Raw genomic sequence first — 57671 nt, 5'->3', positions numbered from 1 at the left:
CCGTAGTGCAGGACGGTGACGCGGTCGGCGATGGAGGCGACCACGTCCATGTCGTGCTCGATGATCAGCATGGTCACGTCGCGCGGGAGCCCCTCGAGCATCCGCGTCATGCGGCCGGTCTCCTCGGGCGACATGCCGGCCGTCGGCTCGTCGAGCAGCATGAGCTTGGGTCCCGTCGCCAGCACCACGCCGACCTCGAGCTGGCGCTGCTCGCCGTAGGAGAGCCTTCCCGCTATCTCGTCGAGCCGCGCTGAGAGTCCGACCGCTTCGGCCGCTGCGCGCGCCCGCTCGAGCGGCGCCCGCAGCCGCTCGACGCCGCCGATGAGGTTATAGCTGCCGCGCCCGTCGGCCGCGGCGGCCAGGCGAAGGTTCTCCAGGACGCTCAGCTTAGAGAACAGGTTAGTCCTCTGAAACGAGCGCCCCATCCCGCGGCGCGCGAGCACGTGCGGCGGGAGCCCCTCGACCTGCTCGCCATCGAAGAGGATGCTGCCGGCGGAGGGCTCTAGCTGGCCCGTGATCACGTTGAAGAGCGTGGTCTTCCCCGCCCCGTTGGGCCCGATGATGGCGCGCCGCTCGCGCGTCGCGACGGTGAGCGACACGCCGGCGAGCGCGGACAGCGCGCCGAAGTTGCGGGTCAAGCCGCCGATGGCGAGCAGCGGGGCGGGAGCGCTCACGAGCGGATCCCCACGCGGCCGCGGAGCGCGCCCAGAATGCCCCCGGGCGCGAAGAGCACGAGGAGGACGAAGGTCAGCCCGAGGATGAGCATCCAGCGCTCGGTGTATGAGCTGACCATGCTCTGGAGAAGAATGAAGGCGGCGGCGCCAAGCATCGAGCCGCCGAGCGTCCCAGTACCGCCGATGATGACCATGAGGAGGGCCTCGCCCGACGTCGTCCACAGAAACGCGTCGGGCGAGATCGAGCCGACGAGCTGGGCGTAGAGCGAGCCGGCGAGGCCCGCCACCGTGCCGCCGATGACGAAGGCCAGGAGCTTGTAGCGGTTGACCGGATAGCCCACCGCCTCCATGCGCCCTTCGTTGTCGTGGATGCCGCGGAGCACGTGGCCGAACGGCGAGCGGACGATGCGCCACAGGAAGAGCGTCGAGAATCCCACGAGCACCAGGAGGTAGACGTGGAATGCCGCGGGGCTCGCCAGGCTCCAGCCGAGCACGGCCGGCCGCGGGACGCCCACGAGGCCGTCTTCGGCGCCCAGCCACGCGGCCTGAAATGCGACCGCGTAGAACATCTGCGAGAACGCGAGCGTCAGCATGATGAAGTAGACGCCGCTCACGCGGATCGAGAAGAAGCCGATCACGAGCGCGCCCACGGCGGCGGCGAGCGCCGGGAGCAGGAGAGCCGAGACCAAGCCGGGCGACGTGACCAGGGCCAGCGCCCCGACGTAGCCGCCGATGCCGAAGAACGCGGAATGCCCGAAGGACACCATGCCCGCGTATCCCATGAGGAGGTCGAGGCTCATGGCGAAGATGCCCCAGATCAGGATCTCCTGGAGGAGCTTGACCGGGTAGTTGCCGGCAAAGAGCGGGAAAGCGGCGACGATCGCCACGAGCGTAGCGAAGCCAACACCACGAGCCATCACTTGAGCGCCCGCCCAAACAGTCCCTGCGGGCGGAAGAGGAGGATGAGCGCCATCACGACGTAGATCATCAGCATCGACGCGCCCGGCAGCCACACCTTCCCGAAGGTCTCGGCCTGGCCGATGATGAGGCTGCCCGCCAGCGACCCCTTGAGGCTGCCGAGGCCGCCGACCACGACGACGATGAGCGCCGGCACCAGGATCGAGGCGCCCATCGGGGGATAGGCCGATTGGATCGGTCCCGCGATGACACCCGAGAGTCCCGCCAGCGCGGCGCCGAAGGCGAAGACGCCCGTGAACACGCGGTCGATGTTGATGCCCATGCCCGCCGTCATCTCGGAGTCGAACACGCCCGCGCGGATGATGGCGCCGAGCCGCGTCTTCTCGATGAGCGCCCACAGCGCCACGGCGATCGCCAGGCCGAAGACGATGACGAAGAGTCTGTAGGACGGGATGGTGGCGCCGAAGATCGTGACCGAGCCTGAGAAGAGCGCCGGCGTGGGGATCGAGCGAATGCGCCCGCTCCAGATCCACTTGACCAGGTCCTCGAAGACATAGATGAGCCCGAAGGTCAGGAGCACCTGGTCCAGCGGGCCACGGCGGTAGAGTGGGCGGAGGCAGGTCCGCTCGATGGCGGCGCCGATCAGCGCGACGGCGAGCGGCGCGACGAGGAGGGCGAGCCAGAAGTTGCCCGTCACCGCGATGAGTGTCAGCCCGGCGTAGGCGCCCAGCATGTAGTAGGAGCCGTGGGCGAGGTTGACGATGTCGAGCATGCCGAAGATGAGGGTGAGGCCGACCGATAGGAGGAAGAGCAGGACACCGTATGCCAGGCCGTTCAGCGCCTGGCCGAAGAAGTCAGGGACGAAGGCCACGAGCGGGGGTGATGCGGGAGGAGGGGCGCGCGGGCCCCTCCTCCCAGGGCTCCATCAGGCCGGCAGGGTGCAGCCGGTGCCGGGGTCGATCACGTTGGCGACCTTGTCGAACGGCACGTTGTTCAAGCCGAGCGCCGTCTCCTTCACCTCGCGGATGTAGATGAAGGGCTGGATCACGTTGTGCGTCTTGGGATCGAAGCGGAAGCGGCCGCGCGGGCTGTCGAACTCGACCTTCGCGATGGCGTCCACCCACTTGTCCTTGTCCTGCGTGTTGCCGTCGACCGCCTTGAGCGAGCGGATGATCACCTCGGCGGTGTCGTACCCCTGGCAGGCGAAGCCGTCCGGCACCTTGCCGCCGTACTGCGCCCTGAAGTCCTTGACGAACTTCTTGTTGACCGGGTTGTCGAGGAGCGGCGAGAAGAAGTGGCCCGTGATGATCCCGAGCGCCGACTGCCCCTGGGCCGGCAGGACATCCGGCTCGGTGAGAAAGCCCGCGCCGGTCAGCTTGGCCGTCTTCTTGAGACCGAACTGATCGTACTGCTTCACGAAGTTGACGGCGTCCGTGCCCGAGAAGAAGGCATACACGGCCTTGGTGCCCGACTGCTTGATCTTGGTCAGGTACGGCGCGTAGTCGGTCTCGCCGAGCTTGGGGTAGTCCTCCCCGATGATCTTGCCTCCGGCGGCGACGAAGGATTCCTTGAACGCGCCGAGCTGATCCTTGCCGGCCTGGTAGTTCGGCGCGGCGATGTAGGCCTCCTTGGCCACGTTCTTCGCCACCCACGTCCCCATCGGGAAATTCGGCTGCCAGTTCGAGAAGGACGCGCGGAAGATCCACCTGGAGCAGCGCTCCCGGCTGATCGCGTCCGCGCCCGCATTGGAGACGATGAGGATGGTCTTGGTGCTGTGGACTTTGTCACGCATGCCCATGAGGATTCCGCTGTGCACTGGCCCGGTCAGGATGTCGACCTTGTCCGACTCGATGAGCTTCTCCATCTTGCGGATCCCCACCGGCGGCTTCATCTCGTCGTCTTCCTGGATCATCAGGATCTTGCGCCCCGCGACCCTGTCGTTCTCGCGTGCGAAGACCAGCTTCATGCCCTGGGTGATGCTCACGCCGAGCTCGGCGTAGACACCCGTGTACGGCAGGACCACTCCGACCGTGATGGTGGTCCCCGCCTGGGCCTGGGCCCGCCGCACCCATGGCCCGGCCGCGGCTCCGGCTGCCGCCACCGTTGCTGTGGCGAGGAATTTCCGACGCGTGACTGCTTTCATGATGCCTCCTCCTTCATTGGAGCAATTTGGCACAAGACTACTAGGGCCGTCCGTCACGAGCAAGCAGCGAGATGACATAGTTGCCACTCCCAGAAGACGGGCCGTAGGCGTGGACCGTCGCCTCGAAGCCCTGCGCGGCCTCGAGGATAGCCCCCAACATCATGGCCAGGTGCCGGCCTCCCATCTCGGGCTCGGCGGCTTCGGCGAACTCGGGTAGCCACTCCCAGGCCTGGCGGTACTCGCCGGCGGCCAGCATCTTGGCCAGGCGGTGGTCGAGCTCCTCGTCGCCGGGCGTGGGCCCCTTTTCGGGTCCGCGGACGAGCTTGTGAGAGACGCTGCCGCTCGCGACGAAGCCGACGCGCTTCCCGCTCTCCCGCGCGGCTCGAGCGATGTGGCGTCCCCACTCGAAGGATTCCTTGAGATCGGCCGCCAGGCACACCGAGACCGGCACCATCGGCAGCGCCTGCGCGCGATCGAGGTAGCAGACCATGGGCATGACCGTGCCGTAGTCGAGCGGATAGTGGACGTCGTTGGCCAGCACGCACTGGAGCCCAGCCGCCTTGCCGCGGGCGACGATGGCCGCCGCCAGCTCGTAGTCGCCGGGGTAGTCGTAGGCGACGCCGTGGATGATCTCGGGCGCCTCCTGCGCCGTCAGCACGCCTCGATGGCGCGGCGTCCCGTCCACCACGGTCGGAAACGTAGTGATCAGGTGGCAGGAGTTGACGACCATGACGTCGAGGCGGGCTCTCGCGACCTCCTTGCCTTGCGCGACAAGTCCGTCGCGGACCGGCCTGAACACCTCCGAGGCGAGCTTCCCCTCGACGGCGGCCTCGAGCGTGCAGTAGCGCGGCGTGTGAGCTGACAGATAGACACCAGCCATGGTTCCAATCATGCGTAGAGGCCTCCCTGTCCCTTGAGCCTCGCCACGATCTCCTCCGGAAACGGCGTGGCCGCGAGTCGCCCGCCGGGCTCCTCGGGCCTGGCGACCCACGCGCGCACCTCGAAGCCGGTGGCGCAGTGGCGCTCGCCGACCGAGACCTCGTGCTCCACGCGGAACGTCTTGTCACGGACCTCGCTCACGGTGGAGCGGATCCGCACCAGCTCGCCGTAGCGCACGGGCGAGCCGAAGCGCGCGCCAGACTCGACGATAGGCACGCCCACCACGCGGTACTTGGGAAAGATCTCCGCCCATGGCAGCCCGTGCGATTCGAAGAGCGACTCCGTGGCCAGGTCGAACCATTCGAAGAAGCGCGGGTAGAACACGATCCCGGCCGGGTCCGCCTCGGACCAGCGCACCTTGATGTCTATCACGTGGTTAAGCATGGGGCACGTGGTTAAGCATGGGGCGCATGGCTACGCATCGGGATGAACGTACTCCTTGAGCTTGAAGCGCTGGAGCTTGCCCGTGGCGGTGCGGGGCAGCTCGGCGACGATGCGGATCTCGCGCGGCCGCTGGTGGCTCGGCAGGAGCTGTTCGGCGTGCCGCATGAGCTCGACCTGGAGCGCGGCCGCCTCGACGGTGGCGTCCCGCGGCACGATGAAGACGAAGGGCTTGATCAGCCCCGAAGCCTCCTCGGCGCCGACCACGCCCGCCTCGAGGACGCCGGGGTGCTTCATCAGTACCGCCTCGACTTCGCCGGGCACGACCCACTGCCCTGCCACCTTGAAGAAATCGTCCTCGCGCCCGCAGTGGCTGTAGAAGCCGTCCGCGTCCCGGACGTAGACGTCGCCCGTCCTGAACCACTCCCCGACGAAGGTGCGGCGCGAGTGATCGAGCCGCTTCCAGTACCCAGCCGCGGTCGAAGGCGTCTTGGCCCAGAGAACGCCCTGCTCGCCGTCGGCGACCGGCTGTCCCGCCGCGTCGAGGAGCTTGACCTCCGTTCCGTCCACCGGCGTGCCGGTCGAGCCCGCGCGGCTCCGCCCCGCGCGGTTCGAGACGAACATGAAGACCGTCTCCGTGGCGCCGATGCCGTCGAGGATCTCGACGCCGAAGCGTTCCTTCCATGCGTGGTAGACCTCGGCGGGAAGCCGCTCCCCCGCAGAGATGCAGAGGCGCACCGAGCGAAACGCGTCCGCGGGCAGGTCGGCCCGCAGGAGCCGCGCGTAGACCGTCGGGACCGAGAAGTAGAGCGTCGGCCGGTAGCTCCGCAGCACCTCGAGCACGACCGGAGCCTCCGCCCAGGCCGGGTGAAGGAAGCCGCTCGCGCGCGCGTAGAGCGGCAGGGCGAGCGCATTGCCGAGGGCGTAGGCGAAGAAGAGCTTGGAGGTCGCGAAAACCCGGTCGCCGGGACCGATAGCCAGCACGTCCGCGCCGTAGTGGTGGCCGGCCAGCAGCGTGCGGTGGCAGTGAACGGCCGCCTTGGGGGTGCCCGTCGTGCCGGAGGTGTAGAGCCAGACGGCCATGGCGTCCTGCCCCACGGGCTCGGGCGCGACCGGTCCGGCGGGCGCCCCGCCGGCAAGGCTCTCGAAATCGACGGCGCGCCCCTGCACGGCGGGGCCGAGCGCTTTGCTGAGATCACGGTCCGCGACCAGGACCTTGGCCCGGCAGTCGTCCAGGATGACGCCCAAGTCCCCGGCGGCCGCGCGCGTATTGAGCGGGACGGCGACGGCGCCCAGCTTGAGCGTGGCGAAAAACGCGGCGGCAAACTCGACGCCGTCGGGCATGAGGAGCGCCACCCGCTGCTCGGGCTCGACGCCCAGCCGGCGGAGCCCATGCGCTGCGCGGTCCGTCAGGGCCTGGAGCTCGCCGTACGTCCACGACTTCCCGGGCGTCACGATGGCCGCGCGCGAGCCCAGTCCCTCGGCGAGCGGGTGGTCGATCAAGGCGGACGCGGCGTTATCGACGGCGAGATCAGCCATGGGCCGTCAGAGTAAGCCTTTGGGGCATGCGCCTGTCAAGGCGCGGCGGGCGTCCGGCCGTCGGCGCCTCTCCGGATCTCCACGCCGGCTGCCTGGACGCGGTCGAGGATGCCGTGGAACTTGTGCCTGCCGTCGGCGTGGGCGGCCCATACGGACTCGAGACCGTCGAACTGGGCGAGGTAGCCCAAGCCGCAGTCGGCCGGCTCTGCCATGGCCCACTCCCCGCTCCGGTGGCGACGGAAGCCCTCGGCCGGGTCGATCCAGAAGCTCTCCGAGGCCTCCTCGCGAAAGAGGCGCGGGCTCTGGCCCACGGGAACGGGGGCGAGAAAAAAGCGCGCCGTGAAGCGGATGGGGCTCGAGGGCGGCGTGATGAAGTGCGAGAGGTAGCGGAAGGGTCCGAGATCGAGGTACCAGCCCTCCGCGGCGAGCAGCGCGGCAAGCGGCGCGCGCTTTGCCATGTGGGCGGCGCGGAACGCCTCGAGCCGCCCTGCGGCGGCCGGCTCGGCCCAGGCGACCGCGCGCCCCGTCCCGTCGAAGGCCGGCAGCACACCCGTCTCCTCGAGCAGCTCGCGCGCCGCCGCCACCCAGAAGGCCAGCGCCGGCAGGCCGTCCTCCGACGGCACGAGCCGCTCGGCCTGGGCCGCCGTGATGCCGCGGCAGCGGGCCAAGATTTGGGGCTCGCCATCTTCGGGATCCACCTTGCCACCAGGGAACGCGTAGAAGCCGCCGAGGAAGCGCATGCTCTTCTGCCGGCGGATCATGTAGACCTCGGCCGGCGACTGCGACCCCTGGCGGACGAGGAGGACGGACGACGCGGGCTTGGGCCGGACGGGGGTCACGGGGCCGGAGCGCGCGTGCGGTGCAGCTCGGCCAGCTGCTCCATCAGGGCTTCGGCGGAGACCGGCTTGGCGACCACGCGGTCCACGAACTGGCTGCCTTCGTGAGCGGCAACGCTCTCCCCCCAGCCCGTCAGGAGGAACACCGGCGTCTCGGGGGACTGGGCCTTGATGCGCTCGGCGACCTCCCAGCCGTTCATGCGCGGCATGCCGAGGTCCGTGATGACCACGTCGTACAGGGTCGGGTCGAACATCTGCACCGCCTCCTCGCCCTTGGCGGCCGTGGTGACGGCGTGCCCGTAGGACTGGAGCATGTCGGAGAGGACGGTGAGCAGACGCGGGTCGTCGTCCACGAGCAGGATCCGGGAGGCCTGCTCCGGGTGCACGGGCGCCACGACGCCCTCGGTGGGCGGGATGATCTGGAAGCGGCTCGCGTGCAGGCGCAGCCGGCCGACCGTGCCTCGACCCGGCTCGCTCTCGATGCTCATGCTGCCGCCGTGGCGCTCGATGATCTCGGCGACCTCGGCCAGCCCTCGGCCCCCGCGGTCCGTCGGGGCCTTTTCAAGGGCGCGGTTGGCCACGAGGCGCGAGTGTTCTTCGGTCATGCCGATACCCGTGTCGTGCACCTCGATGACGATCCAGCCCGACTCTTCGCTGGCGGCGCGGATGCCGAGCGTGCCGCCCTCGGGCATGGCCTGGACGGCGTTGAGGATAAGGCGCACGAGAGCATCGCGCAGCTCGAAGGCGATGCCCTCGACGGGCGGCAGCGCTTCCATGTCCTGCGTGACGGTGATGACGACGCCGCGGCGCTCGGCGTCGTCGCGCCAGCGTGGCGCCGTCAGGTCGAGGGCTTCCTGGATGACGGCCGGGAGACCGACGGGACCGAAGGCGACCTCCGGCTGGCGCGAGACGAAATCCTGGAGCCGCCGCACCGTCGCCGACGCCTCGAGCGCAACTTCGCGGACGACCACGAGCCGGCGGTGGCCGGTCGACTCCTTGGGCGCGTCGCGGAGGAGCAGCTCGGTGTAGGCCAGGATGGCCGCGAGCGAGTTGTTGAAGTTGTGCGCGAGACCGCCCACGGTTTCGCCCAGCGAGCGAAGGTCGTGGCCCTGGTCGAGCCGCCCCCCGCTCTCGGCCACGCGGCGGGAGAGGTCGCGGGCCCAGCTCCTGAGCGTCAGGATGGATCGATCGAGCTCGACCTTGGTGCGCGCCATCTGGCGCGCGATGTCCTGGATCTCTTCATGGCCGGCGAATAGCAGGGGATTCTTGGGAGGCGCCGGGTCGGCGCCCCGACGGATCCACTTGCCGAACCGCTCTCGGATCCGTCCCACTCAATTACCCGGCAGGCCGTCGAGAAGGGCCCAGATGCGAGGCGGCGCCCGATGGCTGCATGCGAGGCGTACTCCTGTACGTTGAGCATGCAGCCGAGGGCGCCAACGAAGCAGATGGGCCCTTATCGGCGGCCTGCATCCTAGAGGTTGACCAACTGGGCCACCCGTTCGCGATGCCACGTGGCGTCGCCGAAGGTGAATTCCGACCCCTTGGCCCGTTTGAAGTAGAGGTGCAGGTCGTGCTCCCAGGTGAACCCGATGCCGCCGTGGAGCTGGATGCCGGCGCCGGAGACCCGGCGGTAGGCGTCCGAGACATACGCCTTCGCCATGCTGACTGCGAGTTGGCCCTCAGGCACGCCCTCGTCCATGGCCCACGCGGCGTAGTACGTGATCGACTTGCTGTTCTCGACGTCCACCAGCATGTCCGCGGCCTTGTGCTTGACGCCCTGGTAGGAGCCGATGGGCCGGCCGAAGGCCTGCCGGATCTTCGCGTACTCGACCGTCATCTCCAGCACCTTCTGCGCGCCGCCGCACATCTCGGCGCAGAGGGCGACCGTGGCCCGGTCGATGACGCGGGCAAGCGGCGCCCAGCCCGAGCCGGCCTGCCCCATGAGCGCATCGGCCCCGAGCGCGACGTCCTTGAGCCCGACCTCGCAGAGCTTGCGCGTCTGGTCCATGGTCGGCAGGAGCGTGACGCTCAAGCCGGGCGTGCCCTTGGGAACGAGGAAGAGGGACACGCCGTCTTCGGGATTTTGCCCGCCCGCTGGGGGATTTTGCCCGCCCGCTGGGGGATTTTGCCCGGAGGACGTACGGGCCGCGACGACGATCACGTCGGCGGTGTGGGCGTCGTGGACGAAGAGCTTGGTGCCGTCCAACGTGAAGCCTGCGCCCTTGGCCGCCGCCTGGAGCGTGATGCCGCCGGCGCCTAGCTCGGCGGAGGGCTCCATCCAGGCGAGCGTCGCGCGCGCATCGCCCGAGGAGATCTTCGGCAGCCACGCCTTCTTCTGAGCGTCGGTGCCCGCTTCGCGGATGGCGAGGCCTCCCAGCAGCACGGTAGAGAAGAACGGTCCGGGCACGACCGAGCGGCCCATCTCCTCCATCAGCACCACGAGGTCCACGAAGCCCAGGCCCATGCCGCCGTGCTCGTCGGGGAAGATGAGCCCGGTCCACCCCTGCTCGGCGATCTTCTTCCAGAGGTCGGGCGTCATGCCTTCGGGGCCGTCCATGAGCTTGCGGACGGTTTCCGAGGCGCACTCGTTGTCGAAAAACTTCCGCGCGGTGCTCCGCAGCAGCTCCTGCTCTTCGTTGAACCCAAAGTTCATGATCTAGCCTTTCGGAAGGCCGAGCACACGCTCGCCGATGATGTTCTTCTGGATCTCGGTCGTCCCGCCCTCGATGGAGTTGGCGCGCGAGCGGAGGTAGCTGTACTGCCAGACGCCCCCGTCCACGGCCCACCGGCTGCCCCGGCCGAGCTGGGAATACGGGCCCTGGAGCTCCATGGCCAGCTCCTGGAGACGCTGGTGGCCCTCGACCCACATCATCTTGCCGGCCGAGGCCTCGGGTCCGGGCAGCTCGCCCTTGAGCAGCTTGGTGACGGCGCGGGCCCCGGTGTACTTGAACACTTCGGTGTCGATCCACATCTGCGCCAGCTTCTGGCGCACGTTGGGGTCCTGTGTGGCCGGCGCGCCGTTCTTCTTCGTGCGCTTGGCCAGGTCCACGAGTCCGTCGAGGGCGATCCGGAGCCGCACCTGGAGGCCGAAGCCCAGGGCCAGCCGCTCGTACATCAGCGTGGTCATGCCCACGGCCCAGCCGTTGTTGAGGCCGCCCAGGATATTGGCCTCGGGCACCTTGACGTTGTCGAAGTAGACCTCGTTGAACTCGTCGTCGCCGGTAATCTGCTTGAGCGGCTTCACGGTCACGCCCGGGCTGTGCATGTCCAGGAGGAAGTAGGTGATCCCCTTGTGCTTCTCGGCCTTCCCGTCGGTGCGCGCCAGCAGCATCATCCAATCGGCCTGGTGCGCGATGGACGTCCACACCTTTTGGCCGTTGACGACGTAGTGGTCGCCCACCTTCTCTGCGCGCGTCTGGAGCGAGGCCAGGTCCGAGCCCGAGTTGGGCTCCGAGTAGCCCTGGCACCAGATCTCCTCGCAGGACAGCATCTTCGCCGGATAGCGCCGCTTCTGCTCCTCGGTGCCGTAGGCGATGATGGTGGGACCGGCCATGCCGATGGCCAGGATGTTGAGCACGGGGGGCGCCTTGGCGAGCGCGATCTGCTCCTGGAAGATCATCTCCTCCATGAAGGTAAGCCCGCGGCCGCCGTAGTCCTTCGGCCAGGTCAGGCCCATGAAGCCCGCGTCGTACATCTTGCGCTGCCACGTGCGGAGGAAGTCGTAGACCTCCGGCCGGGGCACGTCGGACCCCACCCGCATCCGGTCACTCCAGTCCTTGGGCAGATTCTTCGCGAGCCAGGATCGGACTTCATCCCGGAAAGATGTCTGCTCCGGGGTCAGCGCAAAATCCATAAACCCTCCCTCGAGGTGAGGACTTCAAGACCCGATAGCGTGACTGAACGGCAATTCATTCCCATGATACGGGCCGCCCGCGAAGGGTGTCAAGACCGCATCCGCGGCGGGTTTTCCCTCAAGAAGCGCTCGCGGTATACTGCGGCCCGCCATGGCCGCCCCGCTCGCGATCTCCCTGCCGCGCCTCCGGACCCATCTCGAAGCCCTCTCGCGCTTCGGGCGCAACCCGGACGGCCGTGGCATCACCCGCTCCTGCTGGAGCCCGGCGCACGAGGAGGCCCGCGCCTGGCTGCTGGGGCGGATGAAGGAAGCCGGGCTCAGCACCTGGGTGGACGAGGCGGGCAACACCTTCGGCCGGCTCGGCAACGGCGGCCGGTCGGTCGTTACGGGCTCACACATCGACACGGTGCCCAACGGCGGCCCGCTCGACGGCGCGCTGGGCGTCCTGGCCGGGCTCGAGTGTCTCCAGGCCATCCACGAGTCGGGCGCGCGCACCCGGCTGCCGCTCATGGTCGCCGCGTGGAGCGACGAGGAGGGGCGCTACGCGGGGCTCTTCGGCTCGAGCGCCTTCGCCGGCAAACTCGACGCCAAGCAGATCCCGCGCCTCCGTGCCGCTGACGGCGAACGGCTCGTGGACGCCATGGCGCGGGCGGGCTTCAACGCCTACGACGCTCCCAAGGCGCGCTGCAACCCCAAGACGCTCTCGGCCTATGTCGAGCTGCACATCGAGCAGGGTCCGCACCTCGAGGCGGCGAAGATCCCCATCGGCGTCGTCGAGGGCATCGTGGGCAACCGCCGGAGCTGGGTGACCTTCAGGGGCCAGGCCGACCACGCCGGCACCACACCCATGGCCTGGCGCCGGGACGCTTTCATGGCGGCGGCCGAGTATGCCCTGCGCGCGCGGCGGCTGATCATCACGAAGGGCAGCGGCAAGAGCGTCACCAACTTCGGTCGGGTCGAGGTCGGCCCGGGCGTCTCCAACATCGTGCCGGACCGCTGCGTCCTGCTCCACGAGATGCGCGAGCTCGACCCGAGGGTATTGGCCCGGCTCGAGCGGCAGTGCCTGGCCCTGGCCAAGCAGGTCGCGAAGAAGTGGAAGCTCAAGGTGACGATCAACCCGATCTCCAGGAGCCAGCCCGCGCGCTGCGCTCCGCGCGTCATGCGGGCCGTGGAGGCCGCGGCGGCCGGGCTCAAGCTCAAGGTCAAGCGAATGCCCTCCGGCGCGGGCCACGACGCTCAGAATCTCGCCCTGGTGACGGACTCAGGCATGCTCTTCATCCCCTCGCAGGGCGGGCGCAGCCACCGACCAGACGAGACCTCCGACTGGCGGGCCATTGAGCGGGGCGCCAACGCGCTCCTGCACACTCTGCTCGGGCTGGCCGGCTAGCAGCCGCGGCCATGGCGGAGGAGATCGACCAGCTGCGCGTGAGGCTCTCTACCGAGTGGTCCTTCTAAATCCAGCGCGCGCGCGAGCAGGGCGCTCGGCGCATTGTGAAATTTCCCACTTGGCTTTCCCGTCTCCCTCAAGTAGACTGCCGGGCGGACGCTTCGATCACCGCACCGAGGGGGCTGTGCCGACCATAACGCACCTGCTGCTGGCCGTCGTGCTGACCGTGTTCTTGGCCGCTCAGGCCCGTTCCTTCGTCTACGTCATGCGCTACCGCCGGGCGCATACGCCCGGGCGTCGCCGGCGGCGCTCCGACGTCCTATGGACCTCGATCCCGGTCATCATCGTGCTCGTGCTGGCCGCCCGCAGCTGGGTGGCCGTCTTCGACGTGCAGCGTCCGGCGGCGGCCTCCGCCGTCACGGCCCCCGCCCCGGATCCGGGCGTACCACCCAGGTAAAGGACCCTATGCGAAAGAGCCTCCTCTCCCGCATCCCCACGGCGCTCCTGCTGCTGGCCGTCGCACTGCTGCTCTCCTCCTGCGGGTGGTCGCTGTGGGACTCGCCCATGACCACCGTCAGGCCGAAGTCCGGGTTCGGCCGGATGACCCACGAGATCTTCATGCTGATCTCATGGTGGACGCTCGGCATCGGCATCGTGGTCGAGGGCGCGCTCCTCTGGGTCTGCGTCCACTTCCGCGAGAAGCCCGGCCAGCCGATCCCGAAGCAGGTCCACGGCCACACGCTCCTCGAGGTCTCCTGGACCATCGCCTTCGCGGTCGTCCTGCTGATCTTCGCCATCCCGACAATCCCCGTCATCTTCGAGACGCAGGCGGCGCCCCCGGCGACGTCATTGCGGGTGGACGTGAGTGGGAGGCAGTGGTGGTGGGAGTTCAAGTACCCCGACCTCAAGATCGTCACGGCCAACGAGCTGCATCTTCCGGCTGGACAAACGGTTGCTTTCAACCTCCACGCCCCCGACGTCATCCACTCGTTCTGGATGCCCCAGCTGGGCGGCAAGCGGGACGTGGTGCCCGGCCGGGTCAACCGCATCACGCTGGCGCCCGACGAGCCGGGCGAGTACCCCGGCCAGTGCGCCGAGTACTGCGGCATGTCGCACGCCAACATGCGCTTCCGCGTCATCGTCCACAGCAAGACCGACTTCGAGAAATGGGTGGCCGGCCAGCAGGAGCCGCCAGTCCAGCCCACAGATCCTCTCGCGCAGAAGGGCCAGGAGCTCTTCTCCCAGTCGGCCTGCGTGGGCTGCCACACGATCGCGGGCGTCTCGGGCGGGGTGCTGGGACCCAACCTGACGCACTTCGGCAGCCGGAAGAGCATGGGCGCCAACCTGATGGCGAACACGCCGGGGAACCTGGCCAGGTGGATTGAGAACCCGGGCCACATGAAGCCGGGCGTCCTGATGCCGGACCTGGGCATGCGGGGCGAGCAGCCCAAGGCGCTCGCCGCCTATCTCCTGAGCCTGAAATAAGAGGATCCTCATGGCGACACACGCGGCGTACATGACCGGGACGAAGAAGCTGACCGCCGGGAGTGTGCTCTGGTCCTGGATCACGACCGTGGACCACAAGCGCATCGGGCAGCTCTACGGCGTCTCGGCCTTCTTCTTCTTCCTGGTGGGAGGGATCGAGGCCGTGATCATGCGCCTGCAGCTGGCGCATCCCGACGGCACGCTCGTCGGCGCCCAGCGTTTCAACGAGCTGTTCACCATGCACGGGACCACCATGGTGTTCCTGGCGATCATGCCGTTGGGCGCCGCCTTCTTCAACTACATGATCCCGCTTCTGATCGGCGCCCGGGACGTGGCCTTCCCGCGGCTGAACGCGCTGTCCTACTGGGTCTTCTTCTCGGGCGCCCTGCTGCTGCACCTGAGCTTCCTCGTGGGCGCGGTGCCCGACGGCGGCTGGTTCGGGTACGCGAACCTGACCTCGGCCCAGTTCTCGCCCAGCCACGGCATCGACTTCTGGATGCTGGGCCTGCAGGTGCTCGGCATCTCCTCGCTGATGGCCGGCTTCAACTTCATCGTGACCATCATCAACATGCGCGCCCCCGGCATGACGCTCATGCGCATGCCGCTGTTCGTCTGGATGAGCTTCGTGGTGCAGTTCCTGGTCGTCCTGGCCTTTCCGGCCATCACGGTGGCGCTGATCCTGCTGATGTTCGACCGCCTCTTCGGCACGCTCTTCTTCGCCCCGGCCGGCGGCGCCGACCCGCTGCTCTGGCAGCACCTCTTCTGGATCTTCGGCCACCCCGAAGTCTACATCCTGATCCTGCCCGCCATGGGTATCGTGTCCGAGGTGCTGCCGACGTTCTCGCGCAAGCCACTCTTCGGCGCGCCCGTGGTCATCTACTCCGGCATCATGATCGGCTTCCTCGGCTTCGGCGTGTGGAGCCACCACATGTTCTCGGTGGGCATGGGCCCCGTCGCCGACGCGGCCTTCTCCATCTCCACCATGCTGATCGCCGTGCCGACGGGGGTGAAGATCCTGAACTGGATCGGCACGCTCTGGGGCGGCAGGATCTACTTCGCGAGCGCGCTCTACTTCTCGCTCGGCTTCATCGCCATGTTTACCCTGGGGGGCCTCTCGGGCGTCATGCACGCCTCCCCGCCGGTGGACCTGCAGCAGACCGACTCTTACTTCATCGTCGCCCACTTCCACTACGTGCTGTTCGGGGGCTCGATCTTCGGGCTCTTCTCGGGCGTCTACTACTGGTGGCCGAAGATCTTCGGCAAGCTGCTCGACGAGCGGCTGGGCAAGCTGCACTTCTGGCTGATGATGATCGGCTTCAACGTCACGTTCTTCCCGATGCACTTCCTGGGGCTCGTCGGGATGCCGCGGCGGATCTACACGTACGCGCCCGACCTCGGCTGGAACTTCTGGAACCTGATCGCCACGATCGGCGCGCTCGTCATCGTGCTCTCCTTCCTGGTCTTCATCTGGAACGTGATCACGACCACGCGCTCGGGCGCCCCCGCGCCGGCCGATCCGTGGGACGGGCGCACGCTGGAATGGACCATCCCCTCGCCGCCGCCCGTGTACAACTTCGCCACCGTGCCGGTGGTCCACGATCGCGACGACTTCTGGGCGCAGAAGTACGGCGACGGCCACGGCACGCCGCCGAGGAAGCCCGTCATCACACCGGCAGCGGATCCCGCGTCCATCCACATGCCGCCGCCGTCCTACTGGCCCATCCTCTTGGCGGGCGCCTTCTTCGTGATGATGTCGGGCGTCCTCGTCAGTATCTACCAGGTCATCGTGGGCGGCTTCCTGACCCTGTACTGCATGGTCCGGTTCATGCTCGAGTACCATCATCAAACGGACGTGGGGCCGCCCGCGGGAGGGCATCATTGATGGCCGCCGAGCACGCCGCCGCCGCGCACGACCCGAACATCGGCTGCACGGGGCTCGACCATCGCAAGATGGGGATGTGGGCCTTCCTCGGCTCCGAGTGCATGTTCTTCGGCTCCTTGATCGGCACCTACCTGGCCTACAAGGGCAAGAGCATCAACGGACCGGGCCCCCACGAGATCCTGAACATCCCGCTGACCTCGGTCAGCGCCTTCGATCTCCTCATGTCGTCCCTGACGATGGTGCTGGCGCTGGCCGCAGTCCAGCGCAACGACATGAAGTGGGGCAAGATCTGGCTCTTCGTGACGGCGGTGTTAGGCGCGGGCTTCGTCGGCTTCCAGATCTTCGAGTTCACGCACTTCGTCCACCTGGGCCTGACGCTCCAGACGAACCTCTTCGGCTCGACCTTCTTCGTGCTGACGGGCTTCCACGGCGCCCACGTCACGGGCGGCGTCATCTGGCTGCTGTCACTCTGGGTGCTGGCGCGGCGCGGGAAGCTCGGTCCGCAGGACTCGCTCAAGGTCGAAATCTGCGGGCTGTACTGGCACTTCGTGGACATCGTCTGGATCGCCATCTTCACCCTCATCTACTTGATCCCGTAGGAGGTCGAGGGTTATGGATTCGAGCCACGCCGCTCCCGCAGAAGCCCACGCCCCGGGCGGGGGCCATGCCACAGTCCAGACCTATATCCGGGTGGCCGTGGTGTTGGGCATTCTCACGGCCATCGAGATCGGCGCGCTGTACGTGCCAGGCCTCCCGAGCCACGCCCTGGTCGCGCTGCTCCTCGTCTTCTCGGTCTTCAAGTTCGGGCTGGTGGTCGCCTTCTTCATGCACCTGCGCTACGACAACAAGCTCCTGACCGTGCTCTTCGTCGGCCCGCTGCTCATCGCCATGTGTATCATCCTCGCCATCATGGCGCTCTTCAGCGCCTACGTCCTGCTCGCGCGCGGGTAGAAGCATGGCGCACCTAGTGCCCGGGCCCGCGGGGCCGCCGCCCCTCGGCCCCGACGGCTTTGACTGGACCGCGTGGCACCCCGATCCCACCGTCGTCGCGGGCGTCGCGGCGCTGGGCGGCCTGTACGTGGCCGCGCTCCGCCGCGGGCGCGCCCAGGGTCGGCCCGTGAAAGGCGTCCAGGTCGTCTCCTTCTTCGCGGGGCTCGCGGTGCTGTTGGGCTCGCTGACCGGACCGCTCCACGACCTCTCGGACTACTACCTCTTCAGCGCGCACATGGTGCAGCACCTCCTGCTGGTCTTCGCCATGCCGCCGCTCCTGCTCTACGGCACGCCGGGCTGGATGCTCTCGCCGCTCCTGCAGCACCCGCGGGTGCTGCGCCTCGGACGGCGCCTGACGCGGCCCTCGGGCGCGTTCGCGAGCTTCAATCTCGTGCTCGTGGCCTGGCACCTGCCGCCGCTCTACAACTTGGCGATGGACCACCACGGCGTGCACATCGTCCAGCACCTGATGATCATGGTCGTGTCGGTCCTCCTGTGGTGGCCGGTCGTGTCGCCCTCGCCCGAGCTGCCGCGCGCGCCCTATCCCGTGCAGATGCTGTACCTGTTCGTGGTCGGCTTGCCCATGGTCGTCGTCTCGATCTTCATCACGATGGCCGGAACCGTGCTGTACCCCTACTACGCTGCGGCGCCCCGGGTGTGGGAGGCGCTCACACCGCACACCGACCAGCACCTGGGCGGCCTCATCATGTGGATCCCCGGGGGGCTCGCCTTCCTGATCGCGATCAGCGTCGTCTTCTTCCGCTGGCAGGCCGCCGGTGGCCAGGACGGCGCCATCGCCCCGCTCGGAGCCTCGCATGGCAGGTAGCCCGCCGCGCGCCTGCCCGCCGCGCGCCTGGACATGGGCGGCCATCGTCGCCCTCTCCCTTCTCATGACCATGGGCAACATCGTGAGCGCCACCGGCTCCGGCCTCGCTTGCCCCGACTGGCCGCTCTGCCACGGGCGCCTCCTGCCGCCCGCCGAGACCCAGGTCTTGATCGAGTTCAGCCACCGGCTCAAGGCCATCCCGTTCACCCTGCTGCTGCTCGTGACCGTGGTCCTGACGTGGCGGCGCACGACGGCGCGCGCGCCGCGACGCTTGAGCCTCATCCTGGTCGCCCTCCTCGCGGCACAGATCGGCCTGGGCGGCGTGACGGTGCTCTTCAAGCTGCCTGATCTCGTGAGCACCGCCCACCTCGTGAACGCGCTCCTGATCCTCGCCGGGCTCATCATCCTGGCCGAGGGCACGCGGGCGCACCCCCCGGTGCCGGCGCGGCTCAAACGGCTGGCCATGGCCGGCCTGGCGGCGCTCCTCCTCCAGCTGGCGCTCGGCGGCTACGTGCGCCACGCGGGCGCGGGGCTCGCCTGCCCCGACTTCCCGCTCTGCAGCGGCAGCCTCCTTCCGCACCACTGGGAGAGCGGAATTCACTGGATCCACCGGTGGCTCGGCGTGGTGCTCCTCGGGCTCTTCGTCCACTTAGCACTGGCGGCGCGGCGCACGGCGCTGGCAAGGCCCGCGGCGGCGGCGGCGGTGCTCGCCGTCCTGCAGGTGGCGCTGGGGATCATGGCCGTGCTCGGAGGGCTGGCCGTGCCGCTCCGCGCGGCGCACGCCGTGGTCGCCTACGCGCTGTGGGGAGTGCTCGTCTGGCTCTCGGCGCACGCCGAGGGGTGGATTACCGTCGCGCGGGGCGCGGAAGCCCGGACAGGCGAGATCAACGGCGGGGTCGCCCGTGCCTCCTAGGGCTTTAAGCTCGACCGCCCGCGCGTGGGCGGCCACAGGCCTCGGCGAGCGCGTGAGCGCCTACGCGGAGCTGTCCAAGTTCGGCATCGTGCTGCTCGTGCTGGTGTCGGCGGCGGCCGGCTTCATGCTGCGCGCGCCGCTCGGCGTCGACTTCCCCTGGGCGCACGGCCTCGTCGTGCTGGCGGGCGTGATGCTGCTCTCCTCGGGCGCGTCGGCCCTCAACCAGGTGCAGGAGCGCGACAAGGACGCGCTGATGGCGCGCACGGCGAACCGCCCGCTGCCCTCGGGGCGCCTCTCTCACGCCCAGGGCCTCGCCTTCGCCGCCCTTGCCACAGCCGGGGGCGCGGTTGTGCTGTGGCTCGGCATCGGCCGCACTGCGGGCGTGCTCGGGGTCATTGCGGCGGTTTTCTACAACGGGGTCTACACGCCGTGGCTCAAGCCGACTTCGCCCTTCGCCGCCGTACCGGGCGCCATCCCAGGCTCGATCCCGCCCGTCATCGGTTGGGTCGCGGCGGGCGGCAGCTTGACCGACGCCGGCGCCATCATCCTCTTCGGCATTCTCTTCCTCTGGCAGATGCCCCACTTCTGGGCGCTTTCGCTCCGCTACCGCGCCGACTACGCCTCGGGCGGCTTCCCCATGGTCAGCGAGGTCGTCGGCGTCGAGGGCACAGCGCGGCTCATCCTGCTCTACGCCTCGGGGCTGACCGCGTGGTCTCTTGCGGCGCCGACCTTCGGCGTCGGCGGGCCGGTCAGCTTCGTGATCGCGGCGCTGCTCGGCGGGCGGCTCATGTGGCTCGCCGTCAAGTTTGCCCGCGAGCCACACGACCAGCGCGGGTGGCTCAAGCTCTTCCTCTTCTCGAACTTCTACCTGCTCCTGCTCTTCGCCGGGATGGTCGCCGAGCGCCTCGTCTGGCGTCTCTTCTGAGAGGAAGCGGGGAAGGGTCTGAATTGGCCTCCGGGGCCCCCGTTTGGTATCCTAGGACGCTCGCAAGCGCGCACCCATGAACATCTGCGTCGTCGGCACAGGCTATGTCGGGCTCGTCACCGGGGCGGTCTTCGCCGACCTGGGCAACGACGTGGTCTGCGTGGACAACGACCGCGCCAAGATCGACGCCCTCAAGGCCGGGCGCATGCCCATCTACGAGCCGGGCCTCGAGGAGATGGTCGCGCGCAACGTGGAGGACCGGCGGCTGTCGTTCACCACCGACCTGGGCGCGGGCATCCGCCATGGGGACGTGATCTTTATCTCCGTCGGCACGCCGCCCAAGGACAGCGGCGAGACCGACCTCTCGCACGTCGAGGCGGTCGCGGCCGAGATCGGCCGCTCGATGGACCGCTACAAGGTGGTCGTCAACAAGTCCACGGCCCCGGTCGGCACGGGCGAGCTCGTCCGCGAGGTCATCGGGCGCCACCAGCCGCGCCCGGTCGAGTTCGACGTCGTGTCGAACCCCGAGTTCCTGCGCGAGGGCTCGGCCATCGAGGACACGCTGCGGCCCGATCGCATCGTCATCGGCGCGCCCACCCATCAGGTCGCGATGACGCTCGTCGAGCTCTACGCGCCGCTCGAGCGGCCCATGATCATCACCGATCTGCCGGCGGCGGAGGTCATCAAGTACGCGTCGAACGCCTTCCTCGCCGTCAAGATCTCCTTCATCAACGCCATCGCCAACATCTGCGAGGCGGCCGGCGCAGACGTGACGCAGGTCATGAAGGGCATGGGGCTCGACCCGCGCATCGGCGGGGCGTTCCTCCAGGCGGGGCTGGGCTACGGAGGCTCCTGCTTCCCCAAGGACGTGGACTCGCTCATCCACACGGCCGGCCGCCTCGGCTACGACTTCAAGCTCCTGCGCTCGGTCGCGGAGATCAACCGAGAGCGGGCCGCGCACTTGGTCGAGACCGTCGTCAAAACCCTGGGGCCCCTCGACGACAAGACGGTCGCGGTCCTAGGTCTGGCCTTCAAGCCCAATACCGACGACATGCGCGAGGCCAAGAGCGTGGAGGTCGTCCAGCTCCTGCACGCGGCCGGCGCCAGGATCCGCGCCTACGATCCGGCGGCCATGGAGAACGCCAAGCGACTCCTGCCGGCCGGCGTCACCTTCAGCGACTCGCCCTACGAGGCGGCCGAGGGCGCGGACGCGGTCGTGCTGGTGACGGAGTGGAACGAGTTCAAGTACCTCAACCTCGAGCGGCTGCGCGGCCTGCTCAAGCGTCCCGTGGTCTTCGACGGGCGCAACCTCTGGGAGCCGGAGCGCATGCGCAGGCTCGGCTTCGAGTACCACTCGGTCGGACGGAAACCCGTCCTTCCGGCCTGAGGGCGCCCGCGTGCGGGTCCTCGTCACGGGCGGCGCGGGGTTCATCGGCTCGCACCTCTGCGACTTCCTCCTGGGGAAGGGCTGCGAGGTCGTCTGCATGGACAACCTCCTGACGGGCTCGCTCGACAACATTGCCCACATCCAGGACCCGCGCTTCATCTTCGTCGAGTACGACGTGACCAACTTCATCTCGATCAAGGGCGGCGTCGACTACGTGCTCCACTTCGCGAGCCCCGCCTCGCCCATCGACTACCTCGAGCTGCCCATCCAGACGCTCAAGGTCGGCTCGCTCGGCACCCACCGGGCCCTCGGGCTCGCGAAGGCCCGCCGCGCCAAGTTCCTCCTCGCCTCGACGTCGGAGGTCTACGGCGACCCGCTGGTGCACCCGCAGCGGGAGGACTACTGGGGCAACGTCAACCCGGTGGGGCCCCGCGGCGTCTACGACGAGGCGAAGCGCTTCGCCGAGGCCATGACGATGGCCTACCACCGCGTCCACGGACTCGACACACGCATCGTCCGCATCTTCAACACCTACGGCAGCCGCATGCGTCTCACGGACGGCCGCGCGGTCCCGACCTTCGTGCGACAGGCGCTGCTGAACGAGCCACTGACCGTCTACGGCGACGGCTCCCAGACGCGCTCTTTCATGTACGTCTCCGATCTCGTGGAGGGCATCTGGCGGCTCATGCAGGCGCCCGTCAACGACCCGGTCAACCTCGGCAACCCCCGCGAAATGACCCTCCTCGAGCTCGCGAAGCACGTCATCCGCGCCGCGGGCTCCACGAGCGAGATCGTCTTCCGCCCGCTGCCGACCGACGACCCGAAGGTCCGCAAGCCCGACATCGGCCGGGCGCGGCGGCTGCTCGGCTGGGAGCCGACCGTCGAGCTCGAAGAGGGACTGGCCCGAACACTCGAATGGTGCCGCAAGCTGGGGCGCCCCGCGTGAAGGTGCTCGTCACGGGCGGAGCCGGCTTCATCGGCTCCCACGTCGCGGACGCCTTCATCCGCGCCGGGCACGCGGTGGCCATCGTGGACGACCTCTCGACGGGCAACCGCGCGTGGCTCCCTCCGAAGGCGGTCTTCCACGCGCTCGACATCCGGAGCGGGCAGCTCAGCGAGGTCTTCGCGGCCGAGCGTCCCGACGCGGTGGCGCACCTGGCCGCCCAGGCCTCCGTCGCCCGCTCCGTCGCCGATCCCGCGTTCGACGCGTCGGTCAACATCAGCGGCGGGCTCAACCTGCTCGACTGCTGCCGGCGCTTCGGCGTGCGGCGGATGATCTACTCCTCGAGCGGCGGCGCCGGCTACGGCGACACGGACCTGATCCCCACGCCCGAGGAGCACCCAGCCCGGCCCGCGTCCCCCTACGGGATCACCAAGGTCGCGATGGAACAATACGTAGACGCGTGGGGAGCCGTCTGGGGCATGAGCGGCGTCTCCCTCCGCTACGCCAACGTGTACGGCCCGCGGCAGAACCCCTACGGCGAGGCGGGCGTGGTGGCCATCTTCTGCCGCCGCATCCTGGCGGGCGAGGCGCCCGTGATCAACGGCGATGGTCTCCAGACGCGCGACTTCGTCCACGTGGATGACGTGGCCGCGGCCAATCTGCTGGCGCTCGAGCGGCCGGACGTCACCGGGCCGCTGAACATCGGCACCGGAGTGGAGACCTCGGTGAACGCCATCTGCGACGCGCTTCGGGCCGCCGCGGACGCAAGCGTCGACGCCGTCCACGCCCCCGCGCGACCCGGCGAGCAGCGGCGCAGCTGTCTGAGCCCCAAGCTAGCCGAGCGCGTGCTCGGCTGGCGTCCGACCGCGCCCCTCGGCGACGGCTTGATCCAGACTCTCGACCACTTCAGGAAGGAGACCGGACGATGATCGACGAGGAGCTGCGGTCCATCCTGGCCTGCCCGGCCTGCAAGGGCAACCTCATCTTCGAGGAGACGCGCATCATCTGCCAGCGGTGCAAGAAAGCCTACCCGATCCGCGACGGCATCCCGGTCATGCTCATCAGCGAGGCGCAGCCCTGGACACCGGGCACATAACCGCCGTCATCCTGGCCGGGGGCCAAGGCACGCGCCTGCGCCCCCTGACGAGCTCCCGCCCGAAACCTGTCGTCCCGCTGCTCAACGTCCCGTTTCTGGTCTACCAGCTGGCTTTGCTGCGTCGGCACGGGATCGAGCGCGTCGTGCTGTCGTGCTCCTATCTCGTGGACGAGGTTCGGCGGACCATGGGCGACGGCGCCGGCTGGGGCGTCAGGCTCGACTACGCCGTCGAGGCGGAGCCGTTGGGGACGGCGGGCGGCGTCCGGAACGCGGCCGATCTCGTGAGCGGCCTCGTCGTCGTGCTCAACGGCGACGTCCTGACCGACGTCGACCTCTCCGCCATGCTGCGCTTCCACGCCCAGCGAGGGGCGCGGGCCTCGATCTTCCTGACGCGCGTGGAAGACCCCAGCCCCTACGGCCTGGTCGAGGTGACTGGCGACGGGCGCGTGACAGGATTCGTGGAGAAACCAAGCGCGGCGCAGCGAACGGCCGACACGGTCAACGCCGGGATCTACGTGCTCGACGGCGCCCTGCTGGCGCGAATCTCGCCCGGCCGCGTCGCGTCCATGGAGCGCGAGTTCTTCCCGGGGCTCCTGGCCGACGGCCTGCCTTTCTTCGGGTGGGTCGGCGACGGTTACTGGATCGACATCGGCAGCCCCGAAAAATACCGCCAGGCCCAGCTCGACCTGCTGGAGGGCCGGGTGGCGACGGACGTGGGCCCGGCGGGCGCGGGCGGCGACCGGCGCTCGATCGCGACCGACGCGGTATTGGGCGCGCGCGTCTCAGCCGTGGCGCCGGTCGTGATCGGCGCGGGGTGCCGGCTCGCGGACGACTGCCGCGTCGGCCCCTCCGCCGTCCTGGGCCCGGGATGCGTCGTCGGAGCGGCGGCAGCCGTCGAGGGCGCCGTCCTCTGGGAGCGCGTCTCGGTCGGCGCCGGCGCCGTGCTCCGCGACTGCATCATCGGCGCCGACGTCCGCATCGGCCAGCACGCCCACGTCGGCCCCGGCGTCGTGCTCGAGGACGGCGCCGTCGTAGCCTCGCGCGTCCACCTCGTCCGCTGACGCATCGCGGCTCAGCGCGTGATATCCTGAGGCAGATGACCACGGACCGCATCCGCAACTTCTCCATCGTCGCCCACATCGACCACGGCAAGTCCACCCTGGCGGATCGTCTGCTGTCCCTCACCGGCACCATGGACGCCAAGAAGGCCGTGGGACAGGTCCTCGACTCGATGGACCTCGAGAAGGAGCGCGGCATCACCATCAAGGCTCACACCGTGCGCCTCCTCTACGCGGCGCGCGACGGCCACGAGTACACGCTCAACCTGATCGACACGCCCGGCCACGTGGACTTCTCCTACGAGGTGTCGCGCTCGCTGGCCGCGTGCGAGGGCGCGCTCCTGATCGTGGACGCGGGCCAGGGCGTCGAGGCCCAGACGCTGGCCAACTTCTACCTCGCGCTCGACGGCGGGCTCGAGATTATCCCGGTCATCAACAAGATTGACTTGCCGGCGGCCGACGTGGAAGGCACGCGGGCGCAGATCACCGAGATGCTGGGGCTCGACGGCGACACGGCGCTCACGATCTCGGCGAAGCACGGCACGGGCGTGCCCGAGGTGCTGGAAGCCATCGTGAGCCGCATCCCGCCGCCCAAGGGAGACGCGGAGGCGCCGCTCAAGGCGCTCGTCTTCGACTCCTTCTACGACTCGTACCAGGGCGTCGTCGTCTACATCCGGCTGATCGACGGGCGCGTGCGGGCGGGGATGCGCATCCTGCTCATGTCGAACGGCAAGACCTGCGAGGTCCAGCAGGTCGGCATCTTCGCCCCCGACATGCGCCCGGTGGACGAGCTCAGCGCAGGCCAGGTGGGCTTTCTTACCGCCTCCATCAAGCGCGTCGCCGACGCGAAGATGGGCGAGACGATCACCGACGTGCTGAGCCCGACCGCCGAGCCCTGCCCTGGCTACCGCGAGGCCAAGCCCATGGTCTTCGCGGGTCTCTACCCGATCGAGGACACCGACTACGAGGGGCTGCGGGACGCCCTCGAGAAGCTGCGCCTCAACGACTCCGCCTTCAGCTTCGAGCCCGAGACCTCGCTCGCGCTCGGCTACGGCTTCCGCTGCGGCTTCCTGGGTATGCTCCACCTCGAGATCGTCCAGGAGCGGCTCGAGCGCGAGTTCAACCTGTCGCTGATCGTCACGGCCCCGAGCGTGCGCTTCCGAGTGGTGACGATGCAGGGCGAGACCATCGAGATCGACAACCCGTCCAAGCTGCCGCCCGTGGACAAGATCGAGCGGATCGAGGAGCCCTACGTCCGCGGTTCCGTCTTCGTGCCGACCGAGTTCATGAGCGAGATTTACAAGCTGGCGCAGGACAAACGAGGCGAACACAAGTCGCTCGAGTACCTGGGCAAGCGCTGCCACATCCAGTTCGATTTCCCGCTCTCCGAGATCGTGATCGACTTCTACGATAAGCTCAAGTCCATCTCGAAAGGCTACGCGTCGTTCGACTACGACTTCCTCGAGTTCCGCGAGTCGGACATGGTCAAGCTCGACATCATCCTCAACGGCGACCCGGTGGACGCGCTGAGCGTCATCGCCCACCGCGACAAGGCCTACGAAAAGGGCAAGGCGCTGACCGAAAAGCTTCGCGGCGTCATCCCGCGGCAGCTGTACGAGGTCGCCATCCAGGCGGCCATCGGCAGCCGGGTCATCGCGCGCGAGACCGTCAAGGCCATGGGCAAGAACGTCACCGCCAAGTGCTACGGCGGCGACATCACGCGAAAGCGCAAACTGCTCGAGAAACAGAAGGAGGGCAAGAAACGCATGAAGCAGGTCGGCAAGGTCGAGGTGCCGCAGGAAGCGTTCCTGTCGGTCCTCAAGAGCTGAGCGTCGGATGAGCCCGACCCAGACCCACCCCGAAGCGCCCGCGCCCGTCGAGGCCACGGCCCCCGCGCGCCGCAAGTCGCTCGTCCGCGAGTACGCCGAGGCCATCTTCATCGCCGGGCTGCTGGCGCTCGTGATCCGCCAGTGCGGGGTGCAGGCCTTCACCATCCCGTCGGGCTCCATGATGGACACCCTGCTCGTGGGCGACTACATCCTCGTCAACAAGTTCCTCTACGGCGCCGAGCTGCCGTTCTCGGACACCCACCTGCCGGGCTTCCGCAAGCCGGAGCGCGGCGACATCGTCGTGTTCAAGTACCCCAACGACGAGAGCCGCGACTTCATCAAGCGCATCATCGCGGTCGGGGGCGACACCGTGCAGGTGCAGGACAACCGCGTCAAGCTCAACGGCCGGCCGATCGAGGAGCCGTACGCCCGACCCGGCTCGATGCCCGCCGTCCCGTCGGGCCACTGCGGTTACCTCTACGGATGCGACCCGCTCGTGGTGCCGCCGGGCTCGTACTTTGTCATGGGCGACAACCGGGACAACTCGCAGGACAGCCGCTACTGGGGCTTCGTCCGGGGCGAGAAGATCCGCGGCAAGGCCTTCCTGATCTACTGGTCGTGGAACGGGGAGAGCCACTGGCCGCGCTGGGGCCGCCTGGGCAACTGGCTGCCGTAGAGCGGTTGCTGAAAGAGGCCCATCTGCGCCATTTAGCAAGAAGCCTGTTGGGGCGCCCTCGATCGCACGCTCAACGTACAGGAGTACGCCTCGCGTGCGGATCAACTCAGCCCTCGTCTCGCGGCGGCCGCTCAACTCGAACGGCGGGGCGCCGCCTCGCATCTGGACCTCTTTGAGCAGCCTGAGATGGGGACTACGTCGTGATGACTTCACTTGACTCGTGGATTCCTCGCTCGGGCTCGATCGGCGCGTACCTCCACGTCCCCTTCTGCACGAAGCGCTGCGGCTACTGCTCCTTTAACACCGCGCCCGATTCGCCCGGCGCCGTCGCGCGCTTCCTCCCGGCGCTCCTCGGCGAGATGGATCTCGTCACCCGCGCCCCGTGGGCGGGCGCCGTCGGCCTTCGCAGCGTTTTCCTCGGCGGCGGCACACCTTCACTGCTGCCGGCCGAGGCCATGGCGGAGATCCTCGATCGCCTCCGGGCTCGCGTCGGCATCGAGGCCGGCGCCGAGATCACAGTCGAGTGCAATCCCGAGAGCGTGAGCCTCGAGCGGCTGTCGGGCTATCGCCGGGCGGGCGTCACGCGCATCAGCCTGGGCGTCCAGAGCCTGGACGACCGCATCCTGCCGACGCTGGACCGGCTCCACACCGCCGCGCAGGCGCGCGAGGCCTTCGATGCCGCGCGCGCCGCGGGCTTCGAGGATGTCAGCGTCGATCTGATCTACGGGCTGCCGGCGCTCGACCTCGCGACCTGGGAGGAGACGGTCAAGGGCGCGCTCGGCTGGGGACCCGATCACCTCTCGGCCTACGCGCTGACGCTCGACGAGGGCAGCCTCTGGCACGCGGCGGCGTCTGTAGGGCGAGCCGCAGGACGTCGCGGGGCTGGGGCCCCGCCGGCCGAGGCGAGCGAAATCCAGGACCGAGCCGCAGGACGTCGCGGGGCTGGGGCCCCGCCGGCCGAGGCGAGCGAAATCCCAATAGTCCTCCCCCCGGAGGACACGGTGACCGCGCAATACACGCGGCTCACCCAGCTCGCGGCAGAGGCGGGCTTCGAGCACTACGAGGTCTCCAACTACGCCCGCCCGGGGCACCGCTCGACGCACAACCAGATCTACTGGCGCGCCGAGGAGTACCTTGGCCTGGGCCCTGGCGCCTGCGGGTTCCTCGGGGACGTGCGCTACGGCAACGTCAAGCCCGTCGAGCGCTACGGCGCCATGGTCGCGGGCGGTGAGCCGCCCGTCGGCACGCACGAGACGCTGACGCCGCGCCAGCGCCTGGCCGAGCGCCTGATCCTCGGTCTCAGGCTCAGCGACGGCGTGCCGGCCGCGTGGCTCGATGAGCGCGCCGCGCTGGGACCGGCGCGGCTCCAGGCCACGCTCGCGGCGTGGCGTGAGCGCGGGCTCGTCGTGGAGCGCGAGGGACGTGTTTGCCTGACCGAGGCGGGCTTTCTCCTCTCGGACGCGCTCTTCATCGATCTCCTTTAATCGGGTACGATACGGCCACCATGGCTCCGCCCGTTCTCGACCAGCGTCTGCGGCAGGTGCTCCTGGCTGTCATCGCGGAATACGTGGAGACCGCTCAGCCCGTGGGGTCGCGGTCCGTCTCGCGCCGTCACGTCCGGGGGCTATCGCCGGCGACCATCCGCAACGCGATGGCCGACCTCGAGGAGCAGGGCTTTCTCACCCACCCTCACACGTCGGCCGGCCGCGTGCCGACGGACAAGGCCTACCGCTTCTACGTCAGCGCCCTGGGCGAGGTGCCGTGGAAAGCCGCCCCGGCCGGCGCCAAGACCGCGGAGACCGCCGCCCCGCCGACGGACGCGGGCGAGCGGCTCATGTCGGAGACACCCACGCGCCTCTCGGACGGCACACACATGACCGGGATGCTCCTCGCCCCGCCGCTCCGCCGCACCGCGCTGGACCGGATCGAGCTGGTCGGCCTGGGCGAAGACCGGGCGCTGGCCGTGGTCGTCACGGATACGGGCTGGGTCACGGCCCGCGCCATCACGCCGCTGCCCCGCCCGAGCGTCGAGGAGCTGCGCGAGATCGGCCGGACCTTGACGCGGCGCTACCGCGGCAAGACCTTCCAGGCCATCCTCGACGACATCGAGCGCCCGGCCGACCCGCTCGACCCGCTCTGGACCAGGAGCCGCGGCGTCCTCGACCAGATCGTCGGGCTGCTGCAGGACCGCAACCTCTACATCAGCGGCGCCATCAACGTGCTCGACCATCCCGACTTCAGCGACGTCGCCACCATGCGCGGGCTGCTCAAGGCCTTCGAGGACAAAGCCCGCCTCGTGGACCTCCTGACGCGCATGGCCGAGGAGCGGGGCGTGCAGGTCTTGATCGGTGGGGAAAATCCGGTCGAGGAGATGCGCGAGTGCAGCCTCATCACCTCCACGTACACCTACCGCGGTCAGGTGCTGGGCGTGCTGGGAGTGGTCGGGCCGCGACGCATGGCCTACGGCGACGTCATCGCCATCGTGGACGAGACCGCGCGGCTCGTCTCCGACTCGTTGTCGCGAGTGCAAAGAGAACTGTACCTTCCATCCTGATCCGGTGCCGGCCGCAGGCCCTTGTTCATCAGCGGGGGCCTCGACCAGTCTCAGCCCTCGCCTCGCCTTCGGCTGCGGCTCACACCGCGTGCCCCCGCACTCCCCCCGTCCGCAGGTCAAACCGGTACCGGCCGCAGGTCAACCGGCTCCCGTCTGCTATACTTTCTGTGTCATGAACGACCACATCCTGGACCCTGAGGACGGCGGTATTTCGCTCGAGCCCGAGGAAGAGATCCGGCGTCTCCGCGACGCCCTCGAAGCCAAGAGGCGCGAAGCCGAAGAGCACCGCGACCGCTACCTCCGGGCTGCCGCCGAGTTCGACAACGCCCGCAAGCGCGCCGCCCGCGAGCGGGAGGAGTACACACACTACGCCAACGAGTCGCTCCTGCGCGAGCTCCTGCCGGTCCTCGACAATTTCGAGCGGGCGCTTCAGGCGGCCCGCGGCGAGCCCGCGGCGGCGGCCGTCACGGCCGGGGTGGAGCTGACCCAGCGCGAGCTCCTGCGCGTGCTGGAGAAGTTCGGGGTAACCCCCTTCCCCTCCGTCGGCCAGCTCTTCGACCCCGAGCGGCACGAGGCCATCGCGCGCGTGCCCGCCCAGGGCCGGCCCGAGGGCACGGTGGTGGACGAGACGGCGCGCGGCTATCTCCTCAACGGGCGCGTCCTCCGCCCGGCCATGGTCACCGTGGCCTCGAGCCCCGACGCGTCCTAGCGTGGCGTCCAAGGACTACTACTCGGTCCTCGGCGTCGGCCGGGGCGCCGACGACGCCGAGCTCAAGAAGGCCTACCGCACCCTCGCCCGCCAGCACCACCCTGACAAGAACCCCGGTGACGCCCGGGCCGAGGAGCGCTTCAAGGAAATCAGCGAGGCGTACACCGTGCTCTCCGATCCGGACAAGCGCACGCACTACGACCGCTTCGGCACCGTCCCTGGGCCCGGCGGCGGCCCCGGCGACGTCGGCTTTGGCACCATCATCGAGGACCTCTTCGAGGGGTTCTTCGGCGGCGGAGGCGGAGCGCGCCGCACGCGCGCACGGCGCGGCGAAGACCTCCAGTACCGGCTCGGAATCTCGCTCGAGGAGGCTGCGCACGGGCTCGAGACCAAGCTCCAGATTCCCCGCCACGAGACCTGCGAGGCCTGCCGCGGCTCGCGCCAGGAGCCCGGCACCACGCCCGAGACGTGCGGGACGTGCCGCGGCCAGGGGCAAGTCCGCTTCTCCCAGGGCTTCCTCACCGTCGCGCGCCCGTGCCCGGCCTGTGGAGGCGCGGGCCGCGTCAACCGCCACCCGTGCGCGGGCTGCCGTGGCGAAGGCCGCGTGGCGCGCGAGCGACTGCTCACGGTGACGATCCCCGCGGGGATCGAGGACGGCAACCAGCTGCGCCTCTCGGGCGAGGGAGAGGGCGGTCTCCACGGCGGCCCGCCGGGCGACCTCTACGTGCTGCTCCAGATCCGGCCGCACGAGATCTTCGTGCGCCAGGGCGCCGACCTCGTCTGCGCGCTGCCGCTGACCTATTCCCAGGCCTGCCTCGGCGACGAGGTCGACGTGCCCGTGCTCGACGGGAAGGCGCGGCTGACGGTGCCGGCCGGCACCCAGCCGGGCCAGCGCTTGACGCTCAAGGGCAAGGGGATGCCCCACCTCAGAGGGCGGGGGCACGGCCATGCGGTCTACGAGGTGGTCATCGAGGTGCCGAAGAAGCTCTCGCAACGGGAACGGGAGCTCCTCGAAGAGCTCCGCGAGGCATCGAAGGCATCCTCGGGCCCGCTGCTCTCCTCTTTCCTCGAGCGAATGAAGAAGCTCTTCGGCAGTTGATGGCCTTCTGGCAGATCACCGTCCCGACCTCGCCCGAAACCTCCGAAGGCCTGACCAACTTCCTCTGGGAACAGGGCGCCCTGGGCGTGATGGAGGAGGAGAGCCCCGTCTCTGCGGCGAGGCTTCGCGCCTTCTTCCCCGACAGCGCCTCGTCCACCGCCCTCGTGACCTCGGTGCGGGAGTACGCGGCCGGCCTCAGCACCCTGGGCTTCCTGACGGCGCCGGGCGATGTGGAGATCACGCCGCTCCTCGAGGAAGCCTGGGCCAGCGCGTGGCAGCAGTCCTTCCCTCCGCGGGCCGTCGGGCGGAGGCTCTGGATAAAGCCGCCGTGGGAAGCGGCAGAGGCGACGGATCGAATCGCGGTCGTGATCGAGCCGGGCCGCGCCTTCGGCACGGGACACCACGGCAGCACCGAGGGATGCCTGGCGCTCCTCGACGAAGCCATCGCCGACACGCGGCCCGAGCGGGTCCTCGACATCGGCACCGGCACGGGCATCCTCGCCGTCGCCGCCGTCAAGCTGGGCGCCGCACTCGTCGTGGCTCTGGACGTGGATCCGGACGCCATCGCGGCCGCGCGGGTCAACGCCGCACGCAACGGCTGCGCCGAGCGCATCGAGCTCCTCATGGCTGGGCCCGAGTCGCTCCGCGACGTCCCGCCCTTCCCGCTTGTCCTCGCCAACCTCCTCGCCCACACCCATCTTGCGCTCGCCCCGCACTATCGCCGGCTGGCGGCGCCGGGCGGCGCGCTGATCCTGGGCGGCATCCTCGAACACGAGGACCAGGACGTGATCGCGGCGCTCGAGCCCGCGGGCTTGGCGCTCCGCGGGCGGCTCGCGATCGAGGGCTGGTCCTCGCTGCTCCTGGAAGCGGCCGCCGCGTGACCCGCTTTCTCATCCGCCACGAGGGCATCGCCGGGGAGCGTGTCACCTTCGACGCCGAGGAGACGCGGCACCTGACGCGCGTGCTGCGCCTGGGCGCGGGCGACATCGTCGAGGCCTTCGACGGCATGGGCTACGTGCTGACGGTGCGGCTCGAGCGCGCGAGCGGCCGCCTCGCCTACGGCACCCTGCTCGCGCGCGCCGCGCTGCAGAGCGAATCCCCCCTGCACCTGACTCTGGCGCAGAGCATCCCCAAGGGCGACAAGATGGAGGGCATCATCCGCATGGCGACCGAGCTCGGCGCAGCGCGCGTGGTGCCGCTCGTGACGGCGCGCACCGTGGTGCGCGTCGAGCCGGGGCGGCTGGGGCCGCGCCTCTCCCGGTGGCAGCGAGTGGCCAAGGAAGCGGCCAAGCAAAGCGGCCGCGCGCTGATTACCGAGGTGACGCCGCCCCAGAGCTTGGCCGCGTGGATCGCGGCCCGCGAGACCGACGGGCTGCTCGTGTGCCTCTGGGAAGACGCGCCCGAGCCCCTCGGCCCCCAGCTGCCGCCGCGGCCCGTGATCCGCGCCACGGTCGTGGTCGGACCCGAGGGCGGGCTCGAGCGGGCCGAGGCCGACGCCCTCCTCGCTGCGGGCGCGGTGGTCGGGGGCCTGGGCCCCCGCATCCTCCGGACCGAGACCGCGGGGCCCGTGGGGCTCGCTATCCTACAGATGCGCTACGGCGATCTCGGCGGAGGCGGCTCCTGAGCCCAGGCTTCGCCTATGTCGAGGCCGGCGGAGGCAGGGGAGTGGTCGGCCGCGGCGCGACGCTGCCGGAAGCCTTCGCGCAGGTCGCCCTCGGCGTGTTCGCCCTCCTGGCGGATCCGGCTTCGGTCGAAGAGCGTGACGCCCGCGAGGTCCGCGCCCACGGCTCAGCACCCGAGACTCTCCTCGTGAATTGGCTCAACGAGTGCCTCTACGTCCTGGACGTCGAGGGCTTCGTCCCACGGCGGGTCGAGTTCACGATCTTCGCTCTCGATGCTTCCGCCCCGGGCGGCGAGCCGCTGCGCCTGCACTGCCGCCTCCACGGGGAAGACCTCGACCCGGCCCGCCACATCCCGCGGGAAACGGTGCGCGGGATCCGCGCCGACGGTGCCGCGGTGCTCGCAGTTGGCGACGGGTCTGAAGCTCGTGTCATCACCCAGGGCGTCGGTGGCCCGAATGCGTAACCTAAATGAGACATGCGGGCTCGGGTGGCGTGTCCTACAGTCATCGGAGCGTGGACTCGCTGGCCAGTACCGTGGCGGAACAGTCATATAAAACCAAAAGTTAGATCAGGTCGTCCGGGATGGCATCCCACTTGCTCTATACGCGCCCCGGTATGAGCTTTCAGCGGACGATCAGGCGGCAGGTTTCGGTGGACGGTATTGGGCTTCATTCCGGCGAGCCGGTCAAGCTCACGCTGTCCCCCGCCGCCGCCGACACCGGCATTCTCTTCCGCGCGGCCGACGGGACCCTGGTCCCGGCCGACATCGAGCATGTCGTGGACGGCCGTGCGGCAACCACGCTCGGCGCCTTCGGCGTGCGGGTGCGCACCGTCGAGCATTTGATGGCCGCCGCCGCCGCGCTCGGTATCGACAACTTCGTGGCCGACGTCAGCGCCGAGGAGGTCCCCGCCCTCGACGGCAGCGCCAAGCCCTTCGTGGACCTGCTCTACTCTGCGGGCGCCGTCACGCTGCCAGTTCCGCGCCGCGCGGTCAGCGTCCGCGAGCCCGTGCGCGTCGGGGACGGCAACCGCTGGATCGAGATCGCCCCTTCCGACGTCTTCCGCATCACCTACACGCTCGACAACCCGCATCCTGTCGTGGGCTGCCAGGTCGTCACCCTCGATGTGAGCGAGAGCGTGTTCGTGGACGAGCTGGCCCCGGCCCGGACCTACGGCTTCCTCAAGGACGTCGCGGCCATGCGGAAGAACGGACTGGCACGCGGCGGCTCCCTCGACAATGCCGTCGTGGTCGGCAAGCGCTCGGTGCTCAACGACAGCCTCCGCTTCGAGGACGAGTTCGTCCGGCACAAGATGCTCGACCTGGTGGGCGACCTCTGGCTCCTGGGCCGCCCGCTCATGGGTCACATCACGGCCAGGAACGCCGGCCACGCGCTCAACCACAAGCTGGTCGCCGCCATGATGGACGCCCTCGCCGCGGAGCGGCGCCAGCGGGCCGCGCGGCCGCAGACCCAGCCCGCTGGGACCCTCGCAGGCCGCCTGGAGCGGCTCGTGTCGGGCGGCGGCCTCTCGTCCCACCCCGGCATCGCAGCTCTCTAGCAGCCGACTCAAACCCCTCCAGGCTGCCCGGCTTTCCCGGGCTCCTGGCCCCGCCCGACGTTATAATGACGTGTCCGTGGGGAGACCTCCAGTCGTGAGCCACCAGCCTAGCCCCTGGGTGATCGCTCTGATCACCCTGCTCGTGGTCTGCCTCCCGGCCCCGGCCGCCCGGGCCGAGAGTGAGCTCCGCATCAGCAACCTCTCCATCTTCCTCAACGATTTCGACGTCACCGTCCATTGCGTGCTCCTGGGCGCCGTGCCGTCCACACTCAGCGAGAGCCTGCACAGCGGCGTGCCCGTGCACGTGCGCTTCCTCGTGGAGCTCTGGCAGCAGCGCTTCCGCAACCGGCTCCTGCAATCGCGCACGATCGAGCGCCAGGTGACGTACAACCCCGCGACCAAGGAGTATAAGGTCGTGTCGCTCGGCGGCGAGGAGCGCGAGCCCTTCATGACAAAGCAGTTCCGCGAGGCCCAGCGCGTCGTCTCCGAGCTCCGCGCCGGCAAGCTCGCTCCGGACACTGCGCTCGACCCGCAGGAGCTCTACTTCATCCGGGTCCGCGCCGACGTCTCGCTCAACGGCGTCAACTCGTGGATCGCCCGCTTTAGCGGAGAGGCGGCCGAGTCGGACTGGGTCCCGTCGCCCCTGCTCACGCCCTTGAGGCGCCAGTGAGCCCGCTGATCGACACGCCGGCCGAGCAGCGGGGCCACTACCGGCGCAACCTGCTCATCGTCTCCGGCGGGCTCGCGCTCCTGGCCCTGGCGTGGTGGGGGTTCAAGGTCTGGATCCATTCACCCCAGGTCCCCCTCGCCTCCAACCTGGCCGTGTTCGCGCTCTTCAACCTGAACCTGATCGTCTTCCTGCTGCTGGTGGTTCTGCTCTTCCGCAACCTGGTCAAGCTCGCGTTCGAGCGCCGGCAGAAAGTCCTGGGCGCGCGGTTCAAGACCAAGCTTGTCCTCGCCTTCCTGTCGCTGGCGCTGACGCCGGCCATCCTCATCTTCATCATCGCGTCCAACTTCATCAACACGTCCATCGAGGGCTGGTTCAAACCGCAGGTGGAGCGGCCGCTCGACCAGGCCCTCGAGGTCGCGCAGACGTACTACCAGGGCCAGGAGGCCATGGCCCTGCGCCACGCGCGCTACATGGCCGACGTGCTCGCGCGCGAGGGCTTCATGGCCCCGAGCCAGCGCCCGTTGCTGCAGACGTACCTCAACGGCCAGCAGGAGCGCCTCGGGCTCGCCGCTATCTCGGTCTTCAATCGCGGCGGCCAGCTGATCGTGCACGCCAGGGACGCGACGATCGGGCCCGTGCCGACGAAATCGGTGAACAAGGAGCAGGTGAGACAGGGGCTCGCCGGGCAGGAAGTGACGACGGTCCACGAGCTCGACAACGGCGACATGATCCAGGCCATCGTGCCCATCAAGAGCGGCGACCGCGGCGTCGTGGGCGCGCTCGTCGTCGGCAGCTACGTGACGCAGCGGCTCGAGTCCCGCCTGCGGGGCATCAGCCAGTCCTTCCAGGAGTACAAGCAGCTTCGGCTGCTCAAGCAGCCGCTCAAGGGCATCTACATTCTGCTCTTCCTCTTGATGACCCTCGTCATCGTCTTCTCGGCGACGTGGTTCGGCCTCTACCTCGCGCGCGGCATCACGGAGCCCATCCAGATGCTCGCGGAGGGCACGCGGGCGGTCGCCGCGGGCAACCTGAACTACAAGGTCCTGGTCCGCGCCGACGACGAGATCGGCGTCCTCGTCGACTCCTTCAACCGGATGACGAGCGACCTCGCCTCCTCGCAGACCAAGCTCGAGCACACCTACCGCGACCTCCAGGCCAAGCACGAGGAGGTCGAGCAGCGGCGCCGCTATACCGAGACCGTCCTCGAGGCCGTCGCCACGGGCGTGCTCTCGCTCGACCCGGCCGGGCGCATCACCACCATCAACGGCGCCGCCGAGCGCATGCTGGGCGTGCCGGCCGCGTCGGCCCAGGACCAGCCCGCTTCGGCCGTGCTGCGGCCGCCGATGCACTCCGAGCTCACGGCGCTGATCCAGCGCATGAACCGGCTGCGCGAGGGCTCGCTCGAGCGCGAAGTCCACTTGCGCCGTGAAGGTCACGCGGTCACGCTGCTTGCCTCGGCGACGGCCCTCAAGGGGCCCGAAGGCGTCTACCTGGGCATGGTGCTCGTCTTCGACGACCTGACGGAGCTTCTCAAGGCCCAGCGCTTGGCGGCCTGGCGCGAGGTCGCGCAGCGCATCGCGCACGAGATCAAGAACCCGCTGACGCCGATCCAGCTGTCGGCCCAGCGACTCCGGCGCCGGCTGTCCACCGACCGGAGCCCGGAGGAGAAGCAGCTCCTCGAGGAAGCCACGGCCACCATCGTGCAGGAGGTCGAGGGGCTCAAGCAGCTGGTCGACGAGTTCTCGCGCTTCGCGCGGATGCCGGCGCTCCAGCCCCGCGCCACGGACCTCGGGCGCCTGCTCGAGGGCGTGGTCGTCCTCTACCGCGAGTCCCATCCCGGGCTCGCCATCAAGGCGTCGTTCTCGCCCGACATGCCGCCGGTCGAGGTCGACCCGGACCAGATCAAGCGCGCGGTGCTCAACCTCGTGGACAACGCGGTCGAGGCGGTGGGCGGCGCGGGCGCCGTCACGGTCGAGACCATCTGGCTGCCGGAGAGCCGGCGCGCGCGCATCGTCGTCGCCGATGACGGCCCCGGTATCCCGGCCGAGGACAAGGAGCGGCTCTTCCTGCCGTATTTCTCGACCAAGGCCGGCGGCACGGGCTTGGGCCTGCCCATCGTGCACCAGATCGTCACCGACCACGGCGGCACCATCTGGGTCGAGGACGCCGTGCCGCAGGGCACGCGCTTCGTGGTCGAGCTGCCCGTTGGCCGGCTGGCGGGCGCCACGACCGAGCCTGAAGCGACAGTGAAGGCCGGCTAGATGTCGGGTGAGCACGTCCTGATCGTGGATGATGAGCGCGCCATCCAGACATCTTTAAGAGGTGTGCTCGAGGACGAGGGTTACCGAGTTACGGCCGTGGGCTCCGCCGAGGAGGCGCTGGCGCGCCTGGCCGACGACGCGCCGGATCTGGTCTTCCTCGACATCTGGATGCCCGGCATGGACGGCCTCGAGGCGCTGGCCGAGATCAAGCAGCGGCGGCCGGAGACGGCAGTGGTGATGATCTCGGGCCACGGCACCATCGAGACCGCCGTCAAGGCGACCAAGCTCGGCGCGTACGACTTCGTCGAGAAGCCGCTCTCCCTCGAGAAGACGCTCCTCGTCGTGGAGCGCACGCTCGAGCATGCCCGCCTGCAGCAGCAGCATCGCCAGCTGCGGGAGCGCGTGGAGCGCGGCCAGGAGATCGTCGGCAAGTGCGCCGTGATCGAGGAGCTGCGCCAGCAGATCGCGGTCGCGGCGCCGACGACGGGGCGCGTCCTCATCCACGGCGAGAGCGGCTCGGGCAAGGAGCTGGTCGCGCGCGCCATCCACGCCCGCTCTACCCGCGCCGAGGGGCCCTTCGTCGAGGTCAACTGCGCCGCCGTGCCGGAGGAGCTGATCGAGTCCGAGCTCTTCGGCCACGAGCGGGGCGCCTTCACCGGCGCCGTCGCGCGCCGCCGGGGCAAGTTCGAGCTGGCGGACGGGGGCACGCTCTTCCTCGACGAGATCGGGGACATGAGCCTCAAGACCCAGGCCAAGGTGCTGCGCGTCCTGGAGGAGCAGGCCTTCGAGCGCGTCGGCGGCAAGGAGACGATCCGCGTGGACGTCCGCGTTATCACCGCCTCGAACCAAAACCTCCAGGAGCAGATCGGCGCCGGCCGCTTCCGCGAGGATCTCTTTTATCGGCTCAACGTCATCCCGATCGAGGTCCCCGCTCTCCGCAAGCGAAAAGAAGATATCCCGGCGCTCGTGGAGCACTTCATCGCGCTCTTCTCGGCCGAGAACGGGCGGCGCCCGAAGACGATCGCCGCCGAGGCGCTCGCCTACTTCCTCACCTACGACTGGCCGGGCAATGTGCGCGAGCTCCGCAACATGGTCGAGCGGCTGGTCATCATGGCCCCCCGCGACGTCATCGGTCCCGAGAACCTGCCGCCCCCCCTCCGCACTCGCGCGGAGGCGGAAGCAGGCGACGACCCGCAGCGCGACCGGAAGCTCAAGGATGCCCGCGACGCCTTCGAGCGCGCCTACATCCTCGGCGAGCTGCGCGCGCACGAGTGGAACATGACCCGCACGGCCGAGAAGCTCGGCATCGAACGCAGCCACCTCTACCGCAAGCTCAAGACTTACGGCATCAGCCCGCCCAAGCCGTAGCCAGCCTTGGAGCCCGCGACGCCGCCAAGCCGTTTCCTTCAGCGGGGTTTCGTGATACCTAGGTAGGGCCCCTGCCGCGCCAGTGCCGTCGTGGAACAGCCGGGCACAGCCTGGGACAAGATTCCACGCGGGTCTCGACCCGCCAAGGAGGTTCAGGATGCGACGTGTCTCCGTGATTCTCTCCATCGTGCTGGCTGTCGCGCTCAGCGCCGTCGGTCCGGCGCTTGCCCAATCGAAGGAGCCCGTCAAGATCGGGCTGTCGGCCGCCGTCTCCGGCGGCTCCGCCGCCTCGGGTGAGGCGATCAAGCGCGGGCTCCAGATCGCCATCGACGAGATCAACGCCAAGGGCGGCGTGCTCGGCGGGCGCAAGCTCGAGCTGGTCATTCGTGACGATGAGGGCAACCCCCAGAAGGGCGTCACGATCGCGCGCGAGCTCGTCGAGCGCGAGAAGGTGGCGGCGGTCTTCGGCGGCCTGCACACGACGGTGGCGCTTGCCCAGGTGCCGGTCTGGCAGGAGCTCAAGACGCCATACATGGGCGCCTGGGCCGCCGGCACCAACATCACGCGCAACGGGCAGACGCCGAACTACGTGTTCCGCGTCTCGGCCAACGACGACTACGTCGACCGGTTCCTGTCGCGCTACGCGATCGAGGTCCTGAAGAAGGGCAAGCCGGGCCTGCTGCTCGAGAACACGCCGTGGGGGCAGTCCAACGAGGCCGGCTTGACCAAGTGGTTCGGCGAGAAGGGCATCAAGGCGGTCGGGGTCGAGCGCTTCAACTGGAACGACCCCGACATGAGCCCGCAGCTCCTCCGCCTCAAGAGCGCGGGCGCCGACCACATCGTCCTCGTGGCCAACGCGCCCGAGGGCGCGCAGGTCCTGCGCTCCAAGGCCAAGCTCGGCTGGGACACGGCCATGATCTCCCACTGGGGCATCTCGGGCGGCCGCTTCGCCGAGCTGACCGGCGACCTGTCCGAGGGCGTCACGTTCCTCCAGACGTACACCTTCTCCGGCAAGCAGAACGAGCGCGGCCAGTACGTGCTCAAGATGCTGCGCGAGAAGTACGGGGTGAAGGAGCCGGGCGACGTCATCGCGCCGGTGGGCACGGCGAACGCCTACGACGGCCTCCACCTCGTCGCCCTCGCGCTCGACCAGTCCGGATCAACCGAGGGATCCAAAGTCCGCGATGCGCTCGAGAACCTCAAGGGTGAGTACAAGGGGCTCATCAAGACCTACAAGCGGCCGTTCACGCCCGAGCAGCACGACGCGCTGACCGACGAAGACTACGTCATGGTCGTCTGGAAGGCCGGCAAGATCGTCCCGGTGACTATGAAGTAACTTGCTCGTCCAGCTCGTCGTCACCGGCCTGGCCCTGGGCAGCATGTACGGGCTGGTCGCCCTCGGCTACCACATCACCTGGGCGACCAGCCGCACCATGAACTTCTCCCAGGGCCACGCCGTGATGGCGGGCGCCGTAGTCGCCTACACCGTCTTCGTGGCGTTGGGCTGGCCCTTCCCCCTCGCCCTCGTGATCACGCTGGCCGCGCTCGCATGCTACGGCGCCCTCGTCGAGCGCATCGCCGTCCGCCCTTTCTTCCTCCGCGCCTCGCCCGCCTGGCTGCTCGCCACCATCGCCGTCGGCATCATCGCGGAGAACGTGGCGCAGCTGACCTTCGGCAAGGACGCGCGCGCCTTCCCCTCGCCGTTCATGCAAAAGCCCATCTTCGTGGGCTCGGCCGGTTTCTATCCTCAAGAGCTCCTGGTGCCGGTGGTGGGGCTCCTGCTCATGGGCGTGGTCCAGCTCTTCTACCACCGGACCTCGTACGGCAAGCAGCTCAAGGCCGTGGCCTGGAACCGCGAGGCCGCCGGGCTCATGGGCATCAACATCCCCCGCGCCGTCATGGCCTCCTACGCGCTCTCGGCCATCCTGGCCGGCGTGGCCGGAGTGCTGCTGGCGCCGCTCCTCAACGTGGCGCCGCAGATGGGCACCATCATCGGGCTCAAGGCCTTCGCCGTCGCCATCATCGGCGGGCTCACCTCCGCGCCCGGCATCGTCATCGCGGGCCTCGGATACGGGCTCGTCGAGGCCTTCACTGCCGGCTATATCTCCACCCGCGCGCGCGAGATCGTGGGCTTCGGGCTCGTGATCCTGGTGCTGATCCTGAAGCCGTGGGGACTAATGGGCGACAAGCCGTCGAGGCGGGTGTGATGGACCGGCTGGGCTGGGCCGCCCTCGCCGCCGCGGCCGCGATGATTCCGCTCTTCACGTCCAACACGTACTACCTCTACGTCGCCATGTCCGTCGGGCTCCTGACGATCGTGACGGCCGGGCTCAACGTGCTGGTGGGCTTCACCGGCCAGACCTCGCTCGGCCACGCTGGCCTCTACGCCTTCGGCGCCTACACGGCCGCGCTCTGCGCCACACGCGCGGGGCTGGGCGAGTGGGCGGCCATCGCCGCGGCCATCGTCGTCACCTCCGTCGTCGGCGCCGCGGTCGCCGCCGCCGCGCTCCGTGTCTCCGGGCCCTATCTCGCGATGGTCACCATCGCCTTCGGCCTGATCGTCGAGGGGGTGCTGATCGAGTGGGGCTCGGTCACCGGCGGGCCCGGCGGAATCTTCAACATCCCCAAGCCCGCCCTGCGCACCCACTACTGGACGGTGATGCTGGCGGCCGCGCTGGCGCTCTGGCTCACCGCTAACCTTCGCCGCTCGGCCTGGGGGCGCGCCTTCCTCGCGGTCAAGAGCAGCGAGGTCGCCGCGGAGTCGCTGGGGCTGTCCTCCTACTACGTGCGCATCGCCGCGTTCACCGTCTCGGCCGCGTTCACGGGCGCGGCAGGAGCGCTCTTCACGTTCCTGAACGGCTACATCTCGCCCGACAGCTTCACGCTGCAGACCTCGATCCTCTTCCTCCTGGCTCTCCTCTTCGGCGGGCTCGGGCGCATCGCCGGCCCCGTCGCGGGCAGCCTCGCGCTCACCATCCTGCCGGAGCTGCTGACCAGGCTCCTGGACTACCGTCTCATCCTCTACGGCGCGCTCCTGCTCGTCTCGATCTACTGGCTGCCCGAAGGCGTGGTAGGCAAGGTCTCGAAAGCGCGGCGCGCAGGAAGTCGCACCCCCTCACCCAGGCCTCTCCCCCTCCAGGGGAGAGGCTCCAAGACGCCCTCTCCCCAGAGGGGAGAGGGCCGGGGTGAGGGGCAGCCGCACGGTCCGCTGCTCACCGCAGAAGGAGTGAGCCTCGCGTTCGGCGGCGTCACGGCCCTCGCCGATGCCAACGTCGCGGTCGACGGCCGAAGCATTCACGCGGTCATCGGCCCGAACGGCGCGGGCAAGACGACGCTCGTCAACGTGCTCTCGGGCTACTACGCGCCGGACAGCGGCAGGCTCGCCCTGCGGGGCCGACGCATCGACGGGCTGCCGCCTTACGCGGTCGCGCGCCTTGGCATCGCCCGCACCTTCCAGACAGCGCAGGTCTTCGGCGGTCTCTCGGCGAGGGAGAACGTCGCGGTGGGCGTCGCGGGCCCTCGGCTCGGCGCCGTCCTCGGCGCGCTCGCCGGGACGCCCGGCGCCCGCGCTCGCGAAGCCGCGATCCAGGCGCGCGCCCAGGCGCTGCTCGAAGCGCTCGGGCTCGCCGACGTGGCCGAAGAGCCCGCCGAGGCGCTGGCGGCCGGCCTCAGGCGCAAGCTCGAGATCGCGCGGGCGCTCGCCACAGGGCCCCTGCTCCTGATGCTCGACGAGCCGGCAGCGGGCCTCTCGCCCGCTGAGATCACGGCGCTGGACGAGCAATTGACCACGCTCCGCCAGCAAGGCGGCCCGGCCGTGATCCTCGTGGAGCACCACATGGACCTCGTGATGGCCGTCTCGGACCGGATCACGGTGCTCGACTACGGGCGGGTCATCGCCGACGGAACTCCTGACGCGATCCGCCGCGACCGGGCGGTGATCGAGGCCTACCTGGGCGGAGCGCCTTGAGCGCGCTCGCGGTCTCCGGGCTCCGCGTCTCCTACGGCGCCGTCGCCATCCTCCACGACGTCACGCTGGACGTCCGGCCGGGGGAGATCGTCTGCGTCATCGGGGCCAACGGCGCGGGCAAGACGACCTTGCTGAAGACCATCGCCGGTGTCCTCCGTCCCGTCGCGGGTCGCGTCGTGGCAGACGGCCGGGACATCGCCGGCCGGCCCTCGTGGTGGGTGGCGCGGCACGGCATCGCGCTCGTGCCCGAGGGGCGCGGCGTCTTCGCGGACCAGAGCGTGCGCGACAACCTCATGCTGGGCGCCCTGGCGCGCCCGAGCGGGCGTGACGCTGCGGCGGTCCGCGCGGACCTCGAGAGCGCACTCACCCTCTTCCCCGCCCTCGCCGAAAAGCTCGAGCTCCCCGCCGGCGCTCTCTCCGGCGGCCAGCAGCAGATGCTGGCGGTGGCGCGCGGGCTCATGGCCAGGCCGCGCGTGCTGCTGCTCGACGAGCCGTCATTGGGCCTGGCGCCCATCCTCGTGCGGGAGATCTTTGCCGTGATCGAGCGATTGAGAACCCAAGGCGTGACGGTTCTGCTGGTCGAGCAGATGGCCGCACAGGCCCTGGCACTGGCCGACCGCGCCTATGTCCTCGAGCGCGGGCGCATCACGCTCGAAGGCCCCGCCCGGGAGGTTCGAAGCAATCCGGCGGTGATCGACGCGTACCTCGGGCGCCGCGCCAGCGCGGGCGCGCCTTGAAGGCCCGGCCGGCGGCGACTATGATGCCATCCGCCATGCCTGCCCCGCCGCAGCAGCCCGCCGTCCTCGATCCCCTGCGCGTGATGCGGCTGGGAAGCGTCTCGCTGGAGCGGCTCTCGCGCGAGCCCGAGAAGACGGGCCTCGTCCACTCAGTCTTCGAGCGCGCGGTCAACGTCCTCTGGCGTGACGGCCACCTGCTGACGCTGCACGGCCCGGGACCGCTCGCGGCGCCGTTCGCCATCGCGCTCGATCGGCTGCCCCCGCGCGGAACCGTGGCGCCCGGGATGCCGATCGGGCGCTGGGCCTTCGATTGGCGGGACGCCGAGCGCGTGGCGCTCGAGATGCCGAACGGCCCGCTTGGCTTCGCCGCGGATGCCCTGCCCGACCGGGCGGGCGCGGAGGCTTTGCGCTCCCCAGCCGGCGCGCGGACGCGGCAGGCGCTGGCCCGCGGCATCGCGGCAGGCGACGCCCGCGCATTCGCCGACGCCGCCTGCGCGCTCATCGGGTTCGGCGAGGGCCTCACACCCGCGGGAGACGACTGCGTGCTCGGCGCGCTGGCCGCGGTCCATCGTCTGGCGCCCGGCTGGCTCGCGCCGCACGCGGGACAGCGCGACCGGCTCGCCGAGGCGGCCCGGAGCCGGACTACCGATCTGGCGCGGGACTTTCTCCTCGAGGCCCTCGACGGGCGATTCGCCGAGCCCGTCCTCGCCCTCCTGACCGCCCTCTCCGACGAATCCGCCGCGGACGCAGCCAGGCGGTTGCTTGCGATGGGCGCGACCTCAGGGGCCGACACCGTCTGCGGCATCCGCCTCGGGTGCCGCGCGCTCGAGGCCCGCGTGGCCCGGCGATAGCCCGCGTGGCCAAAAGATAAATGGTCCCGTCCTTCGATCTCCTGCTGCAGGGCTGTCGCCTGCCCGACGGGCGGCTCGTGGACCTCGGCACGCTCGACGGCAAGATCGCCGAGATCGGCTCGCTGACGGGCCACCCGGCCCACCGCGCCGTGGACTGCGGCGGCCGGGTCCTCACACCGGGGCTCGTGGACGCTCACATCCATCTCGACAAGGCGCTCCTCTCCGAGCGGGCGCCCTCGATCGAAGGCACGGTGGCCGAGGCGCTCCGGGTGACCGCCGAGGCCAAGCGCCGCTTCACGGTCGAGGACATCGGCGCCCGCGCCCGCCGGGTCCTCGACCAGGCCGTGCGCGCCGGCACCACGGCCATGCGCAGCCACGTCGAAATCGACCCCATCGTGGGCCTCAAGGGCCTCGAGGCGCTCACCAAGCTCAAGCGCGAGTACGCGCCGGCCATCGACCTTCAGCTCTGCGCCTTTGCGCAGGAGGGCATCCTCCGCTCGCCCGGAACGGAAGGCCTGCTCGGGCAGGCGCTGCGGAACGGCGCTGATCTGATCGGCGGCTGCCCGTACAACGACACGGACGCCCACGCCCAGATCGACATCGTCTTCCGCCTCGCGCGCGAGTTCGACGTGGACGTGGACTTCCACATCGACTTCTTCGACGAGCCCGAGCACATGGACGTCCTCTACGTCGCCGAGCAGACCGTGCGCTTCGGCTGGCAGGGGCGCGTCGCCGTCGGGCACGCGAGCGAGCTCGCGGCGCTCGCGCCGAACGAGCTCGACCGGGCCGCCGCGATCCTCAAGGACGCGGGCGTCGGCGTCATCATCCTGCCCGCGACGGATCTCTACCTCATGGGGCGGAAGGACGTCAGGAACGTCAGGCGCGGCGTGGCGCCGGCCAAGCGGCTCCTGGCGGCGGGCGTGACCGTGGCGGCGGCGACCAACAACATCCTGAACGCCTTCACCCCGATGGGCACGGGCGACCTGGCCCTCATGGGCTATCTCATGACGGCGGCCGCTCACATGGGGACGGAAAGGGATGTCCAGGACGTTCTCGCGATGTTGACCGAACACCCCGCGCGAATCCTCCGGCTGCCCGACTACGGCCTCCGCGTGGGCGCCCGGGCCGACCTCGTGCTCTGGGAGACGGAGCGGGCGGCCGAGGTCGTGACGACCATGGCGCCCCGCCGGCTCGTCGTCAAGGCCGGACGGCTGTCCCTCGAACACGAACGCACCTGCAGGGAGTTCTGGCGCAGCGGCGCGTGATCATGCCAGACTGAAAAGCAGATATGGACGCGCTCCGGACTCTCGAGATCCTCATCACCTCGCGCACGCCTCTCATCGCCATCGAAACGCTCGAGGAGGAGCGCGTCGAGCAGGCCGTCGTGGCCGCGCTCTACACGGCCTTCGCGCGGCGCGCCCTACTCTCGACCGAGCACATCCTGGAGGATCTCAAGGCGACCAAGCCCCTGTCCGTCACGCGCGCCGAGGAGGTCGAGGACCTGCGCGAGTGGGCGCGGGGCCGGGCGGTGCCTGCCTCGTGACCATGCTCGACGGCATCCGCGTCCTCGACCTCTCGCGCGTGATCGCGGGACCGTACTGCGCCGCGCTCCTGGGCGACCTCGGCGCCGACGTGATCAAGGTCGAGCGCCCCCCGGCGGGCGACGACCTGCGCGTGCTCCGAGGACGGAATGGGATGAGCGCGTCCTTCGGCGCCATCAACCGCAACAAGCGCGGGATCGCGCTCGACCTCCAGAACCCGGAAGGCAGCAAGGTCGCCTTCGAGCTGGCGCGCCGGGCCGACGTGGTCGTGGAGAACTTCCTGCCCGGAGTGGCCGCCAAGCTCGGCCTGGGCTACGAGGCAGTGAGCGCCGTGAACCCGGCCGTCGTGTACGTCTCCGTCACGGGCTTCGGCCAGACGGGGCCGCATGCGAAACGCCCCGGCTACAACACCATCGCCCAGGGCATGAGCGGCCTGATGGCGCTCACCGGCCATCCCGGCGATCCGCCGACGCGGGTGGCCGGCTCCACGTCGGATCTCTCGGCGGCGTTCGTGGCCTTCGGCAGCGTCTGCGCCGCGCTCGTCCACCGCTTCAGCAAAGGCCGCGGCCAGTACCTCGACGTGAACCTGTTGGCCTCCAGCCTGTCGCTGCTGCCCGATCCCACCGCCATCTACTTCGACACGGGCGTCCGGCCCACGCGCCAGGGCAACCGCAACCCGGCAATCGCCCCGGGCGGGGCGTACAAGACGCAGGACGGCTACATCAACATCGTGATCATGAACACGAACCAGTGGGGGCGCTTCTGCGGCGCGCTCGGCGAGCCCGAGCTCGAGACCGACCCGCGCTTCGCCACCAATGCGGACCGCACCGCGCGCTACGACGAGTTCCAGGCGTACGTGGACACGCGGCTCAGTAAGGCGCCGACGGCGGAGTGGGTCGAGCGCTTCGAGGCGGCCTCGATCGCCGCGGGGCCCGTCTACGAGTTCCACGAGGTCTTCGAGGACCCTCAAGTTAAGCACCTGGGGCTCGTCACGGAGATGGACCAGCCGGGGCTGGGTCCGGTGCACGCGCTGGGCTTCCCCGCCCGCGCGTCGTTGACTCCCGCCTCGATCCGCCGCCCCGCCCCGCTCCTCGGCCAGCACACCGCCGAGGTCCTGCGCGAGCTCGGCTACGCCGAGGATGAGATCCACCGCCTCGCGGCGGCCGGCGCCGTCGCGCTCGGCGCTTGACTCACTTACAGCGCGGGGAGTAGCGTTCAGACCACCATGCAGTGTCCCCGGTGTCGGCATGAATCGCCCGCCGGCGCACGGTTCTGTGGGGAATGCTCCGCCCCGCTCGGCCGGACGTGCCCCACCTGCCGCAGCCTGAACGCACCCGCCAACACCTACTGCTCCGACTGCGGCGCGCCTCTGGCGGCGGCCGGAACCCCGCAGACCGCCCCTGACCCGCACGAGTACACGCCGCGATACCTCGCCGAGAAGATCATCCATGCGCGCGAGGCGATCGAAGGCGAGCGGAAGCAGGTGACCGTGCTCTTCGCCGATCTTCGCGGCTCGCTCGAGATCCTCGCGGATCGCGACCCGGAAGACGCCCGGCGACTCCTCGATCCGGTGCTCGAACGGATGATGGAGGCGGTCCACCGGTACGAGGGCACCGTCAACCAGGTCATGGGCGACGGCATCATGGCGCTCTTCGGCGCGCCGCTCGCCCACGAGGATCACGCCGTTCGCGCCTGCTACGCGGCCCTGCGGATGCAGGACAGCATCGGCTCGTTGGCCGAGGATCTGCGCCAGCGGCACGGGCTCTCCGTCCAGATCCGCGTCGGCCTGAACTCCGGCGAGGTCGTGGTGCGATCGGTGGGCGGCGACTTGCGGATGGACTACACCGCCGTCGGCCAGACGACACATCTGGCGGGGCGCATGGAGCAGCTCGCCCCGCCGGGCCAGATCTTCCTTACCGAGCACACGCTGCGGCTCGTCGAGGGATACGTCGCCGTGAAGTCCCTCGGCCCGGTCCCGGTCAAGGGACTGGCCGCCCCCGTGGCGATCTACGAGCTCAGCGGACCGGGACCGATCCGCTCCAGGCTCCAGCTGGCGGCCGCGCGTGGGCTGAGCCGGTTCGTCGGGCGGGAGGCGGAGCTGGGCGAGCTGTCGGCGGCGCTGGAGCAGGCTCGGGGCGGACACGGCCAGGTCGTGGCCCTCGTCGGCGAGCCGGGAGTCGGCAAGTCGCGCCTCGTCCGCGAGTTCACGACCGTCCATCTGTCGGCGGAGTGGCGGGTCCTTGAAGCGTTCGCGACCTCCTTCGACACGAGCGCGGCATACCTGCCGATGATCTCGCTGCTCCGCGGCTACTTCGATCTCCAGGAGTGGGACGACGCGCGCGCCATCCGCGACAAGGTGACGGCGGCGCTGCTCGACCTCGACCAATCGCTCCTCGGGGCGCTCCCCGCCCTGCTGACCCTGCTCGATCTGCCCGTCGAGGACCTCGCGTGGGAAGGTCTCGACCCGAGGCAGCGCCGGCAGCGCACGCTCGACGCCATCCGGCGGCTGCTCATCCGCGAGAGCCAGCGCCGGCCGCTGTGCCTGGTGATCGAGGACCTGCACTGGATCGATCCGGAGGCGCAGGCCGTCCTCGACGCGCTCGTGGAGAGCCTGCCGGCCGCGCGCATCCTGCTCCTCGTCACGTACCGGCCGGAGTACAAGCAGGGCTGGAGCCGGAAAAGCTACTACGCCCAGATCGCCGTCCACCCGCTGCAACACGGGATGGCCGAGGAGCTCCTTCGCGACCTCCTGGGTGACGGCGCGGACGTGGCGACACTCCGGGCGCAGCTCATCGAGCGCACGGAGGGCAATCCCCTCTTCCTGGAAGAGAGCGTCCGTCACCTGGTCGAGACCAGCGCGCTCTACGGCGAGCGCGGCGCGTACCGCGTGGGCCGCCGGGCCGACACGGTCGAGGTCCCCGCGACCGTCCAGGCCCTGCTCGCCGCGCGCATCGACCGGCTGCCGACCGAAGACAAGCGGGTCCTACAATGCGCGGCCGTCATCGGCAAGGACGTGCCGCTCCCGCTGCTCGAGGCCATCGCCGAGGTCTCGGACGACGAGCTGCGCCGGAGCGTTCACCAGCTCCAAGCGGCCGAGTTCCTGTACGAAACCAGCCTCTTCCCGATCTTCGAGTACACGTTCAAGCACGCGCTGACGCTCGACGTGGCCTTCGGCACCTTGCTCCAGGACCGCCGCCGCGCCCTCGACGCGCGCCTGGTCGAGACGCTCGAGAGCATTGCCGGCGACCGCACCGCCGAGCAGGTCGAACGGCTCGCCCATCACGCCTTCCGCGGCGGCGTCTGGGGCAAGGCGGTCACGTACTGCCGCGAAGCGGGGGCGCGGGCCTTCGCCCGCTCGGCTCACCGGACAGACGTGCGTTATTTCGAACAGGCGCTCCAGGCCTTCGAGCACCTGCCCAAGAACCCCGACACGCTCGCCCAAGGAATCGATCTGCGGCACGAGCTGCGCACCGCTCTCTCGCCGATCGGTGAGTACGGCCGCATGCTCGACGTGCTCACGGAGGCCGAGGGTCTCGCGCGCACGCTCGGCGACCAGAGACGACTCGGACTCACCCTCTCCTTCCTCACGAACTTCTTCGTGCTCAGGGGCGATTTCGAGCGCGCGATCACCTACGGTGAGGATGCGCGTCGGATCGCCGCGGGACTCGACGATCCGACCCTTCTGGTTCCGGCCGCGGCCGTCCTAAGCCTCGCCTACTTCTACGGGCCGGGCGACCATGCGAAGGCGATCGCGCTGGGCGAAGAGACGCGGCGCCTTCTCACGGGGGACCTCGAACGCAAGCGGTTCGGGATGGCATTCCCGCCCTCCGTGTACTCCCGCACGGTCATGACCTGGTCCCTCGCGGAGCAGGGGCAGTTCGCGCACGGCCTCGCGGTCGGGCTCGAAGGACTTCGCATCGCCGAGGGCCTGAATCATCCCCACAGCGAGGTGTTCGCCCTGCTCGGGATCGGGACGCTCCACCTCAAGCGCGGCGATTTCGCGGAGGCGATCCAGACGCTCGAGCGCGGGAAGGCCATCTGCGAGACGGCCGACCTCCCGCCCGTGTTCCTGGAGGTCGCCCTGCCGCTCGGCTCCGCCTTCGCGCAGGCGGGCCGGGCGAACGACGCGGTGGCGCTCCTCGACCGGGCCGTCAGCCGAGCCATCGCGTTGAAATCCCGTCTCGGCCACTGGCTTCGCTCAGGCGGCATGGCCGAGGCCTACCTCGCCGCGGGTCGTGCCGACGAGGCGCTTCCGCTGGCCGAGCTCTTCCTGGACATCACGACCATGATGAATGCCCGGGGTCCGATGGCATGGGCCCGGCATCTCCTCGGCGCCGTGGCCGCCAACGTCGGTCCGGAGGCGTTCGACCGATCGGAGCGCGAGCTGGGTGCCGCCCTCGCCGCGGCGGAGAGCCTGGGGATGCGGCCGCTGGCCGCGCGCTGCCACTTGACCCTCGGCGACCTGTACCTGCGGATGGGCAGACGCCAGCAGGCAGCCTCCGAGTTCTCGGCGGCCGTGGAGATTTTCGGCGCAGCGGACATGCCCCACTGGCTGGGACAGGCGGAGCGCGCGCTGAAGGATGGGCTGCGGGCGGGGAACATTGAGTCTTGACTATGCCGGGTCGCACAGCCACTATCTCGCTTGGGATCCCGTTAGTCCGAACCATGGCGGGCCCGGCTGTTGGTGGAGCGGAGCCGGGTACGGCCCTGCCGGGTCAAGACGGTCCGCGGCACCGAGCGGCCGACGGCACGCAACTATCTGAGCTACGCACCCTCAACACGGGGGACGCCTCATGGGCGCTGGCGCAGGCGGGTACATCCAGGTCACGCTCCATACGCTGGAGAGCTACTACGACCCGAAGACAGATCAGCTCCATCGAGTCAGCGAGCTGTCCTTCACCGGCGCGCCGGTTCCCGTCGGCCGCGAGCAGCCGGCCAGCCTAAAGACGGCGCGCGCCCAAAAGACGACACACCCCGGCCCCCCGCCGGGGGCGCCGCCGGCCGGCAAGCTCGGGCTCGGAGGCGTCAAGCCGGATGACGTCCTCGATTTCACGCTTTGGGCCAGAATGAACGACGGCAGCACCGCGGACATGGGAGTGACGAAGGACAAAGGCGTCATCTACGAGCTCGAGAAGGCATTCGGCGGCAAGTGGGCTGGCTATGCCGTCGCGCTGGCGCCCGCGGGAGGACGGTTCAAGCTGGTCGCCGACATCACGCTCAAGCTCCGCTGCAAGCAGAAGGCGAGGAGGCCGTTCCAGGTGATTCCTGTCGTCATGGCCTTCGGCACAGATCGCTTTGTCGAGCACTATCTCCTCGCGGTCATCGCGGCGCAGGGGACCGTCGAGAAGGTCGATACGAGCGTCACCCAGCCCTACTAGTGATCGCAACAGCACCCCGCGAGGGGGGAGGCGCCTGATGACTCGCTATCGACGTGGCGTCTGGCTCGTGGTTGTCGGCGCGTTGTCCTTGCTGCTGACCGCGTGCGCGACAACAATGAAAGAATCGACAGTCGGGACGTGGAGCTACGTCAACACGGATCTCGGGCCCTTCTGGTGGTACGACTTTCTCGAGCTGGGCGTTGTCCACAAGAGGGCGACAGGGATCGACAGAACCATCGCCATCGTCGACACGGGCGTGGCGACGGACCACGAGGATCTGGCGAAGGTCTTGCTGCCCGGCGTCGCGACGTGCGGGAGCAACAGCGCCGACACCAGGGACTCGAACGGCCACGGAACGCAGCTCGCGGGGATTGCGCTGGGCAAAGACCCCGGCCCCGATCCGGCTCTCGGTCATCTCCCCATCACCCAGGGTGTGGCGCCGGCCGCGGCGCTATTCCCTGTCAAGATCGACTGCGGGCTGGTGTCGGCTGATTCGCTCGTGAACGGGGTCACGGCGGCGATCGCCAAGACGCCGGACGTCATCCTCATCGCGCTCGGCGGCTATCCCGCCAGCACGCCTGACGTGCACGAGCGCCTCAAGAAGCTCGTCACCGGCGCTGGCACTCACCCCACCCAAAAGGGAATCCTGTTCGTGGTCGCGTCGGTCTGGGACGACAGCGCCTATCCGCTTCCGGACTGGACGAAGCTCAGCAATGTCATCGCCGTCGCCGCCATGACGCTCGACAAAGTGGGGGGCCAGGAGGTGCCCTACAACGACAAGCGTGGCGCCATCTGGGCGCCGGGGCAGAATGTGAGCACGGCGGACACCGAATATGAGCCGTCGCCAATAATCCTGCTGCCCTTGAAGTTCCACGCCCAGTTCTCGATGCAGGGCACCTCGGCCGCGTCGGCGATCGTGGCCGGATGCGCCGCCCTCGTCAAGGAGAAGAAGCCGGACCTCACGGGGGCGGACCTCAAAACCGCCCTGACGACGACGGCGGTGAAGCCTAGTGGGCGTCTGAACTGCAACGAAGCGGTCCCGAAGTGATCGACCGGCGGGCTTTCATCCAGGGCACCGCGCTCGCCGTCCTCGTGGCCCCGCTCATCGCCGAGGCCCGCCCGGCGACCGCGGGCCGGGTGCCGCGCATCGGCGTACTCGGTGACGTGAGCCCCATTCCGTGGACGGTGAAGACATCGGCCGCAGAAATCGAATGCCGGTGGGCTGATGGGCGGCGCGATCGCCTCCTCGAACTGGCGGCGGAGCTCGTGAGTCTGGGCGTCGACGTCATCGTCACCGCCGGGGCGGGACCTACGCGCGCGGCCAAGAGCGTGACCAGGGCCATCCCGATCGTCTTCGTCGCCGGGGGCGACCCCGTCGGGGAGGGTCTCGTGGCGAGCGTGGCCCGGCCGGGAGGCAACGTGACAGGCCTGTCGGTGCCGTCGGAGGCCGAGATCGCGGGCCAGCGGCTGAGACTGCTCGCGCAGGCCGTGACCAGCGTCGGTCGTGTCGCGGTATTGACAAATCCCGACAGCCCCTCCAGCGAGCATGTGCTTAGGCATCTCCGCGGCACAGCCGGGCAGGCCGTCGAGGTGCGCGCGTTCGAGGCGCGGAGCGTTGAGGAGGTCGAGCGGGCCTTCGCCGCCATCGTGGTGGAGGAGATGGACGGTCTGCTCGTGCTGCCGGATGGGTTGTTCGCACTCCACGCTCGCCGGCTCGTCGACCTTGCGGCCGAGAGCCGGCTGCCGGCGGTGTACGGCGCGAGATCCTTCACCGAGGCCGGCGGCTTGATGGCGCTGTACGGCGACACGGCAGAAGTCATCCGGCGGGCGACCGCCATGGTGGCGCGTATCCTCGCGGGCTCCGGGCCCGCCACGCTGCCCGTGGAGCTGCTCACGCACCTGGAGTTGACGGTAAACGCCGGAACGGCCCGGGCGCTTGGCCTCGCGCTGCCGCGCTCTCTGCTGACGCGAGCCGACACCGTGATCGGAGCGTGACTTGACAGCTGCGGTAGACAGAGGGTAGAGTAGCGCAGTACCTTGATTCACTCCTTTAAGCGGACCCTGAGAGGCCCGCAAGGAGCAGCAATGAAGCACCGGGAGACTAGGTTGAGAGCGGCCCAGCCACGCGCTGGGCGTTTTTTTTGCCCGCGGGTGTCCCGGTCATGACCGCCCCGAAGCAGAAGGCGGAGGTGCTGGACCAGGCGGGGCTCGACCGGGCGCTGACGCGCATCGCGCATGAGATCGTCGAGCAGGCGGGCGGCGCCGACCTGGCGCTGGTCGGCATCAAGACGCGCGGCGAGACGCTCGCCGGGCGCATCGCCGAAAAGATCGCCGGGATCGAGGGTAAGCGCCCCGCGGTGGGCGCGCTCGACATCACGCTTTACCGTGACGATCTCGGCAGCCGCACAGAGCAGCCCCAGGTCCGGAGCACCGAGATCCCCTTCCCGCTCAAGAACCTGACGGTCGTCCTCGTGGACGACGTCCTGTTCACCGGCCGGACGATCCGGGCGGCCATGGACGCGCTCATGGACCTGGGCCGCCCGCGCGTAATCCGGCTGGCCGTCCTGGTCGACCGGGGTCACCGCGAGCTGCCCATCCGTCCCGACTACGTCGGCAAGAACCTGCCCACGAGCCGCAAGGAAACCGTCGCCGTCATGCTCCGCGAGCACGACGGCCAGGACCGCGTCGTCATTCAAGAGCCCACAGAGGAGTAGTCCATGGCGTGGACGCGGAAGGACCTCGTCAGCATGCAGGACATCGAAGCGGCCGAGATCACCGACATGCTCGACACGGCCGAGTCGATGAAGGAGATCGCGACCCGCGAGATCAAGAAGGTGCCGGCGCTGCGCGGCAAGACCGTCGTCAACCTCTTCTACGAAACCTCGACGCGGACGCGCACCTCCTTCGAGATCGCGGGCAAGTGGCTCTCGGCCGACGTCATCAACTTCTCCGTCTCGGGCTCGAGCGCGGAAAAGGGCGAGAGCTTCCTCGACACGGCGAAGAACATCGAGGCCATGAGCCCGGACGTGGTCGTGGTGCGCCACAAGGCGGCGGGCGGCCCGGCGCTGCTCGCCAGGCACCTCAAGTGCTCGGTGGTCAACGCGGGCGACGGGGCGCACGAGCACCCGACCCAGGCGCTGCTCGACCTCCTCACGATCCGTGAAAAGAAGGGCCATCTCGAGGGGCTCAACGTCACCATCGTGGGCGACATCACCCACAGCCGCGTGGCGCGCTCCAACATCCACGGCATGCGCAAGATGGGCATGACGGTGACGGTGGCGGGGCCGCCGACGCTGATCCCGCCCGCCTGCCAGGAGATGGGCGTCAAGGTCAGCCACCGGCTGGAGGAGGCCATCGCGCACGCCGACGTCATCATGATGCTGCGACTCCAGCACGAGCGGATGACGGGCGGCTTCATCCCCTCGCTGCGCGAGTACTCGCGCGTGTGGGGGCTCGGCCTGGACCGGCTCAAGCACTGCCGGCCCGACGTCCTGATCATGCATCCCGGGCCGGTGAACCGCGGCGTCGAGATCTCGCCGGAAGTCGCCGACAGCCGGTACTCGGTCATCCTCGACCAGGTCACCAACGGGGTGGCGGTGCGCATGGCCGTGCTCTACCTGCTGGCGGGAGGGAAGGCGGCATGAGCCTCCTCATCAGGGGCGGCCGCGTCGTGGATCCCGCCAACGGCGTCGACGCCGTGGCCGACGTGCTCGTCGCCGACGGCGTCATTAGGAAGGTTGGCAAGGGAATCAAGGCCCCGGAGGGCATCGAGGTCGTGGACGCCGAGGGCAAGGTCGTCTGCCCGGGCCTGATCGACATCCACGTCCACCTCCGCGAGCCGGGTTACGAGTACAAGGAGACCATCGCCAGCGGCACGCGCGCGGCGGCAGCGGGAGGCTTCACGGCCGTCGCCTGCATGGCGAACACGCTGCCCGTCAACGACAACCGTTCGGTCACCGACTACATCCTGGCCAAGGCCCGCGTCGAGGGAGTGGTCCGCGTCTACCCGATCGGCGCCGTCACGCGCGGGCTCCAGGGGCAGGAGCTCGCCGAGATGGCCGAGCTGGCCGAGGCCGGCTGCGTCGCCTTCTCCGACGACGGCAAGTGCGTGATGAACGCCGAGATCTACCGCCGCGCGATGGAGTACACCCTGCCCTTCGGCACGCCCATCATCAGCCACGCCGAGGACGAGCACCTGGCCCACAGCGGTGCGATGCACGAGGGGCGGGTCTCGACCGAGCTCGGGCTCCTGGGCCAGCCCTGGGCCGCCGAGGATGTCATGGTCGCGCGTGACATCCTGCTGGCGGAGCTGACGGGGGCGCACGTCCATATCGCCCACGTCTCGACGGCTGGGTCGGTCCGCCTCGTGCGCGACGGCAAGGCGCGCGGGGTGCGCGTGACGGCCGAGGTGACGCCGCACCACCTCCTGCTGACGGACGAGGCCGTGCGCGACTATGACCCCAATACCAAAGTCGCGCCGCCGCTCCGCACCAAGCGCGATGTCGAGGCGGTGCTCGAGGGCCTGCTCGACGGCACCATCGACTGCATCGCGACGGACCACGCCCCGCACGCGCTGTCCGAGAAGGAGGGCGAGTTCGGGGAGTGCGCCAACGGCGTGGTCGGTCTCGAGACGGCGGTGCCGATGCTGCTCGACCGGCTGGTGCGCGCCGGGCGCATGGACCTGCCGACGCTCGTCCAGCGGCTCTCCCCGGGGCCCGCGCGGCTGCTGAACCTGCCCGGCGGAAGCCTGGCGCAGGGCGCGCCGGCGGACATCACCGTGCTCGACCTCGAGCGCGCGTGGACGGTCGAGCCCGCCCGCTTCCACTCGCGCGCCCGCAACACGCCCTTCGGCGGCTTCGCGGGGACGGGCGCGCCGGTCATGACCATCGTCGGCGGGAAGGTGGTGACGGCATGACGTCGGCGCTGCTCGCGCTTGCCGACGGCCGCGTCTTCAAGGGCCGGGCCTGCGGCGCCACGGGCGAGGCACACGGCGAGGTGGTCTTCAACACGTCGATGACGGGCTACCAGGAGATCATGACCGACCCGTCGTACCACGGCCAGCTCGTCTGCATGACGTACCCGCTCATCGGCAACTACGGGATCAACGCGGAAGACGTCGAGTCGCGGCGGCCGTGGGTCAACGGCTTCATCGTCAAGGAGGCCTGCGCGTACCCGTCGAGCTGGCGCGGGCGGGTGGCGATCGAGGACTACATGCGCGAGCACGGCATCGTCGGCATCCAGGGCATCGACACGCGCGCGCTCACGCGCCACCTGCGGGACCACGGCGCGCAAGAGGGCATCATCTCGACAGAGGACGCGGATGCGGGGCGCGTCGTCGAGCGGGCGCGGGCCCTGCCGGGCCTGGTCGGCCGGGACCTCGTCGGCGAGGTGACCGTGGACGCGCCGTACGGCTGGAGCGAGGGCGAATGGACCATCGCCAAGGGCTACACGCGGGCTCCCAAAGCGCGCTTCCGCGTCGTCGCCTTCGACTCGGGGATCAAGCGCAATATCCTGCGCCAGCTGTCCTCGCTCGGCTGCGAGGTCGAGGTGGTGCCCGCGAATACGCCGGCGGCGGCCGTCCTCGAGCGGAAACCCCACGGCGTCTTCCTCTCCAACGGCCCGGGCGACCCGGAGGGCGTGCCGTACCTGGTCGAATCCGTCCGTGGGCTCATCGGCAAGGCGCCGATCTTCGGCATCTGCCTCGGAAACCAGATCCTGGCGTTAGCCTTCGGCGGCAAGACGTACAAGCTCAAGTTCGGCCATCACGGCGCCAACCATCCGGTAAAAGACCTCCTGACCGGGCGCGTCGAGATCACCGCGCAGAACCACGGCTTCGCGGTGGACCCGAAGTCGGTGGAGAAGTTTGGGCTCGTCGAGACGCACGTCAACCTGAACGACGACACCTCGGAGGGCATGCGCCACCGCGAGCTGCCCGTCTTCTCCGTCCAGTACCACCCTGAAGCCTCGCCGGGGCCTCACGACTCTCACTACCTGTTCCAACGGTTCATCAAATTGATGGAAGGAGGGTGATCGGATGCCCAAGTACCTGGTCTCGTACCGGAAGACCGAGGAGACGGGCCAGAAACCGGAATGGTCCGCCTTCACCGTCGAGAGCGAGCTGGCCATGGAGGCGCACGCCATCAAGGAGCGCGTGGAAAAGCGCATGAGCGTGCTGGGCGAAAAGCTCTGGGGCAACGGCGAAGCGGTCTGGATCGGCTCGGGGCGGCTCGACGACGTGCTCTACAAGCGCGAGGAGGCCGCGCCCGAGACCTCCATCGTCTACGGGGCCGTCGAGGCGTAACACGTGCCCAAGCGGACCGATATCCGGAAGATCCTGCTGATCGGCTCCGGGCCCATCGTCATCGGCCAGGCCTGCGAGTTCGACTACTCGGGCACCCAGGCCTGCAAGGCGCTGCGGGAAGAAGGGTTCGAGGTCGTCCTGATCAACTCGAACCCCGCGACCATCATGACCGACCCTGAGATGGCGGACCGCACCTACATCGAGCCGCTCACGCCGGAGTTCGTCGCCAAGGTCATCGAGCGCGAGCGCCCCCAGGCCATGCTGCCGACGGTGGGCGGCCAGACGGCGCTCAATCTCGCGGTGACGCTGGCGGAGGACGGCACGCTCGACCGCTTCGGCGTCGAGCTGATCGGCGCCAAGCTGCCCGCCATCAAGA

56 protein-coding genes (1 of these 56 running past the window's edge) are annotated in these 57671 nt (G+C 69.5%); 45 read left to right on the top strand and 11 right to left on the bottom strand.

Annotated elements, in window-relative coordinates:
- The 11 genes from VGV06_13050 to VGV06_13000 all read right to left on the bottom strand — a co-directional run.
- Positions 1–674: the 5' portion of an ABC transporter ATP-binding protein gene (locus VGV06_13050; GenBank protein ID HEV2056081.1), read on the bottom strand. It extends 79 nt beyond the left edge of the window; 674 of the gene's 753 nt are visible here — the first part of the coding sequence; its start codon is at positions 672–674; its stop codon lies off the left edge, out of view.
- On the bottom strand, positions 671–1591 hold the full coding sequence (locus VGV06_13045; GenBank protein HEV2056080.1) for a branched-chain amino acid ABC transporter permease: 921 nt from the start codon (positions 1589–1591) through the stop codon (positions 671–673). The genes VGV06_13050 and VGV06_13045 overlap by 4 nt, the downstream gene beginning before the upstream one ends.
- Complete coding sequence (locus tag VGV06_13040) at positions 1591–2463, bottom strand: branched-chain amino acid ABC transporter permease (GenBank protein ID HEV2056079.1); 873 nt, start codon at positions 2461–2463, stop codon at positions 1591–1593. Before VGV06_13040 ends, VGV06_13045 begins: the two co-directional genes overlap by 1 nt.
- A 54-nt stretch (positions 2464–2517) precedes the next feature.
- Positions 2518–3735, bottom strand: a complete 1218-nt coding sequence (locus tag VGV06_13035; GenBank protein HEV2056078.1) for an ABC transporter substrate-binding protein — start codon at positions 3733–3735, stop codon at positions 2518–2520.
- 40 nt (positions 3736–3775) lie between these two features.
- Positions 3776–4615, bottom strand: a complete 840-nt coding sequence (locus VGV06_13030; protein ID HEV2056077.1) for an extradiol ring-cleavage dioxygenase — start codon at positions 4613–4615, stop codon at positions 3776–3778.
- 8 nt (positions 4616–4623) lie between these two features.
- Positions 4624–5058, bottom strand: coding sequence for a thioesterase family protein (locus VGV06_13025; protein HEV2056076.1), 435 nt, complete (start codon positions 5056–5058; stop codon positions 4624–4626).
- A 30-nt stretch (positions 5059–5088) separates the two neighbouring features.
- Positions 5089–6594, bottom strand: a complete 1506-nt coding sequence (locus tag VGV06_13020; GenBank protein HEV2056075.1) for a benzoate-CoA ligase family protein — start codon at positions 6592–6594, stop codon at positions 5089–5091.
- 35 nt (positions 6595–6629) lie between these two features.
- Complete coding sequence (locus VGV06_13015) at positions 6630–7433, bottom strand: hypothetical protein (protein HEV2056074.1); 804 nt, start codon at positions 7431–7433, stop codon at positions 6630–6632.
- Positions 7430–8761 carry a response regulator gene (locus VGV06_13010; GenBank protein ID HEV2056073.1) on the bottom strand — a complete coding sequence of 444 codons (1332 nt, stop codon included), beginning with the start codon at positions 8759–8761 and terminating at the stop codon, positions 7430–7432. The genes VGV06_13015 and VGV06_13010 overlap by 4 nt, the downstream gene beginning before the upstream one ends.
- A gap of 140 nt (positions 8762–8901) precedes the next feature.
- Positions 8902–10083: an acyl-CoA dehydrogenase family protein gene (locus VGV06_13005; protein HEV2056072.1), complete on the bottom strand. Its 1182-nt coding sequence runs from the start codon at positions 10081–10083 to the stop codon at positions 8902–8904.
- Between the two features lie 3 nt (positions 10084–10086).
- Positions 10087–11283 carry an acyl-CoA dehydrogenase gene (locus VGV06_13000; protein HEV2056071.1) on the bottom strand — a complete coding sequence of 399 codons (1197 nt, stop codon included), beginning with the start codon at positions 11281–11283 and terminating at the stop codon, positions 10087–10089.
- A gap of 151 nt (positions 11284–11434) precedes the next feature.
- Between VGV06_13000 and VGV06_12995 the strand changes: the two genes are divergently transcribed.
- From VGV06_12995 to carB, 45 genes are all read left to right on the top strand, one after another.
- Positions 11435–12670: a Zn-dependent hydrolase gene (locus VGV06_12995; GenBank protein HEV2056070.1), complete on the top strand. Its 1236-nt coding sequence runs from the start codon at positions 11435–11437 to the stop codon at positions 12668–12670.
- Between the two features lie 184 nt (positions 12671–12854).
- Positions 12855–13127 (top strand): hypothetical protein, encoded by a 273-nt coding sequence (locus tag VGV06_12990; GenBank protein HEV2056069.1) that lies wholly within the window; start codon positions 12855–12857, stop codon positions 13125–13127.
- A gap of 8 nt (positions 13128–13135) precedes the next feature.
- Positions 13136–14155, top strand: a complete 1020-nt coding sequence (gene coxB / locus VGV06_12985; protein ID HEV2056068.1) for a cytochrome c oxidase subunit II — start codon at positions 13136–13138, stop codon at positions 14153–14155.
- 10 nt (positions 14156–14165) lie between these two features.
- Positions 14166–16037 (top strand): cytochrome c oxidase subunit I, encoded by a 1872-nt coding sequence (ctaD, locus tag VGV06_12980; GenBank protein HEV2056067.1) that lies wholly within the window; start codon positions 14166–14168, stop codon positions 16035–16037.
- The gene (locus tag VGV06_12975; GenBank protein HEV2056066.1) at positions 16037–16636 is read left to right on the top strand and encodes a cytochrome c oxidase subunit 3; all 600 of its coding nucleotides are present in this window, start codon (positions 16037–16039) and stop codon (positions 16634–16636) included. The genes ctaD and VGV06_12975 overlap by 1 nt, the downstream gene beginning before the upstream one ends.
- Positions 16637–16649: 13 nt before the next feature.
- The gene (locus tag VGV06_12970) at positions 16650–16988 is read left to right on the top strand and encodes a cytochrome C oxidase subunit IV family protein (GenBank protein ID HEV2056065.1); all 339 of its coding nucleotides are present in this window, start codon (positions 16650–16652) and stop codon (positions 16986–16988) included.
- 4 nt (positions 16989–16992) lie between these two features.
- Complete coding sequence (locus VGV06_12965; GenBank protein ID HEV2056064.1) at positions 16993–17853, top strand: cytochrome c oxidase assembly protein; 861 nt, start codon at positions 16993–16995, stop codon at positions 17851–17853.
- The gene (locus VGV06_12960) at positions 17843–18766 is read left to right on the top strand and encodes a COX15/CtaA family protein (protein ID HEV2056063.1); all 924 of its coding nucleotides are present in this window, start codon (positions 17843–17845) and stop codon (positions 18764–18766) included. Before VGV06_12965 ends, VGV06_12960 begins: the two co-directional genes overlap by 11 nt.
- A 52-nt stretch (positions 18767–18818) precedes the next feature.
- Entirely contained in the window at positions 18819–19691 is an 873-nt protein-coding gene (gene cyoE / locus VGV06_12955; GenBank protein HEV2056062.1) for a heme o synthase, read from the top strand.
- A 76-nt stretch (positions 19692–19767) separates the two neighbouring features.
- Positions 19768–21078 (top strand): UDP-glucose/GDP-mannose dehydrogenase family protein, encoded by a 1311-nt coding sequence (locus VGV06_12950; protein ID HEV2056061.1) that lies wholly within the window; start codon positions 19768–19770, stop codon positions 21076–21078.
- A 10-nt stretch (positions 21079–21088) separates the two neighbouring features.
- A complete protein-coding gene (locus VGV06_12945) occupies positions 21089–22024 on the top strand; it encodes a UDP-glucuronic acid decarboxylase family protein (GenBank protein HEV2056060.1) in 936 nt (311 codons plus the stop codon).
- Positions 22021–22950: an NAD-dependent epimerase/dehydratase family protein gene (locus VGV06_12940; protein ID HEV2056059.1), complete on the top strand. Its 930-nt coding sequence runs from the start codon at positions 22021–22023 to the stop codon at positions 22948–22950. The genes VGV06_12945 and VGV06_12940 overlap by 4 nt, the downstream gene beginning before the upstream one ends.
- Positions 22947–23117 carry a Trm112 family protein gene (locus tag VGV06_12935; GenBank protein HEV2056058.1) on the top strand — a complete coding sequence of 57 codons (171 nt, stop codon included), beginning with the start codon at positions 22947–22949 and terminating at the stop codon, positions 23115–23117. The genes VGV06_12940 and VGV06_12935 overlap by 4 nt, the downstream gene beginning before the upstream one ends.
- Complete coding sequence (locus tag VGV06_12930; protein ID HEV2056057.1) at positions 23036–24178, top strand: NDP-sugar synthase; 1143 nt, start codon at positions 23036–23038, stop codon at positions 24176–24178. Before VGV06_12935 ends, VGV06_12930 begins: the two co-directional genes overlap by 82 nt.
- A gap of 35 nt (positions 24179–24213) precedes the next feature.
- A complete protein-coding gene (lepA, locus tag VGV06_12925) occupies positions 24214–26004 on the top strand; it encodes a translation elongation factor 4 (protein ID HEV2056056.1) in 1791 nt (596 codons plus the stop codon).
- Positions 26005–26011: 7 nt separating this feature from the next.
- On the top strand, positions 26012–26680 hold the full coding sequence (gene lepB / locus VGV06_12920) for a signal peptidase I (GenBank protein HEV2056055.1): 669 nt from the start codon (positions 26012–26014) through the stop codon (positions 26678–26680).
- A gap of 203 nt (positions 26681–26883) precedes the next feature.
- Entirely contained in the window at positions 26884–28164 is a 1281-nt protein-coding gene (locus VGV06_12915; protein ID HEV2056054.1) for a coproporphyrinogen-III oxidase family protein, read from the top strand.
- 20 nt (positions 28165–28184) lie between these two features.
- Positions 28185–29234, top strand: coding sequence for a heat-inducible transcriptional repressor HrcA (hrcA, locus tag VGV06_12910; GenBank protein HEV2056053.1), 1050 nt, complete (start codon positions 28185–28187; stop codon positions 29232–29234).
- A 172-nt stretch (positions 29235–29406) separates the two neighbouring features.
- Positions 29407–29943, top strand: coding sequence for a nucleotide exchange factor GrpE (grpE, locus tag VGV06_12905; protein HEV2056052.1), 537 nt, complete (start codon positions 29407–29409; stop codon positions 29941–29943).
- Position 29944: 1 nt separating this feature from the next.
- Entirely contained in the window at positions 29945–31042 is a 1098-nt protein-coding gene (dnaJ, locus tag VGV06_12900; protein ID HEV2056051.1) for a molecular chaperone DnaJ, read from the top strand.
- The gene (locus VGV06_12895; protein HEV2056050.1) at positions 31042–31923 is read left to right on the top strand and encodes a 50S ribosomal protein L11 methyltransferase; all 882 of its coding nucleotides are present in this window, start codon (positions 31042–31044) and stop codon (positions 31921–31923) included. The genes dnaJ and VGV06_12895 overlap by 1 nt, the downstream gene beginning before the upstream one ends.
- Positions 31920–32666 carry a 16S rRNA (uracil(1498)-N(3))-methyltransferase gene (locus tag VGV06_12890; GenBank protein ID HEV2056049.1) on the top strand — a complete coding sequence of 249 codons (747 nt, stop codon included), beginning with the start codon at positions 31920–31922 and terminating at the stop codon, positions 32664–32666. Before VGV06_12895 ends, VGV06_12890 begins: the two co-directional genes overlap by 4 nt.
- Before the next feature lie 41 nt (positions 32667–32707).
- Positions 32708–33127 (top strand): archease, encoded by a 420-nt coding sequence (locus VGV06_12885; protein HEV2056048.1) that lies wholly within the window; start codon positions 32708–32710, stop codon positions 33125–33127.
- 152 nt (positions 33128–33279) lie between these two features.
- Positions 33280–34221 (top strand): UDP-3-O-acyl-N-acetylglucosamine deacetylase, encoded by a 942-nt coding sequence (gene lpxC, locus VGV06_12880; protein ID HEV2056047.1) that lies wholly within the window; start codon positions 33280–33282, stop codon positions 34219–34221.
- A 94-nt stretch (positions 34222–34315) separates the two neighbouring features.
- Positions 34316–34891, top strand: coding sequence for a DUF4390 domain-containing protein (locus VGV06_12875; GenBank protein ID HEV2056046.1), 576 nt, complete (start codon positions 34316–34318; stop codon positions 34889–34891).
- Positions 34888–37152 carry an ATP-binding protein gene (locus VGV06_12870; GenBank protein HEV2056045.1) on the top strand — a complete coding sequence of 755 codons (2265 nt, stop codon included), beginning with the start codon at positions 34888–34890 and terminating at the stop codon, positions 37150–37152. The genes VGV06_12875 and VGV06_12870 overlap by 4 nt, the downstream gene beginning before the upstream one ends.
- Entirely contained in the window at positions 37153–38520 is a 1368-nt protein-coding gene (locus VGV06_12865; GenBank protein HEV2056044.1) for a sigma-54 dependent transcriptional regulator, read from the top strand.
- 157 nt (positions 38521–38677) lie between these two features.
- The gene (locus VGV06_12860; protein HEV2056043.1) at positions 38678–39856 is read left to right on the top strand and encodes an ABC transporter substrate-binding protein; all 1179 of its coding nucleotides are present in this window, start codon (positions 38678–38680) and stop codon (positions 39854–39856) included.
- 1 nt (position 39857) lies between these two features.
- Positions 39858–40727: a branched-chain amino acid ABC transporter permease gene (locus tag VGV06_12855; GenBank protein ID HEV2056042.1), complete on the top strand. Its 870-nt coding sequence runs from the start codon at positions 39858–39860 to the stop codon at positions 40725–40727.
- Entirely contained in the window at positions 40727–42487 is a 1761-nt protein-coding gene (locus tag VGV06_12850) for a branched-chain amino acid ABC transporter ATP-binding protein/permease (GenBank protein HEV2056041.1), read from the top strand. The genes VGV06_12855 and VGV06_12850 overlap by 1 nt, the downstream gene beginning before the upstream one ends.
- A complete protein-coding gene (locus tag VGV06_12845) occupies positions 42484–43224 on the top strand; it encodes an ABC transporter ATP-binding protein (GenBank protein HEV2056040.1) in 741 nt (246 codons plus the stop codon). The genes VGV06_12850 and VGV06_12845 overlap by 4 nt, the downstream gene beginning before the upstream one ends.
- A 35-nt stretch (positions 43225–43259) precedes the next feature.
- Positions 43260–44075 (top strand): DUF2877 domain-containing protein, encoded by an 816-nt coding sequence (locus VGV06_12840; protein ID HEV2056039.1) that lies wholly within the window; start codon positions 43260–43262, stop codon positions 44073–44075.
- A 20-nt stretch (positions 44076–44095) separates the two neighbouring features.
- Positions 44096–45340: an amidohydrolase family protein gene (locus VGV06_12835; GenBank protein ID HEV2056038.1), complete on the top strand. Its 1245-nt coding sequence runs from the start codon at positions 44096–44098 to the stop codon at positions 45338–45340.
- 23 nt (positions 45341–45363) lie between these two features.
- Positions 45364–45618, top strand: a complete 255-nt coding sequence (locus tag VGV06_12830; protein ID HEV2056037.1) for a hypothetical protein — start codon at positions 45364–45366, stop codon at positions 45616–45618.
- A 2-nt stretch (positions 45619–45620) separates the two neighbouring features.
- Positions 45621–46805 (top strand): CoA transferase, encoded by a 1185-nt coding sequence (locus VGV06_12825; GenBank protein ID HEV2056036.1) that lies wholly within the window; start codon positions 45621–45623, stop codon positions 46803–46805.
- Between the two features lie 36 nt (positions 46806–46841).
- The gene (locus VGV06_12820) at positions 46842–50228 is read left to right on the top strand and encodes an adenylate/guanylate cyclase domain-containing protein (protein HEV2056035.1); all 3387 of its coding nucleotides are present in this window, start codon (positions 46842–46844) and stop codon (positions 50226–50228) included.
- A 181-nt stretch (positions 50229–50409) separates the two neighbouring features.
- The gene (locus VGV06_12815) at positions 50410–50994 is read left to right on the top strand and encodes a hypothetical protein (GenBank protein HEV2056034.1); all 585 of its coding nucleotides are present in this window, start codon (positions 50410–50412) and stop codon (positions 50992–50994) included.
- Positions 50995–51031: 37 nt separating this feature from the next.
- Positions 51032–52042, top strand: coding sequence for a S8/S53 family peptidase (locus tag VGV06_12810; GenBank protein ID HEV2056033.1), 1011 nt, complete (start codon positions 51032–51034; stop codon positions 52040–52042).
- Entirely contained in the window at positions 52039–52989 is a 951-nt protein-coding gene (locus tag VGV06_12805) for an ABC transporter substrate-binding protein (GenBank protein ID HEV2056032.1), read from the top strand. Before VGV06_12810 ends, VGV06_12805 begins: the two co-directional genes overlap by 4 nt.
- 167 nt (positions 52990–53156) lie before the next feature.
- Positions 53157–53708, top strand: a complete 552-nt coding sequence (pyrR, locus tag VGV06_12800) for a bifunctional pyr operon transcriptional regulator/uracil phosphoribosyltransferase PyrR (protein ID HEV2056031.1) — start codon at positions 53157–53159, stop codon at positions 53706–53708.
- 3 nt (positions 53709–53711) lie between these two features.
- Complete coding sequence (locus tag VGV06_12795; protein ID HEV2056030.1) at positions 53712–54638, top strand: aspartate carbamoyltransferase catalytic subunit; 927 nt, start codon at positions 53712–53714, stop codon at positions 54636–54638.
- On the top strand, positions 54635–55909 hold the full coding sequence (locus tag VGV06_12790; protein HEV2056029.1) for a dihydroorotase: 1275 nt from the start codon (positions 54635–54637) through the stop codon (positions 55907–55909). Before VGV06_12795 ends, VGV06_12790 begins: the two co-directional genes overlap by 4 nt.
- Positions 55906–57024 (top strand): glutamine-hydrolyzing carbamoyl-phosphate synthase small subunit, encoded by a 1119-nt coding sequence (gene carA / locus VGV06_12785; protein HEV2056028.1) that lies wholly within the window; start codon positions 55906–55908, stop codon positions 57022–57024. The genes VGV06_12790 and carA overlap by 4 nt, the downstream gene beginning before the upstream one ends.
- Before the next feature lie 4 nt (positions 57025–57028).
- Positions 57029–57295 (top strand): hypothetical protein, encoded by a 267-nt coding sequence (locus VGV06_12780; GenBank protein ID HEV2056027.1) that lies wholly within the window; start codon positions 57029–57031, stop codon positions 57293–57295.
- Positions 57296–57298: 3 nt separating this feature from the next.
- A partial coding sequence (carB, locus tag VGV06_12775; protein ID HEV2056026.1) for a carbamoyl phosphate synthase large subunit occupies positions 57299–57671 on the top strand: 373 nt, incomplete at its 3' end.

The organism is Candidatus Methylomirabilota bacterium (assembly GCA_035936835.1).
Classification (GTDB): Bacteria; Methylomirabilota; Methylomirabilia; order Rokubacteriales; family CSP1-6; genus AR37.
Note: the sequence above shows the minus strand (reverse complement) of the source record. Positions and strands in the feature narration are given on the sequence as shown.

Bases quoted from the DNA above. Each gene is read 5' to 3' on its own strand.
- VGV06_13045 (HEV2056080.1), bottom strand. From the start codon at position 1,591: ATGGCTCGTGGTGTTGGCTTCGCTACGCTCGTGGCGATCGTCGCCGCT.
- VGV06_13035 (HEV2056078.1), bottom strand. From the start codon at position 3,735: ATGAAAGCAGTCACGCGTCGGAAATTCCTCGCCACAGCAACGGTGGCG.
- VGV06_13030 (HEV2056077.1), bottom strand. From the start codon at position 4,615: ATGGCTGGTGTCTATCTGTCAGCTCACACGCCGCGCTACTGCACGCTC.
- VGV06_13025 (HEV2056076.1), bottom strand. From the start codon at position 5,058: ATGCTTAACCACGTGATAGACATCAAGGTGCGCTGGTCCGAGGCGGAC.
- VGV06_13020 (HEV2056075.1), bottom strand. From the start codon at position 6,594: ATGGCTGATCTCGCCGTCGATAACGCCGCGTCCGCCTTGATCGACCAC.
- VGV06_13005 (HEV2056072.1), bottom strand. From the start codon at position 10,083: ATGAACTTTGGGTTCAACGAAGAGCAGGAGCTGCTGCGGAGCACCGCG.
- VGV06_13000 (HEV2056071.1), bottom strand. From the start codon at position 11,283: ATGGATTTTGCGCTGACCCCGGAGCAGACATCTTTCCGGGATGAAGTC.
- VGV06_12995 (HEV2056070.1), top strand. From the start codon at position 11,435: ATGGCCGCCCCGCTCGCGATCTCCCTGCCGCGCCTCCGGACCCATCTC.
- coxB (HEV2056068.1), top strand. From the start codon at position 13,136: ATGCGAAAGAGCCTCCTCTCCCGCATCCCCACGGCGCTCCTGCTGCTG.
- ctaD (HEV2056067.1), top strand. From the start codon at position 14,166: ATGGCGACACACGCGGCGTACATGACCGGGACGAAGAAGCTGACCGCC.
- VGV06_12975 (HEV2056066.1), top strand. From the start codon at position 16,037: ATGGCCGCCGAGCACGCCGCCGCCGCGCACGACCCGAACATCGGCTGC.
- VGV06_12970 (HEV2056065.1), top strand. From the start codon at position 16,650: ATGGATTCGAGCCACGCCGCTCCCGCAGAAGCCCACGCCCCGGGCGGG.
- VGV06_12965 (HEV2056064.1), top strand. From the start codon at position 16,993: ATGGCGCACCTAGTGCCCGGGCCCGCGGGGCCGCCGCCCCTCGGCCCC.
- VGV06_12960 (HEV2056063.1), top strand. From the start codon at position 17,843: ATGGCAGGTAGCCCGCCGCGCGCCTGCCCGCCGCGCGCCTGGACATGG.
- VGV06_12950 (HEV2056061.1), top strand. From the start codon at position 19,768: ATGAACATCTGCGTCGTCGGCACAGGCTATGTCGGGCTCGTCACCGGG.
- VGV06_12935 (HEV2056058.1), top strand. From the start codon at position 22,947: ATGATCGACGAGGAGCTGCGGTCCATCCTGGCCTGCCCGGCCTGCAAG.
- lepA (HEV2056056.1), top strand. From the start codon at position 24,214: ATGACCACGGACCGCATCCGCAACTTCTCCATCGTCGCCCACATCGAC.
- lepB (HEV2056055.1), top strand. From the start codon at position 26,012: ATGAGCCCGACCCAGACCCACCCCGAAGCGCCCGCGCCCGTCGAGGCC.
- VGV06_12915 (HEV2056054.1), top strand. From the start codon at position 26,884: ATGACTTCACTTGACTCGTGGATTCCTCGCTCGGGCTCGATCGGCGCG.
- hrcA (HEV2056053.1), top strand. From the start codon at position 28,185: ATGGCTCCGCCCGTTCTCGACCAGCGTCTGCGGCAGGTGCTCCTGGCT.
- grpE (HEV2056052.1), top strand. From the start codon at position 29,407: ATGAACGACCACATCCTGGACCCTGAGGACGGCGGTATTTCGCTCGAG.
- VGV06_12895 (HEV2056050.1), top strand. From the start codon at position 31,042: ATGGCCTTCTGGCAGATCACCGTCCCGACCTCGCCCGAAACCTCCGAA.
- lpxC (HEV2056047.1), top strand. From the start codon at position 33,280: ATGAGCTTTCAGCGGACGATCAGGCGGCAGGTTTCGGTGGACGGTATT.
- VGV06_12865 (HEV2056044.1), top strand. From the start codon at position 37,153: ATGTCGGGTGAGCACGTCCTGATCGTGGATGATGAGCGCGCCATCCAG.
- VGV06_12860 (HEV2056043.1), top strand. From the start codon at position 38,678: ATGCGACGTGTCTCCGTGATTCTCTCCATCGTGCTGGCTGTCGCGCTC.
- VGV06_12850 (HEV2056041.1), top strand. From the start codon at position 40,727: ATGGACCGGCTGGGCTGGGCCGCCCTCGCCGCCGCGGCCGCGATGATT.
- VGV06_12840 (HEV2056039.1), top strand. From the start codon at position 43,260: ATGCCTGCCCCGCCGCAGCAGCCCGCCGTCCTCGATCCCCTGCGCGTG.
- VGV06_12835 (HEV2056038.1), top strand. From the start codon at position 44,096: ATGGTCCCGTCCTTCGATCTCCTGCTGCAGGGCTGTCGCCTGCCCGAC.
- VGV06_12830 (HEV2056037.1), top strand. From the start codon at position 45,364: ATGGACGCGCTCCGGACTCTCGAGATCCTCATCACCTCGCGCACGCCT.
- VGV06_12825 (HEV2056036.1), top strand. From the start codon at position 45,621: ATGCTCGACGGCATCCGCGTCCTCGACCTCTCGCGCGTGATCGCGGGA.
- VGV06_12820 (HEV2056035.1), top strand. From the start codon at position 46,842: ATGCAGTGTCCCCGGTGTCGGCATGAATCGCCCGCCGGCGCACGGTTC.
- VGV06_12815 (HEV2056034.1), top strand. From the start codon at position 50,410: ATGGGCGCTGGCGCAGGCGGGTACATCCAGGTCACGCTCCATACGCTG.
- VGV06_12810 (HEV2056033.1), top strand. From the start codon at position 51,032: ATGACTCGCTATCGACGTGGCGTCTGGCTCGTGGTTGTCGGCGCGTTG.
- pyrR (HEV2056031.1), top strand. From the start codon at position 53,157: ATGACCGCCCCGAAGCAGAAGGCGGAGGTGCTGGACCAGGCGGGGCTC.
- VGV06_12795 (HEV2056030.1), top strand. From the start codon at position 53,712: ATGGCGTGGACGCGGAAGGACCTCGTCAGCATGCAGGACATCGAAGCG.
- VGV06_12790 (HEV2056029.1), top strand. From the start codon at position 54,635: ATGAGCCTCCTCATCAGGGGCGGCCGCGTCGTGGATCCCGCCAACGGC.
- carA (HEV2056028.1), top strand. From the start codon at position 55,906: ATGACGTCGGCGCTGCTCGCGCTTGCCGACGGCCGCGTCTTCAAGGGC.
- VGV06_12780 (HEV2056027.1), top strand. From the start codon at position 57,029: ATGCCCAAGTACCTGGTCTCGTACCGGAAGACCGAGGAGACGGGCCAG.